This is a genomic window from Thalassobaculum sp. (genome assembly GCF_040219615.1).
Classification (GTDB): domain Bacteria; phylum Pseudomonadota; class Alphaproteobacteria; order Thalassobaculales; family Thalassobaculaceae; genus Thalassobaculum_A.
The window spans coordinates 1-56,465 of sequence record NZ_JAVJSE010000009.1 but is presented as its reverse complement, the minus strand read 5'-3'; the positions used below and the strand labels follow the sequence as shown (position 1 = coordinate 56,465).

The 56,465-nt window shown below is 69.7% G+C and carries 52 protein-coding genes; 28 read left to right on the top strand and 24 right to left on the bottom strand.

The genetic code is table 11. From position 1 onward, the window contains the following. Window positions 1-82 precede the first annotated feature (82 nt). Window positions 83-529: a hypothetical protein gene (locus tag RIC31_RS04380; protein ID WP_350103412.1), complete on the top strand. Its 447-nt coding sequence runs from the start codon at window positions 83-85 to the stop codon at window positions 527-529. Between the two features lie 110 nt (window positions 530-639). On the opposite strand, the gene RIC31_RS04375 is transcribed toward RIC31_RS04380, so the two are convergent. Together RIC31_RS04375 and RIC31_RS04370 are read right to left on the bottom strand one after the other, a co-directional pair. After that, a complete protein-coding gene (locus RIC31_RS04375) occupies window positions 640-1,134 on the bottom strand; it encodes a hypothetical protein (RefSeq protein ID WP_350103410.1) in 495 nt (164 codons plus the stop codon). Window positions 1,135-1,147: 13 nt separating this feature from the next. Next, window positions 1,148-1,507, bottom strand: coding sequence for an XkdD/Y8K6 family phage-associated protein (locus RIC31_RS04370; protein WP_350103408.1), 360 nt, complete (start codon window positions 1,505-1,507; stop codon window positions 1,148-1,150). Between the two features lie 176 nt (window positions 1,508-1,683). Here RIC31_RS04370 and RIC31_RS04365 point away from each other — a divergent pair, with 176 nt between their 5' ends. Further along, window positions 1,684-2,448 carry a hypothetical protein gene (locus RIC31_RS04365; RefSeq protein ID WP_350103406.1) on the top strand — a complete coding sequence of 255 codons (765 nt, stop codon included), beginning with the start codon at window positions 1,684-1,686 and terminating at the stop codon, window positions 2,446-2,448. Window positions 2,449-2,480: 32 nt separating this feature from the next. Here RIC31_RS04365 and RIC31_RS04360 read toward each other — a convergent pair whose 3' ends face one another. Further along, window positions 2,481-4,706 (bottom strand): PAS domain-containing sensor histidine kinase, encoded by a 2,226-nt coding sequence (locus RIC31_RS04360; RefSeq protein ID WP_350103404.1) that lies wholly within the window; start codon window positions 4,704-4,706, stop codon window positions 2,481-2,483. A gap of 138 nt (window positions 4,707-4,844) precedes the next feature. Here RIC31_RS04360 and trhA point away from each other — a divergent pair, with 138 nt between their 5' ends. Both trhA and RIC31_RS04350 read left to right on the top strand, forming a co-directional pair. Continuing rightward, window positions 4,845-5,489 carry a PAQR family membrane homeostasis protein TrhA gene (gene trhA / locus RIC31_RS04355; RefSeq protein ID WP_350103401.1) on the top strand — a complete coding sequence of 215 codons (645 nt, stop codon included), beginning with the start codon at window positions 4,845-4,847 and terminating at the stop codon, window positions 5,487-5,489. Between the two features lie 124 nt (window positions 5,490-5,613). Further along, window positions 5,614-5,877 (top strand): DUF6455 family protein, encoded by a 264-nt coding sequence (locus tag RIC31_RS04350; RefSeq protein ID WP_350103399.1) that lies wholly within the window; start codon window positions 5,614-5,616, stop codon window positions 5,875-5,877. Between the two features lie 91 nt (window positions 5,878-5,968). On the opposite strand, the gene RIC31_RS04345 is transcribed toward RIC31_RS04350, so the two are convergent. Continuing rightward, complete coding sequence (locus RIC31_RS04345) at window positions 5,969-7,552, bottom strand: cadherin-like domain-containing protein (protein ID WP_350103397.1); 1,584 nt, start codon at window positions 7,550-7,552, stop codon at window positions 5,969-5,971. Between the two features lie 169 nt (window positions 7,553-7,721). Between RIC31_RS04345 and RIC31_RS04340 the strand changes: the two genes are divergently transcribed. Continuing rightward, the gene (locus RIC31_RS04340; protein WP_350103395.1) at window positions 7,722-8,435 is read left to right on the top strand and encodes a response regulator; all 714 of its coding nucleotides are present in this window, start codon (window positions 7,722-7,724) and stop codon (window positions 8,433-8,435) included. Here RIC31_RS04340 and RIC31_RS04335 read toward each other — a convergent pair. Continuing rightward, on the bottom strand, window positions 8,432-9,604 hold the full coding sequence (locus tag RIC31_RS04335) for a pyridoxal-phosphate-dependent aminotransferase family protein (protein ID WP_350103392.1): 1,173 nt from the start codon (window positions 9,602-9,604) through the stop codon (window positions 8,432-8,434). The two genes, RIC31_RS04340 and RIC31_RS04335, sit on opposite strands and share 4 nt — an antisense overlap. Before the next feature lie 206 nt (window positions 9,605-9,810). Here RIC31_RS04335 and RIC31_RS04330 point away from each other — a divergent pair, with 206 nt between their 5' ends. The 3 genes from RIC31_RS04330 (at window position 9,811) to RIC31_RS04320 (ending at window position 11,753) form a co-directional block, all read left to right on the top strand. Then, window positions 9,811-10,398, top strand: a complete 588-nt coding sequence (locus RIC31_RS04330) for a response regulator (RefSeq protein WP_350103390.1) — start codon at window positions 9,811-9,813, stop codon at window positions 10,396-10,398. Continuing rightward, window positions 10,395-10,901, top strand: a complete 507-nt coding sequence (locus RIC31_RS04325) for a hypothetical protein (RefSeq protein WP_350103388.1) — start codon at window positions 10,395-10,397, stop codon at window positions 10,899-10,901. Before RIC31_RS04330 ends, RIC31_RS04325 begins: the two co-directional genes overlap by 4 nt. A 102-nt stretch (window positions 10,902-11,003) precedes the next feature. Then, window positions 11,004-11,753, top strand: coding sequence for an SDR family NAD(P)-dependent oxidoreductase (locus RIC31_RS04320; protein WP_350103386.1), 750 nt, complete (start codon window positions 11,004-11,006; stop codon window positions 11,751-11,753). A gap of 1 nt (window position 11,754) precedes the next feature. Here the strand turns inward: RIC31_RS04320 and mtgA are convergent, their stop codons facing one another. Further along, complete coding sequence (mtgA, locus tag RIC31_RS04315; protein WP_350103383.1) at window positions 11,755-12,423, bottom strand: monofunctional biosynthetic peptidoglycan transglycosylase; 669 nt, start codon at window positions 12,421-12,423, stop codon at window positions 11,755-11,757. A gap of 161 nt (window positions 12,424-12,584) precedes the next feature. Here mtgA and RIC31_RS04310 point away from each other — a divergent pair, with 161 nt between their 5' ends. From RIC31_RS04310 to RIC31_RS04270, 9 genes are all read left to right on the top strand, one after another. Next, on the top strand, window positions 12,585-13,679 hold the full coding sequence (locus tag RIC31_RS04310) for an SPFH domain-containing protein (protein WP_350103381.1): 1,095 nt from the start codon (window positions 12,585-12,587) through the stop codon (window positions 13,677-13,679). Between the two features lie 5 nt (window positions 13,680-13,684). Beyond that, complete coding sequence (locus RIC31_RS04305; protein WP_350103378.1) at window positions 13,685-14,149, top strand: NfeD family protein; 465 nt, start codon at window positions 13,685-13,687, stop codon at window positions 14,147-14,149. 139 nt (window positions 14,150-14,288) lie between these two features. Continuing rightward, window positions 14,289-16,064 carry a sensor histidine kinase gene (locus tag RIC31_RS04300; protein ID WP_350103375.1) on the top strand — a complete coding sequence of 592 codons (1,776 nt, stop codon included), beginning with the start codon at window positions 14,289-14,291 and terminating at the stop codon, window positions 16,062-16,064. Continuing rightward, window positions 16,061-17,422 (top strand): sigma-54-dependent transcriptional regulator, encoded by a 1,362-nt coding sequence (locus tag RIC31_RS04295; protein WP_350103372.1) that lies wholly within the window; start codon window positions 16,061-16,063, stop codon window positions 17,420-17,422. Before RIC31_RS04300 ends, RIC31_RS04295 begins: the two co-directional genes overlap by 4 nt. 225 nt (window positions 17,423-17,647) lie before the next feature. Beyond that, complete coding sequence (locus RIC31_RS04290; protein WP_350103371.1) at window positions 17,648-17,947, top strand: hypothetical protein; 300 nt, start codon at window positions 17,648-17,650, stop codon at window positions 17,945-17,947. A gap of 43 nt (window positions 17,948-17,990) precedes the next feature. After that, complete coding sequence (locus tag RIC31_RS04285; RefSeq protein WP_350103370.1) at window positions 17,991-19,004, top strand: hypothetical protein; 1,014 nt, start codon at window positions 17,991-17,993, stop codon at window positions 19,002-19,004. 318 nt (window positions 19,005-19,322) lie between these two features. Continuing rightward, a complete protein-coding gene (locus RIC31_RS04280; RefSeq protein WP_350103369.1) occupies window positions 19,323-20,327 on the top strand; it encodes a TRAP transporter substrate-binding protein in 1,005 nt (334 codons plus the stop codon). 131 nt (window positions 20,328-20,458) lie between these two features. Then, window positions 20,459-21,034: a TRAP transporter small permease gene (locus tag RIC31_RS04275; RefSeq protein WP_350103368.1), complete on the top strand. Its 576-nt coding sequence runs from the start codon at window positions 20,459-20,461 to the stop codon at window positions 21,032-21,034. A 15-nt stretch (window positions 21,035-21,049) separates the two neighbouring features. Beyond that, entirely contained in the window at window positions 21,050-22,450 is a 1,401-nt protein-coding gene (locus RIC31_RS04270) for a TRAP transporter large permease (protein WP_350103367.1), read from the top strand. A 183-nt stretch (window positions 22,451-22,633) separates the two neighbouring features. Here RIC31_RS04270 and RIC31_RS04265 read toward each other — a convergent pair whose 3' ends face one another. The 4 genes from RIC31_RS04265 to RIC31_RS04250 form a co-directional block, all read right to left on the bottom strand. Beyond that, complete coding sequence (locus RIC31_RS04265) at window positions 22,634-22,768, bottom strand: hypothetical protein (RefSeq protein ID WP_350103366.1); 135 nt, start codon at window positions 22,766-22,768, stop codon at window positions 22,634-22,636. A 226-nt stretch (window positions 22,769-22,994) separates the two neighbouring features. Further along, window positions 22,995-25,172: a malate synthase G gene (locus tag RIC31_RS04260; RefSeq protein ID WP_350103365.1), complete on the bottom strand. Its 2,178-nt coding sequence runs from the start codon at window positions 25,170-25,172 to the stop codon at window positions 22,995-22,997. A 158-nt stretch (window positions 25,173-25,330) separates the two neighbouring features. After that, window positions 25,331-25,795, bottom strand: a complete 465-nt coding sequence (locus RIC31_RS04255) for a hypothetical protein (protein WP_350103364.1) — start codon at window positions 25,793-25,795, stop codon at window positions 25,331-25,333. A gap of 108 nt (window positions 25,796-25,903) precedes the next feature. After that, on the bottom strand, window positions 25,904-26,506 hold the full coding sequence (locus RIC31_RS04250) for a carboxymuconolactone decarboxylase family protein (protein ID WP_350103363.1): 603 nt from the start codon (window positions 26,504-26,506) through the stop codon (window positions 25,904-25,906). Window positions 26,507-26,706: 200 nt separating this feature from the next. Here RIC31_RS04250 and RIC31_RS04245 point away from each other — a divergent pair, with 200 nt between their 5' ends. The 7 genes from RIC31_RS04245 to RIC31_RS04215 all read left to right on the top strand — a co-directional run bounded on the left by RIC31_RS04245 (window position 26,707) and on the right by RIC31_RS04215 (window position 35,224). After that, a complete protein-coding gene (locus tag RIC31_RS04245) occupies window positions 26,707-27,984 on the top strand; it encodes a sensor histidine kinase (RefSeq protein WP_350103362.1) in 1,278 nt (425 codons plus the stop codon). Between the two features lie 62 nt (window positions 27,985-28,046). Beyond that, window positions 28,047-28,940 carry a beta-keto acid cleavage family enzyme gene (locus RIC31_RS04240; protein ID WP_350103361.1) on the top strand — a complete coding sequence of 298 codons (894 nt, stop codon included), beginning with the start codon at window positions 28,047-28,049 and terminating at the stop codon, window positions 28,938-28,940. 10 nt (window positions 28,941-28,950) lie between these two features. Further along, the gene (locus tag RIC31_RS04235) at window positions 28,951-29,946 is read left to right on the top strand and encodes an L-carnitine dehydrogenase (protein WP_350103360.1); all 996 of its coding nucleotides are present in this window, start codon (window positions 28,951-28,953) and stop codon (window positions 29,944-29,946) included. Between the two features lie 185 nt (window positions 29,947-30,131). Next, on the top strand, window positions 30,132-31,718 hold the full coding sequence (locus RIC31_RS04230; protein ID WP_350103359.1) for an ABC transporter substrate-binding protein: 1,587 nt from the start codon (window positions 30,132-30,134) through the stop codon (window positions 31,716-31,718). A 20-nt stretch (window positions 31,719-31,738) separates the two neighbouring features. After that, the gene (locus RIC31_RS04225) at window positions 31,739-32,695 is read left to right on the top strand and encodes an ABC transporter permease (RefSeq protein ID WP_350103358.1); all 957 of its coding nucleotides are present in this window, start codon (window positions 31,739-31,741) and stop codon (window positions 32,693-32,695) included. A gap of 4 nt (window positions 32,696-32,699) precedes the next feature. Beyond that, the gene (locus tag RIC31_RS04220; RefSeq protein ID WP_350103357.1) at window positions 32,700-33,539 is read left to right on the top strand and encodes an ABC transporter permease; all 840 of its coding nucleotides are present in this window, start codon (window positions 32,700-32,702) and stop codon (window positions 33,537-33,539) included. 5 nt (window positions 33,540-33,544) lie between these two features. Continuing rightward, the gene (locus RIC31_RS04215) at window positions 33,545-35,224 is read left to right on the top strand and encodes an ABC transporter ATP-binding protein (RefSeq protein WP_350103356.1); all 1,680 of its coding nucleotides are present in this window, start codon (window positions 33,545-33,547) and stop codon (window positions 35,222-35,224) included. A gap of 112 nt (window positions 35,225-35,336) precedes the next feature. Here RIC31_RS04215 and RIC31_RS04210 read toward each other — a convergent pair whose 3' ends face one another. The 3 genes from RIC31_RS04210 to RIC31_RS04200 form a co-directional block, all read right to left on the bottom strand. Beyond that, a complete protein-coding gene (locus RIC31_RS04210) occupies window positions 35,337-37,781 on the bottom strand; it encodes a DUF4062 domain-containing protein (RefSeq protein WP_350103355.1) in 2,445 nt (814 codons plus the stop codon). 211 nt (window positions 37,782-37,992) lie between these two features. Next, window positions 37,993-38,349: a site-specific integrase gene (locus tag RIC31_RS04205; protein ID WP_350103354.1), complete on the bottom strand. Its 357-nt coding sequence runs from the start codon at window positions 38,347-38,349 to the stop codon at window positions 37,993-37,995. 123 nt (window positions 38,350-38,472) lie between these two features. Beyond that, window positions 38,473-39,561: a TauD/TfdA family dioxygenase gene (locus tag RIC31_RS04200; protein ID WP_350103353.1), complete on the bottom strand. Its 1,089-nt coding sequence runs from the start codon at window positions 39,559-39,561 to the stop codon at window positions 38,473-38,475. Between the two features lie 141 nt (window positions 39,562-39,702). Here RIC31_RS04200 and RIC31_RS04195 point away from each other — a divergent pair, with 141 nt between their 5' ends. Further along, window positions 39,703-40,473, top strand: coding sequence for a gamma-glutamyl-gamma-aminobutyrate hydrolase family protein (locus RIC31_RS04195; RefSeq protein ID WP_350103352.1), 771 nt, complete (start codon window positions 39,703-39,705; stop codon window positions 40,471-40,473). 33 nt (window positions 40,474-40,506) lie between these two features. Here the strand turns inward: RIC31_RS04195 and RIC31_RS04190 are convergent, their stop codons facing one another. From RIC31_RS04190 to RIC31_RS04180, 3 genes are all read right to left on the bottom strand, one after another. Continuing rightward, window positions 40,507-41,757 (bottom strand): MFS transporter, encoded by a 1,251-nt coding sequence (locus tag RIC31_RS04190; RefSeq protein ID WP_350103351.1) that lies wholly within the window; start codon window positions 41,755-41,757, stop codon window positions 40,507-40,509. A gap of 84 nt (window positions 41,758-41,841) precedes the next feature. Continuing rightward, window positions 41,842-42,972, bottom strand: a complete 1,131-nt coding sequence (locus RIC31_RS04185) for a peptidoglycan DD-metalloendopeptidase family protein (protein ID WP_350103350.1) — start codon at window positions 42,970-42,972, stop codon at window positions 41,842-41,844. 78 nt (window positions 42,973-43,050) lie between these two features. Beyond that, window positions 43,051-44,661, bottom strand: a complete 1,611-nt coding sequence (locus RIC31_RS04180; protein WP_350103349.1) for a thiamine pyrophosphate-binding protein — start codon at window positions 44,659-44,661, stop codon at window positions 43,051-43,053. A gap of 94 nt (window positions 44,662-44,755) precedes the next feature. Here RIC31_RS04180 and tcuA point away from each other — a divergent pair, with 94 nt between their 5' ends. Both tcuA and RIC31_RS04170 read left to right on the top strand, forming a co-directional pair. Then, a complete protein-coding gene (gene tcuA / locus RIC31_RS04175; RefSeq protein ID WP_350103348.1) occupies window positions 44,756-46,258 on the top strand; it encodes an FAD-dependent tricarballylate dehydrogenase TcuA in 1,503 nt (500 codons plus the stop codon). A gap of 55 nt (window positions 46,259-46,313) precedes the next feature. Continuing rightward, complete coding sequence (locus tag RIC31_RS04170; RefSeq protein ID WP_350103347.1) at window positions 46,314-47,018, top strand: GntR family transcriptional regulator; 705 nt, start codon at window positions 46,314-46,316, stop codon at window positions 47,016-47,018. A gap of 198 nt (window positions 47,019-47,216) precedes the next feature. Here RIC31_RS04170 and atpF read toward each other — a convergent pair whose 3' ends face one another. The 8 genes from atpF to RIC31_RS04130 all read right to left on the bottom strand — a co-directional run bounded on the left by atpF (window position 47,217) and on the right by RIC31_RS04130 (window position 54,950). Then, window positions 47,217-47,699: a F0F1 ATP synthase subunit B gene (atpF, locus tag RIC31_RS04165; protein ID WP_350103346.1), complete on the bottom strand. Its 483-nt coding sequence runs from the start codon at window positions 47,697-47,699 to the stop codon at window positions 47,217-47,219. Next, on the bottom strand, window positions 47,699-48,292 hold the full coding sequence (locus RIC31_RS04160; protein WP_350103345.1) for a F0F1 ATP synthase subunit B family protein: 594 nt from the start codon (window positions 48,290-48,292) through the stop codon (window positions 47,699-47,701). Before RIC31_RS04160 ends, atpF begins: the two co-directional genes overlap by 1 nt. 54 nt (window positions 48,293-48,346) lie before the next feature. Next, window positions 48,347-48,571 carry an ATP synthase subunit C family protein gene (locus RIC31_RS04155; protein ID WP_350085499.1) on the bottom strand — a complete coding sequence of 75 codons (225 nt, stop codon included), beginning with the start codon at window positions 48,569-48,571 and terminating at the stop codon, window positions 48,347-48,349. Between the two features lie 55 nt (window positions 48,572-48,626). Then, window positions 48,627-49,352, bottom strand: coding sequence for a F0F1 ATP synthase subunit A (locus RIC31_RS04150; RefSeq protein ID WP_350103344.1), 726 nt, complete (start codon window positions 49,350-49,352; stop codon window positions 48,627-48,629). 3 nt (window positions 49,353-49,355) lie between these two features. Next, window positions 49,356-49,733 (bottom strand): AtpZ/AtpI family protein, encoded by a 378-nt coding sequence (locus RIC31_RS04145; protein WP_350103343.1) that lies wholly within the window; start codon window positions 49,731-49,733, stop codon window positions 49,356-49,358. A gap of 394 nt (window positions 49,734-50,127) precedes the next feature. Further along, window positions 50,128-53,598 (bottom strand): chromosome segregation protein SMC, encoded by a 3,471-nt coding sequence (gene smc / locus RIC31_RS04140; protein ID WP_350103342.1) that lies wholly within the window; start codon window positions 53,596-53,598, stop codon window positions 50,128-50,130. 27 nt (window positions 53,599-53,625) lie between these two features. Beyond that, on the bottom strand, window positions 53,626-54,237 hold the full coding sequence (locus RIC31_RS04135; RefSeq protein WP_350103341.1) for a DsbA family protein: 612 nt from the start codon (window positions 54,235-54,237) through the stop codon (window positions 53,626-53,628). 95 nt (window positions 54,238-54,332) lie between these two features. Further along, window positions 54,333-54,950 carry a DUF721 domain-containing protein gene (locus RIC31_RS04130; RefSeq protein WP_350103340.1) on the bottom strand — a complete coding sequence of 206 codons (618 nt, stop codon included), beginning with the start codon at window positions 54,948-54,950 and terminating at the stop codon, window positions 54,333-54,335. A 61-nt stretch (window positions 54,951-55,011) separates the two neighbouring features. On the opposite strand from RIC31_RS04130, the gene mutY reads away from it, so the two are divergent. Further along, window positions 55,012-56,100, top strand: a complete 1,089-nt coding sequence (gene mutY / locus RIC31_RS04125; protein WP_350103339.1) for an A/G-specific adenine glycosylase — start codon at window positions 55,012-55,014, stop codon at window positions 56,098-56,100. Window positions 56,101-56,465: the final 365 nt, after the last annotated feature.

Sequence of the window (56,465 nt, the reverse complement as noted above, 5' to 3'; positions counted from 1 at the left end):
AGACTGCTTAGGCTTTGGGCTGACTTGCGGATTCCGAGCCGATACAATGCCCGCAACTGGGCGGGGCCGGTGAGGGCGAGGGATGGCGCAGAGTCTCTACGAGGTGCATACGCTGAAAGGGGGGCAGTGGGTCATCGACTCCACCTACCCGGACCGCGAGTCCTCGATCGAGGTCGCCAAGCAGTTGCACGGCGAGAAGCGCTTCGACGGCGTCAAGGTCATCCGGGACACCTTCGATCCCAAGACCGGCGACGGCAAGGAGATCGTCGTCTACGACACTTCGAAGGCGCCGCGCGAGAAGTCGGCGGCGCCCCCGCCGGCCGCCGCCAAGGCGGCCGAGGCGGCGGCCGCAGTCGCCGCCACGGGCTCGGCGCCGTCGCGGCCGGCCGGCAAGCCCAGGAAGGGCCGGAACCAGGACGTCTCGGTCGCCGTGAAGGCGATACTGTGGCTGACCGTGATCCTGGTCGGCGGCCTCGGCGTGCTGTACCTGGTGTCCAAGGCCGGCGACTTGATGGGCAAGGGGTTCTAGCCCTTCGCGGCCCTCGCTTCGCGAGGGCACCTCAGGATGTGGAGCCCGGACGGACGAGCGGCTTGCGCTCCACATCCTGAGGCGCCCCGCGACAGCGGGGCCGCGAAGGGCTACGGCCACGGCATCTCCCAGCGCTTCATCCCGGCCTTCTCGAAGTATTCGTCGTAGTCGGTCGGCGGGCCCGCGAGGTTGTGGATCAGCCGCACCAGGCTGTACTGCATGGCCGGGATGGCGATCGGCGGGTTCCAGTCGCGCGGCATCGGCAGCAGGCAGCGATGCCGGTCGACCGCGACCACGGTCTCGCGGTATATCAGGCGTCCTTCCAGAAAGATGTCGAGATAGCGCGTGCGGGCGTTCTCGGTGGCGAACGGATTGCTCGCCGGCAGATCGTAGGCGCCCTGCTCGACCAGGCCGTAGGCCATCGAGATCGCCAGGTCGGGCCGGTAGCTGAACGCCACCAGGTGCTCGTCGGACTGCAGTCGGTCCCGGCCGCCGTCGTCCTTGAGGGTCTCGACGATCCTGTGCCTGAAGGTCGGCCGGAACAGGATCGTCCAGTCCTGGACGCTGCTGCCGGCGACGATCTCCAGCAGGTCGCGAAGGTTCATCGCGGCCCCCGCTTCAGGTCGATTCCAGGCGTCGGTCGTGCGGGTCGCGCTTCGGCCATTCGGGCAGCCGCTTGCCGGTCACTTCCTCGAGCGAAGTGCGGGCGTTCTCGATGATCATGCGGGACTTGGCGGAGATCCGCGGGCTGTCCTCGATGGCGGAGACCACCTCCGGCTGCGAGATGATGAGCATCAGCTCGTCCAGGCTCTCGCACAGGTCGGCGGCGCCGGCGATGATGCGGGAATTGCCGTCGCGCTCCTCGGCCTTTCCGGTCCAGGACATGGTGCCGACCTGCTGGGGGGCGCCGCCCCGGCTGTACGACCACAGCTCTCCGTTCGGGCGCATCTTCCAAGGGCCAGGAGTATAGCGCGGCACGATGAATCTCCTCACCTAGACGGTCGATGGTACCGAGCACCAAGGTCGACCACAACTGCCTCCCCGGAACCGGCCGCGGCCGGTTCCGGCGGGTGGATTCCTAAAGCGCACGGCAGTTGCTACCATGCGAGTCGGAAACCGAGTCACGGCGAACGGCCGGCGGGGAGGCGAGGACCGTGCAGCGACTGATCCTGGCACTGATGGTGGTGGCGACGACGACGGGATGCGGGGTCGACACCCTGCTGCAGACGCCGGGCGACCGGCGCGAGGAGGTCGCGGCCGCGGTCGCCGAGGCCCTGGAGGCCGAGAAGGGCTGGCAGACAAGGTTCGTCGAGCGCCGGACCGAGGCGATGCTGGCGGAGCAGCAGGAGGTCGCGGCGCGCACCCAGGCCATCGATCAGCGCACGAAGCTCCTGCAGGACCAGCTCGACGACGTCGCGCGCCGGGTGCCGTCGATCGCCGACGCCGGGTTCGGCCGGGCGCAGTCCGCGCCGGCTCCCGCAGTCGGAGTGGCCCGTGCCGAGGTCGATGCGCTGCGCCAGGACCTGGAGGCGATGACCGGCGCGGTGGCCCAGCTGCTGGGCGAGCGCGAGCGCAGCGAGGCCGAGACGAACGCCCGGTTCGAGCGTCTGGAGCTGCGGACCAGCAGCCTGGCGTGGCCGGACGACCGGGGCGCCGAGCAGGGGGTGCACCTGGCGTCGTACCGGACCCACGAGAATGCCCTGCAGGGCTGGGAGGTGCTGCAGAAGCGCCACCGCGCGATCCTCGGGGCCGAGACTCCGACTTTCGTCGAAGTGGAGACCGTCGCCGGGCGCTATGTCCGGCTGTTCGTCGGCGTCGGCCACGCCGAGAGGGTTCTTCAGGGCATCCGGGACGGTGTGCGCAGCGGTGGCGACTACGCCATGGTGCTGCCGCTGCCGGCGGCCGGTCCGGGCAGCTGAGAGCTTGAGAATTTGTTCCGGCGGCGCCGGGCTCAGCGGCGCGCGGCGGTCGCGGCGGCCGGCGCGACCGCCGGTTCGGCCGGGAACAGCACCGTCACCGTGGTTCCCGCACCGGGCGCGCTTTCCAGCGACACGGTCCCGCCGTGCAGGTCCATGAAGTGCCGGACCAGCGGCAGGCCGAGCCCGGCACCGTCGTATCTCCGGCCGAAGCCGGCGTGCAGCTGCGTGAAGGGCTCGAAGGCCGAGTCGATCAGATGGTCGGGAATGCCGATGCCGCGGTCGACGACCCGCAGCCCGTTGCTGGACCCGGCCTCCACGTACTGCACCAGCACCTCGGCCCCTTCTTGCGAGAACTTGATGGCGTTGCCGACCAGGTTGAGGATGATCTGCCGCAGGCGCTGCATGTCGGCATGCAGCGGCGGTGCCCCGGCCGGGACCTCGTTGCGCAGCCCGACCCCGGCCTCCAGGGCGCGTTGCCGCAGCATGCGGAAGCAGCCCTCGACCACGGATATCGGTGCCACCGGCGCCACCGTCAGGTCGATCTTGCCGGCCTCGACCCGGGCGATGTCGAGAATGTCGTTGATCACCCCCAGAAGGTGCTGGCCGCTCTGCCTGATGTCGCGGGCGTAGCCGGTGTAGCGCGGCCCGAGCGGGCCGAAGCGCTCCTCGGCCATCAGGTCGGCGAAGCCGATGACGGCATTCAGCGGGGTGCGCAGCTCGTGGCTCATATTGGCCAGGAACGTGCTCTTGGCGAGGTTCGCGGTCTCGGCGGCGATCTTGGCGGTCTGCAGGTCGCGGGTGGCGCGGCGCAGTTCGGTGATGTCCGTGTAGGTCGTCACGAAGCCGCCGCCCGGCATCGGCTGGCCGCGGATCTCCAGCACGGTCCCGTCGGGCCGGATGCGGGCGACCGCGTGCGGCTCGAACCGCCGGGCGGCTTCCAGCGCCCGCGCCACATGGGCCTCGACGTCGACGTCGCCGTACTCGCCGCGCTCGGCGTTGTAGCGGATGAACGCCTCGAACGGATCGCCGATCCGGAACCGGTCGCGGGGAAACCCCAGCAGGTCCAGGAACCGCGTGTTGAAGGCCCGCGCCTTCAGGTCGGCGCCGACCACGCTGATGCCCTGGGCCATGTTCTCGAACACGGTCTCCAGCAGCGCGCTGTTGGCCGCGACCGCCCGCCGCGCCGCGACCTCCTCGGTCACGTCGGTGCTGGTCCCGCGATAGCCGACGAACCGGCCGTCGCCGTCGAACACCGGCTTGCCGCTGGCCCGGAAGTGGCGGAGCTCGCCGGACGGCCGGCGGAACGCGTATTCGAAACCGTGGAACGGCCGGTGCGCCGCCATGTCGTCCATGTGCCGGCGCCAGGCGTCGGCGTCCTCGACATGCGCCGCCTCCCGGCGGGACTTCCCCAGCAAGGTCTCCTTCGGCGCGCCGATCGCGCGCTCCACCCGGTCCGAGAAGAACGAGAAGCGCAGCTGCTCGTCGGTCTCCCAGATCCAGTCGGCCGCCATGTCGGCGACGTCCCGGAACCGCTCCTCGCGCTCGTGGATGGCGCGCTGGGCCAGGGCGAGGCGGAGCTGCGTGCGCTTGCCGAGGGCCAGCACCAGCGTCGCCAGCACGACGGCCAGCCCCGCCAGGCCGGCACCGACCAGCCGGGCGATGCTGCGCGCCAGCTCGCCGAGCTGCCGGGAGAACCGGTCCTCGATGTCCGACAGGCGGGCGTCGACCGTCTCGACCTCGGCCAGCAGCCGTTCGCGCGCCGGCCGGTCGGCCGGCATGTCGGCCCAGGCCCGCTGCAGCTTGCCGGCCAGGGCGTCGATCCGCAGCATCTCCAGGTCGGCGTCGCGCCACAGCTGGGCGGCCGGGTCGAGCAGGGCGGTGGCGCTGAAGATCCGGTACATCCAGGCGATGCCGGCCGCGTCCTCGGGGTGGATGTTGCCACCGATCAGGAACGGATAGCTGTTCCCGACGGGCAGGTCTGGCTGCTCGAGGATGTCGCGCGCGATTCCGAGGCTCGCCGGCAGGTAGATGTCCCGCCGGTAGCGATGGAGGTCCTCGGGCGACCCGGTGGCCGCGTAGCGGCGCAGGGATGCCACCCCGCTCAGATGGCCCTTGGCGTAGTAGGTCGCGCCGCCGCTGTAGCTGCGGATGATGTCGACGGCCGCGATGCCGCCGATGCTGGCGGTGATGAGAACCGCAAGGATCAGCAGCATCGCGCCGATGAAGATCGTCAGGGTGCGCGAGGTCGAACTGGGCATGTCGCATCGTGGTTCCGGATCGGCCTTGCAGGATGAACGAAACCGATTGTCGAATCGTTAATGTCGACACGCTTCGGTAGCAGGACGTGCCGATGCCGAGGGGATTGAGCCGCGGTGGCGCCTGGGCACAATGCCGGCATGGATGCGGCACCCACCTACACCGCGGCCGAGTACCGGGCCGACCGCGCGGTGCATCTGGCCGGGCTGGTCGCGGCACCGGCCGCCGTCGGATTCCTGTTGCTGACGGCGCTGCTGGCGGGCAAGGGCCCACTGGCGATCCTCGGTGTCTCGGTCTACGGGGCGGGCCTGCTGACCATGCTGGCCTGCTCGGCGCTGTACAACCTGCGGCCCGGCTCGCCGTCGAGCGAATGGCTGCGCCGCTGCGACCACGCCGCGATATACGCGATGATCGCCGGCACCTACACGCCGTTTACCCTGTTGTGGCTGCCGCGCGACTGGGGCTGGCAGTTCTGCCTGGCGGTCTGGTCGGTGGCGGCCTTCGGGATCGCGCTGAAGCTCGCCTGGCCGCGCCGGCTCGAGCGCCTGTCGATCGCCCTGTACCTGGCGCTCGGCTGGTCGATCCTGCTGGTGATCGGGCCGATCACGGCGGCGCTGCCCGCCGAAGCCGAGATCCTGCTGGTGGCCGGCGGCGTGCTGTACAGCCTGGGGGTGGTGTTCCACCTGTGGCGGCGCCTGCCCTACCAGAACGCCATCTGGCACGGATTCGTGCTGGCGGCCGCCGCCTGTCACTTCGCGGCGATCGCCGTCGGGCTGGCCGGCTGACCGCCGGCTGACCGGTTCCCGGGCGGTTTTGATCCATCGCAAGGACCGTCGGACCGCCGGGCGGGCATGATCCGTGCCGGTCCCGGGGCGGACATCCGCCCGGGCAGGCAAGCGGAGGACGGTCATGCTCGGCACGCGCTGGTTCGAGGAACACGCCAAGCTGTTCGGCTGGATGGCCGGGCGTCACGATGTCGACTGGACCAGGGTGGACGGGCCGGCCGGCGCCGTGGCGGTCCGCCATGCGGTCAACACCTGCCTGTCCTGCCGGGAGGTCGAGACCTGCCGGGAGGCCCACCGCGACCCGCAGGCCGCCCCGGCGCCCGCCGATTTCTGCCCGAACGCGGCGCGCTTCGCTTCGTGGTCGCGCGGGGTCGCGCCGGCGGAGTGAGCGCCCCGACGCTCAGGCGCCGGGGCGCCGCCCGAACGACGACGGCCGCCGGAGGACCGGCGGCCGTCGGGCCTCGCTGAAGGTCGGGCGATCAGCCGAACAGGCTGCTCGAATACTGGTAGGTGGCGTCGGCATGGGCCGCCAGGTCCTTGGCGGACAGGCCGGGGACGCTGCCGCCGGCCGCGTAGTCGATGTCCTCGTCGCCGTCGAGCAGGAACAGCTGCCCCTCGCCCGGGCCGAGGTCGGCGTTGTGGTTGTTGCCGGCCTTGATCGAGACCGCCAGCAGCTCGTAGTCGTCGTAGTGCTGATCGACGAAGCTGCCGATGTTGACGTCGTCCAGGTCGCTGATGCCGCCGTTCCAGCCGTCGACCTTGACCTTGAGGATCTCGCCGTCGTCGTCCTGCAGGTAGAACACGACGTTGGAGATCGCCTGCGCCTGGCCCTTCTTGTTGAGGAACTCGGCGAACTGCTCTACCGGCTCTTCCGGGGCGTTGGCGATGCCGGTGACGGTGATGTCGACGCTGGCGGTGTCGTAGCCGCCGTTGCCGTCGGCGATCTGGTACACGAAGCCGTCGGTGGCGGTCTCGCCCGCGTCCAGCGCGTCGAAGGCGCCGTTCGGGTCGTATTCGTAGCTGCCGTCGGCGGCCACCGTCACCAGGGCGCCGGAGCCCAGGGTCACGGTCCCGCCGACCGCCGAGGCGTCGCCGTTGACCGCCGCGACCTGGATGCTGTCGAGCCGGTCGACGTCGCCGTCGTTGTCCAGCAGGCTGCCGGTGATCGCGGTCGCCTCGTCGGTGGTCGCGGCGTCGTCGCCGGCGGTCGGGTCGTCGTTGACGCCGGTGATCTCGACCGTGAAGGCGGCGTCGTCCGAGCCGCCGTTGCCGTCGTCGACCGACACGGTGAAGGTCTGCGCGACGGTCTCGCCGACCGAGAGCGAGTCGGCGCCGCCGGCGTCGAGCAGGTAGCTGCCGTCGGCGTTGACCGTGACGGTGGCGCCGCCGTCCAGCACGACGGTCTGGCCGACCAGCCCGGAGTCGCCGTCGACCGCGGTGACGGTCGCCCCGTCGGCGATGCCGTCGGCGTCCGCGTCGGTGGCGTCGAGGTCGACGTCGTTGGCGAACAGGTTGCCGGCGGCGCTGCCGTTCTCGACGGTGGCGGCCGCGTCGTCGAACGCGTCGACCGCGAACGGCGTGAAGCCGTACAGCTTGTCGGAGGCGCTGCGGTCGCCGCCTTCCTCGCCGACCGAGGTCTGGCGGACCGCGACGCCGCCCAGCGCGATGTCGTCCAGGGTCAGGCCGCGCAGGCTCGACGACAGCGTGAAGCTGGTGGACTGGATGTCGTCGCCGGCGGCGCCGGCGGTGCCGAACTCGATGCCGATCTCGTAGGGCCCGTCCGGCACGCCGGAGACGGTGGCGCCGTTGCCCAGGTTGGTGACGCTGCCCGACTGGTCGAACTCGGTGATGTCGCTGCCCGACACCGCCAGCGAACCCAGCAGGCCGTCGTCCGCGACGTCGAGGAACAGCGCCCGCAGGTCGCCGATCAGGTTGTCGGCGTCGCCGGTGTTGCTGATCGTGAAGGACAGCGAGCCGTCGGCCTGCTCGTTGACGGTTACCGTCGCCGGCGCCATCGCGTCGTCGCCGGTCTGGGTGTCGAGGGTGAAGGTCAGCGAGCGCATTGCACGTCCCCGTCTTGCAGCGGGAACCGGACCGGCGTTTGTGCCGGAGCGATGCGGCGACGGCCCCCACGGCCGACTCCGTCACTGTCCCGCAATTCCCGGGAGCGAATATCGGAGTATTTAGTTGGGATTTTATGTATAGATTGTTTGGGAATTGTTTGGAGGGGGCGTGAGCACCGGACCGAAGGCGCATGTGCTCGTTGTCGAGGACGATGCGCCGAGCCGCGCGATCCTCGCCTATCTGGCCGAGGACCAGGGGCGGGCCCGGGTCTCGCAGGCGGCCTCGGCGCGCGAGATGCACGCGATCCTGGCCCGCGACGCCGCCAACCTGATCATCCTCGACCTGAACCTGCCCGACGAGAGTGGGTTGTCGCTGGCCCGCCAGTTGCGCACCCGATCGGAGGTGCCGATCATCGTGGTCACCGGCGACGACTCGCGGGACACCCGGCTGGCGGCCCTCGAAATCGGCGTCGACGACTTCCAGACCAAGCCCTACGACCTCAAGGAACTGGGCCTGCGCATCCGCAACCAGCTTCGCCGCTCGATGGCGATCCGGCGTCCCGGGCAGCTGGAGAGCTCGGCCCGGGTGGCGTTCGCGGGCTTCGTCCTCGACCACAGCGAACGGATCCTGGAGCGCGCCGAAGGCCCCGCCGTCCATCTGACGCCGAATGAGTTCATGATCCTGGCGGCGCTGCTGCGGCGGCGGAACTCGTCGGTGTCGCGGGCCAGCCTGCTGGACGCCATCGGCGACTCCGGCGACGGTCCGTCCGACCGCGCAGTCGACATCTACATCAAGAACCTGCGGGCCAAGATCGAGAGCGATCCGCGGACCCCGGTGATCATCGCCACGGTCCGCGGCTTCGGCTACCGGCTGGTGGGCTAGGGATTCAGCACCTCGGCCGCCGCCGCCAGCCCGGCCGCCTCGTCCGGCCGGCCGCCCAGGTCGCGCACCGCCGACGCCAGGTGGTGCAGGTCGGTCAGGATGTCGCCGTCGCTGACCGCGCCCATGGTGCCGATCCGCACCATCCGGTGCTTCAGGTCCTCGAACCGGGTGCCGGCGACGATGGTGTTGTAGCCGTCGGCCAGCCGGTCGATCAGCGCGGTCGCGTCGATCCCCTCGGGCGCCAGCAGGACCACCAGGGTCGGGCTCGGCGTGCCCTTCGGGAACACCGAGAAGCCGAGGGCGGCGGCCCCTGCGGCGAGCGCCGACGACAGCCGCCGGTGGCGGGCGAGGGCGGCGTCGAGGCCTTCCTCGCCGATCATGGTCAGCGCCTCGTGCAGGGCGTTCATCATCGACACCGGCGCGGTGTAGGTCGGCTCGCCCTTGTCGGCGTTCGGTCGCATCCGGGTGTAGTCGAAATAGCTGCGCGGCCCACGGTCGGCGCGACTGACGACCTCCCAGGCCTTGTCGCTGACCGAGGCCAGCGCCAGGCCCGGCGGACACATCAGTGCCTTCTGCGAGGCCGAGACCACCACGTCGACCCCCCACTCGTCGGCCCGCATCTCGGCGCCGCCCAGCGCGCTGACCGAGTCGACCGCGAGCACCGCCGAGGTCTGCCGGACGATCGCGCCGAGCGCCTTCAGGTCGGTCAGCGCGCCGGTCGAGCTCTCGCTGTGGACCGCCAGCACGGCGGCGTACTCCTTGGCCTTCAGGGCGCGCTCGATGCCTTCCAGGTCGACCGGCGAGCCCGGCGGGGTCGCGACGTCGTCGACCTCGGCGCCGATCGCCTCGGCCAGCCGGCGGAACACCGGCCCCCACTGGCCGTTGTTGGCGACCAGCACCCGCTGGCCCGGCCCGGCGACGTTGACAACCGCCGACTCCATGGCGCCGATGCCGGTCGAGGCGAACACGTAGGGGGCACTGCCGGGGCGCCCGATGATCGGCCTCAGCCGGGCCTGGATGTCGCGGAACCGCGCCAGGAACTCGGGGCCGCGGTGGGCGACCACCGGCTGGGCCATGGCGCGCAGGACGCGCTCGGGAACGGCGGTCGGGCCGGGCAGGCGCAGGCGGTAGGGCACGGCGTCGCCGGAGATCGGAAAGCGGGCGTTCATGATGGCGGGGACCTTCGAGATTGCAGCGCGCCATCGAAGCAGGCCGCGGGGGGCGGCGCAATTGCGCGTTTACGCGGATCGGCCGGCGCCGCGCAATTTCCGGCGCTGCGGCAAGTACTGAATCGCAAGGGTTCGGTAACCAATGTATGCCCAAATCGTAGACTACAGGGCGCTCACCTGCTGCGACCCGACAAGAGGAACACACGGTGGCGGATCGATACGACTTCTCGCGGGTCAGCATCCTGGTGGCCGACGGCAACCGTTTCATGCGGCAGACCATCAGCCATCTGCTGCGGGCCTTCGGCTTCAAGACGATCATCGAGTGCGACGACGGGGCCGACGCCTTCGAGCAGATGCGCGCCCAGGCGGTCGACATCATCATCTGCGACGCCATCATGGATCCGCTCGACGGCCTGGATTTCACGCGGCTGGTGCGGCAGGCGCCAGACTGCAAGGCGCACGAGGTCCCCGTCATCCTGCTGACCGGCCATTCGGAGCATTTCCGGGTGCTGCAGGCGCGCGACCTCGGGGCCAACGAGTTCCTGGTCAAGCCGGTGTCCGCCGACACCCTCTGGCGGCGGCTGGTGCATGTGGTCGAGGAGCCGCGGGCGTTCGTCAGGGCCGGCCGGTTCGTCGGGCCGGATCGCCGCCGCCACCGCGAGGACGACTTCGAGGGCGTCGAGAAGCGGGCCGGCGGTGCCGTCGGCACCCTGTCGCAGGCGGAGGTCGCGGCCCTGCTGGGCAACGACAACGACGGCACGGCCGAAGTAACCGCAGCGGGAGCCGTCGGATGAACGTTGTCATCACGCCGCCGAAGCAGACCCTGAAGCAGAAGGCCAAGGTCAAGGGCCGCTCCGGCGCCGGCATCAGCCACGAGGAGGCGATCGAGCTGGGCGACGCGGTGCTGGCGGAGCGCTTCGACGAGGCGCGCGCGGAGCTCGCCCGGCTGGTCGCAGAGGTCCGCGAGTCCGCCGCCGCCGCCGCGCAGCCGGTGGCCGACGACCGGGACCCGCTGCTCAAGCTCGTCCGGCAGATCGCCGACACCGGCGGGACCTTCGGCCATCACGCCATGACCAGGGTCGGCCGCTCGCTCGAGGGCTATCTGATGGCCCTCATGGGAACCGGCAGCCGGCCCGACGCGACGGTCGTCGCGCTCCACATCGAGGCGCTGGGCATGTTGCTCGGCCTCGATGCCCGCGGCGCGCTCGGCGACGGCGAGGTGCAGCTGCTCGACGGGTTGCGCAAGGTCGTCGCCAAGGCCCTGGCGCAGGCCGGTGCCGCGCCGCCCGCGGGCTGAAGCCGCGACCGCAGGCAATCCCCCGGTGACAATCCTCCGGGGACGGCGCGCCGGACGCAGGCTACAGTCTGCGCTCGACTGATATCTGAGGGACTGCAATCCATGGATCTGGGACTGAAGGGCAAGCGCGTCGTCGTCACCGGCGGGTCGCGCGGCATCGGCTACGCCATCGCCGAGGCCTGTGCCGCCGAAGGGGCGGCGGTGTCGGTGTGCGCGCGCGGCGCGGACGGCGTCGCGGCGGCGGTCGAGCGGCTGAAGCGGCATGGCGGGTTCGTGCACGGCCAGGCCTGCGACGTCGGCGACCCGGCGGCGCTCGCCGGCTATGTCGACGCGGCGGCGGCGGCGCTCGGCGGCCTCGACGTGCTGGTCAACAACCCGTCCGGCTTCGGCTCGACCGACGACGAGGACGGCTGGCGGAAGGGCATCGACGTCGACCTGATGGGGGTGGTGCGGGCCACCTGGGCGGCGCGGCCGCATCTCGAGAAGGCCGGCGGCGGGGCGGTGCTGAACATCTCCTCGATCTCCGGCGTCGGGCCGTCCGCCAACATCGCCTACGGCGCCGTCAAGGCGGCGGTGATCCAGCTGACCCAGAGCCACGCGATGACCCTGGCCAGGCAGAAGATCCGGGTGAACTGCATCGCGCCGGGCTCGATCGAGTTCCCTGGCGGCGTGTGGGCGCGCCGCAAGGCCGAGGCCCGCGAGGTCTACGACCGCACCCTGGCCAGCATCCCGTTCGGCCGCATGGGCCTGCCCGAGGAGATCGGCCGGGTGGCGGCGTTCCTGGTGTCCGACGCCGCGTCCTGGGTGACCGGCCAGACCGTCAGCGTCGACGGCGGCCAGAACCTGAAGTGACTCAGGCGCCCGGCGCGCAGTCGAGCAGCGGGCCGAGCTGGCCGACCCGGCGGCGGATCGTTGCGGCCCGCCGCAGCACGTAGTCGCCGGGCCGGCCGGCCGACCATTTCAGCGGGTTCGGCAGCACCGCCGCCAGCCGGGCCGACTCGCTCGCCGTGAGGTCGCGCGCCGGCTTGCCGAAGTGATGGCGGGCGGCGGCCTCGGCGCCGTAGATGCCGTCGCCCCATTCCACGACGTTCAGGTAGACCTCCAGGATCCGGCGCTTCGGCCACAGCAGCTCGATCAGCAGGGTCAGCGGGAACTCGATGGCCTTGCGCACCGGGTGCCGGCCCGGCCACAGGAACAGGTTCTTGGCGGTCTGCATGGTGATGGTCGATCCGCCGCCGGCCCGCTCGCCCTCGGCATAGGCCTCGACCGCCGCCGACAGCGACCGCCAGTCGATCCCCCAGTGCCCGCAGAACAGGTTGTCCTCGGCGGCGATCACCGCGCGCGGCAGGGCCGGGGCGATCTCCTCCAGCGCCACCCAGCGCCGGTCGACCGGCGCGTCGCGCAGCAGCATCAGCGGGGTCACCGGCACCGGCACCAGCCGGTAGGCCAGGACCAGCAGTACCGGCAGCCCGACCGCGACCGCCAGGGCGGCCAGGAACCAACGTCGAAGCGATCGCAGCATGCCGCGCGCGGACCCTCCTGGCGGGCGCGGTGCCGGCCGGAAGACGTTCCCGTCGTAACCCCGCGCGCGATCCCATATAAAGGTTGCGACGACGGCGATCCATGCCCCGGCACGGACCGGCCCGCGTCCGCACTGCAAGACCAGAAGGGCCGGAGCCGCCGATGCCGATCGATGCCTATCTGAACGGGACCAACATCGCGCTGGTCGTCCTCGCCGTCGTGATCGGCGTGCTGGTCGTCAAGGGTATCAAGATCGTGCCCCAGGGCGAGGAATGGACGGTCGAGCGGTTCGGGCGCTACGTGCGCACCCTGTCGCCCGGGCTCGGCCTGATCAACCCGCTGTTCAGCCGGATCGGGCGCCGCATCAACATGATGGAGACCGTGCTCGACATCCCCGAGCAGGACGTCATCACCCGCGACAACGCCTCGGTGAAGGTCGACGCCATCGTGTTCTACCAGGTGGTCGACGCCCGGCGCGCCGCCTACGAGGTGCGCGAGCTGGACCGCTCGCTGACCAACCTGGCCCTCACCAACATCCGCTCGGTGCTCGGCAGCACCGACCTGGACGAGGCGCTGTCGTCGCGCGACGAGATGAACCGCAAGATCCTGCACACCATGGACGAGGCGACCGATCCCTGGGGCACCAAGATCACCCGCGTCGAGATCCGCGACATCTCGCCGCCCACCGACCTGCTCGACGCCATGGGCGCGCAGATGAAGGCCGAGCGCGAGAAGCGCGCCCTGGTGCTGGAGGCGCAGGGCTACCGGCAGTCGCAGATCGAGCGCGCCGAGGGCGACAAGCAGGCCAAGATCCTGCAGGCGGAAGGCGACCTGGAGGCCGCCAAGCGCGAGGCCGAGGCGCGCGAGCGGCTGGCCCTCGCCGAGGCCAACGCCACCGAGTCGGTGGCGCTCGCCATCAACAAGGGCGGCCACGACGCGGTGAACTACTTCGTGGCGCTGAAATACACCGAGGCGCTGAGCGATTTCGCGCAGTCGCCGAACCAGAAGACGGTGTTCCTGCCGCTGGAGGCGACCGGGATCCTCGGGGCGATCGGCGGCATCCGCGAACTGCTCAGCGAGCTCGGACCGACGGGCGGCAATGGCGGCGGCGGTGGCGGCGGCACCAGCGCCGGCGCGCGCGCGGCGAACCGCCGCTCGGTGCCGTCCGGCGGAGCCGCGGCCCCGAGCGCCGCCGTCGCCCCGGCGAGTCCTCCGCCGGCCCCGCGCCGGCCGGCGCCCGGCAGCGATAAGGGCTGACGCCGGTGGCCGATTTCCAGCCCGAGGCCTGGCACTGGATCGCACTCGGGTTGAGCCTCGCCGCGCTCGAGATGGTCCTGCCGACCAACGTGCTGCTGTGGTTCGGGATCGCCGGCGTGGCGACCGGGCTGGTGGCCGCCGCGGTCGAGATCGGGGCGGCATGGCAGGCGGTGGTGTTCGCGACCCTGGCCTTCGTGTCGTACTTCCCGGTGCGCTGGGCGGCCCGCCGGCTGTGGAACGGCGACCAGCCGCTCGACGACACCCTGAACCGGCGCGGGCGCTCGGCGATCGGCCATACGGTCACGGTGATCGAGGCGATCGAGAACGGCTACGGCGCCGTCACCGTCGGCGACACCCGGTGGCGCGTCACCTGCAAGCAGGACGTTCCGGTCGGCCGCAAGGTCGAAGTCACTGGGGTCGACGGCACCACCCTGACGGTCAGGCCGATGCCGGCCCAGCCGGAAGAGTGATCGCGCCGGAAGCGTGATCGGGCCGGCGGGGGCGGAGTCCCGTCGCGCTTTCGCCGCAGTCGCGGCATAAACAGGGGACGGCGCCGGTCGCGGTGCCGGACGCAACCGCCGCTGTTCCAATCGCCGCCGGGCCGAGGCCGTGAGCCGACCGATCCTGATCCCGCTCTGGGCGCTGGCCCTGATGTTCGCCGTGCTGGCGATCCACCGCGGCGCGTCGCACCTGGTCCATGACGAACTGGCGGCGCAGAGCCGGGCCACGCTCGACCTCTACGTCGCCAACCTGCGCGGCCGGCTCGACAAGTTCCGCGCGCAGCCCACCCTGGTGGCCGAGCACCCGGTGACCCGGGCGCTGTTCGAGACCCCGGAGCCCGATCCCGCGGCGATCGCCGCCGCCAACCGGCTGTACGTCCGCACCGCCCGGGTGATCGGCGCCTCGGACGTCTACGTGATGGACGCCTCGGGGACCACGATCGCCGCCAGCAACTGGGACGACCGGCCGACCTTCGTCGGCCAGAACTTCGCCTACCGGCCGTATTTCATCGAGGCCATGCAGGGCCGGCTCGGCCGGTTCTTCGCGCTCGGCACCACGTCCAACCGGCGCGGCTACTACTTCGCCTTTCCGGTGCGCCGGGCCGGCGAGGTGGTCGGCGCGCTGGCGGTGAAGGTCGACGTCGAGGAGATGGAGCGGGTCTGGCACCGCCGCGACGATCACGTCCTGGTGCTCGACGACACCCGCATGGTGTTCATGTCGGACCGGCAGGACTGGCTGTACCGGCCGCTGGGTGCCCTTTCCGACGGCGAGCGGGCGCGGCTGTCCGAGACCCGGCGCTACGACCGGGTCGACCGCCCGCCGTTGCCGGTCCAGGAGGCCGCGGTGGCCGCCGCCGCACCGGTGGTGACCCTGGGCCGGGAGGCGGCGGACCGCTTCATGCGGCTCGAGGCCGACATGCCCGATGCCGGCTGGACCGTGGTGATGCTGGCCAGCACCGCGGCCGCCGACACCCGGATCGTCGCGTTCACGCTGATCGCCGGGGTCGCGCTGCTGGCGCTCTCCGGGGCATGGTGGGCGTCGGTGCAGCGCCGCCGGACCATGCGCGAGAAGCTGGAGCTGGAGGAGCGCAGCCGGGTCGCCCTGGAGCGGGCCGCCGCCGATCTCGAGCGCCGGGTCGAGGAACGCACCGCCGACCTCGCCACCGCCCGCGACGAGCTGGTGCAGGCCGAGAAGATGGCCGCCCTCGGCCAGATGCTGACCGGGCTCGGCCACGAGCTGAACCAGCCGATCACGGCGATCCGGTCCTATGCCGACAACACCCTCAAGCTGCTGGCCGCCGGCCGCATGCAGGCGGTGCAGGACAACCTGCGCACCATCGCCGACGTCACGGAGCGGGCGAACCGGCTGATCCGGCACCTGAAGTCGTTCGCCCGCAAGGGCCGGCTGACCCTCGGGACGACGCCGCTGGTCGGCGTGGTGCAGTCGGCGCTGCAGCTGGTCGCCCACCAGGCCCGCGATTCCGGGGTCGCGATCCGGGTCGGCTCCGGTATCTCCGGCACCGCCGTGAACGCCGATCCGGTGCGGCTCGAGCAGGTGTTCGTGAACCTGCTGACCAATGCCCTCGATGCGGTCGCCGGCGGCCGCGAGCGCTGGATCGTCATCGATGCGGTCGCCTCCGGCGATGTCGTCGAGATCACCGTCGCCGACAGCGGCCCCGGCATTCCGGCGGAGCGCCGCGACAGGGTCTTCGAACCGATGTACACCACCAAGGAACCCGGGGCCGGCCTCGGCCTCGGCCTGACGATTTCCTACTCGATCATGCAGGACATGGGCGGCACCCTGGCGGTGATCGAACCGCAGGGGCGAGCCGGTGCGGTGTTCCGCCTGACCCTGCGGGCCTGTCCGGCGGAGGTGGCGGCATGAGCGAGACCGGTACCGTGATCCTGATCGACGACGATCCGGACGTGCTGCGGTCGTGCGCGCAGTCGCTGGAACTGGCCGGGCTGGCGGTCGAGACCCACGAGCGCGCCGACCCGGTGCTGTCCCGGCTGGGGCCGGACACCGACGGCATCGTGGTCAGCGACATCCGGATGCCGGGGACCGACGGGCTCGCGCTGATGCGGGCGGCGCTGGCCGCCGACCGCGACCTGCCGGTGGTGCTGATCACCGGCCATGGCGACGTGCCGCTGGCAGTCGAGGCGATGCGGGCCGGGGCCTACGACTTCCTGGAGAAGCCGTTCGACCCGGAGCAGCTGGTGAACACCGTCGCCCGGGCGCTGGAGAAGCGCCGCCTGGTGCTCGAGCTGCGCGGCCTGCAGCGCGGCGATGCGGAAGGGACGGCCGACCCGGCGGCCGCGATCATCGGCGCCTCGCCGCGGATCGAGGCGCTGCGCCGGACCATCCGGTCGATCGGCCCGCGCAAGGTCGACGTGCTGATCACCGGCGAGACCGGCGCCGGCAAGGAACTGCTCGCCCGCACCCTGCACCAGAGCAGCGACCGGGCCGCCGGCCCGTTCGTCGCCATCAACTGCGGCGCGCTGCCGGAGAGCCTGATCGAGAGCGAGCTGTTCGGCCATGAGGCCGGCGCCTTCACCGGGGCCCAGCGCCGCCGCATCGGCCGGTTCGAGTTCGCTCATGGCGGCACCGTCTTCCTCGACGAGATCGAGTCGATGCCGCTGGATCTGCAGGTCCGGCTGCTGCGGGTGCTGCAGGAGCGCACCATCGAGCGGGTCGGCTCGAACCTGGCGGTGCCGGTGGACGTGCGGGTGATCGCCGCCACCAAGGACGATCTGCGCGAGCGGGCGGAGCGCGGCGGGTTCCGCGAGGACCTCTACTACCGCCTGGCGGTGGCGCCGATCGCGATCCCGGCGCTGCGCGAGCGGGCCGAGGACATCCCGGTGCTGTTCGAGCATTTCCGGCACCGCTACGCGGCCCGGCACGCGGTCGACGTGGGCCCGCTCGACCCGGCGCTGCTGACCCGGCTGCGGGCCCATCGCTGGCCCGGCAACGTGCGCGAGCTGCAGCATGCCGCCGAGCGGGCGGTGATCGGCCTCGACCCGCTGATGGCCGACCCCCGGGAGGCCGAGCCCGGCGGGCATGCCGGCCTCGCCGCCCAGGTCGACCGCTTCGAGAAGGCGGTGATCGAGGCCACCCTGTCGGAGACCGGCGGCTCGGTCACCGACGCCCATGCCCGGCTCGGGATCGGCCGCAAGACCCTGTACGAGAAGATGCAGCGTCTCGGCGTCGACCCGGACCGGTTCCGCGGCGGGCCGCAGGCCTGAGGGCAGGGAGGCGCAGGGCTTCCGGCGCGCTCGACAGCGGCGATTCCCGTCCCCATCTGGAGGGGAATGCCTCGCGGGCAAGCCGCGGCGCGCCGGTCCCGGATGGCGGTTCCGGGGTGGTCAGGCCGAGCCGTCGCCGGGCCGGCGCGGCTTCCCGCGGTGTCCGGACCCGGCTACACTGGCGGTCGGCCCGGGCGGGACCGCGACGAGACTGGAGAACGGCCGATGGCCTCGAACTACCGGTTCACGAAAGGCGGCAGCAGCGCCTTCCTGACGACGATGAAGTCGGCGTCAAGCCGCGGGCCAGGGCGCCGCAACATGACGGAAGTCCTGTCGGTAATGCGCGAGCTGGAGCCTGGCCCCATGTCGATGGAGCAGCTCTCGAAGCGGTTCCCGTTGGCCGAGAGCATCGTGTTCGGACTGATGAACGACCGCCTGCTGGAACACACCACGCATAACGGCGACCCGGCCGTCCAGCTGACCGAGACCGGCCGGGACTTCCTGAAGAGGAGCGCCGCGTTCTAGGCAAAAAAAATTTTCCGGGAAACTTACCATAGGGGGTGCGGGGATGGTGTTTTTTGGCGTTCCGCTGACGCTGTACATCCTTGTGGCCCTCTTCGGTAGCATGGCGGGCGGCGGCGAGCTCGTGTCGCGGTACCAGGATTCCCCGGTATCCGCGGTCAGGACGGCCCCGGGCCTCCTGTACATCGCGGTGAACGCGATGGCGGCGGTCGGGGCGCTGGTGATCGCCGGCCTGCTGGCGGCCGACCAACCCGGCGGCCGGGAGCCGGGTTTCGTTCTCCCGACGAAGGAACTCCTGAACCTCGTGCTGGTCGCCGGCTTCGGGTCGCTCGCGTTCTTTCGCGCCAAGCTGGTGACGCTCCGGGTCGGCGACAGCGATGTCGGCGTCGGGCCGAGCTTCGTGCTCGAGATCATCCTGAAGGCGGCCGACCGGGCGGTCGACCGTGAACGCGCCGAGCCGCGGGCCAAGACGATCAGCGAGATCATGGCGTCGGTGTCGTTCGAGGAAGCGAAGATCGTGCTCCCGTCCTACTGCTTCGCGGTAATGCAGAACGTTTCGGTCGAGGAGCAGCAGCGGGTCGCGCTGGAAACCGACGCCCTGTCGAACGCGCAGATGCCGGACCGGGTGAAGGCCCTGAACCTCGGCCTGCTCCTGCTGAACATCGTCGGCGAGAAGGTGCTGCGCATCGCGGTGGAGAACCTGCAGCGCGAATTCACCGCGGTCGGTTCGATGCTGGTGGCGATCGACAAGGAGATGAGCAAGATCGACTTCGAGAAGGCGGCGCTCAACCTCGCCCCGCTGTGCGCCGAAATGGCGGAGATGGACGAGGAGGACCGGGTCGATTTCGGGTTCCAGGTCCAGAAGCTGCGGGGCGCCAGTCTTTCCGACCGGACACGCCGCTACCTGCTTGGCCTGCTGCTCATCCGGGCCTTCGGATACGAAATCGTCGAGCGGGCGATCACCGCGGTCGGGGCCGACATCCGGACCGCCGACCAGGCCGCCGACCGGGCCGCCGACCAGGCCGCCGGGCCGGCCGACGATCGGCCGCCGAACGAATGACCGTCGCCCGGCCCGGCATCGATCGAACGCCCGGCGGATGAGCCGTTCCGCGCCTGCCCGGCGGAGACGCGGCGCAGGCTGTGTGGAAACGCACACGGCGATCCCGGCGGCCTGTGCGGAATTCCACACGCTCGCGCTTCCCATTGCGCCGCAGCAATTTTGTTCTGCGGTGCGGGAAGTTTCTGCAACAAACCGTCATTTCCCGCCATGCCGGCAACGCCAGGGCCCGGGACGGCTTTGGTACGCCGCTTGCGCTTAGGGGCGCATAGAAACGCCGGCCGACCTGCGCCGGCGTCGGGATCCGACGGGAGGAAATCCATGCGCTACACCCTGACGGCCGCGGTCGCGGCGGCCGCCCTGATGGCCGTGTCCGGCCCGGCCTTCGCGAGCTGCGAAGCCGGCGAGACCGTGATCAAGTTCAGCCACGTGGTCGCCGCCAAGGGCAACCCGAAGGGCGAGGCCGCCACGCTGCTCGCCGAGCGCGTCAACAAGGAGATGAACGGCAAGGTCTGCGTCGAGGTCTACCCGAACTCGCAGCTGTTCGACGACAACAAGGTCCTCGAGGCCATGCTGCTCGGCGACGTGCAGATGGCGGCGCCGTCGGTGTCGAAGATGGAGGACTACTCGCTGGCCTTCCAGGTGTTCGACCTGCCGTTCATGTTCGACGACATCGCCGCGGTCGACCGCTTCCAGCAGTCGCCGAAGGGCCAGGCCCTGCTGCGCTCGGTCGAGGACAAGGGCCTGCTCGGCCTCGGCTACTGGCACAACGGCATGAAGCAGCTGTCGGCCAAGAAGCCGCTGCAGGTGCCGGCCGACGCCAAGGGCCTGAAGTTCCGCATCCAGCCCTCCGACATCCTGCAGGCGCAGTTCGAGGCGCTCGGCGCCAGCCCGCAGAAGCTGGCGTTCAAGGAGGTCTACGGCGCCCTGCAGACCGGCGTCGTCGACGGCCAGGAGAACACCTTCTCGAACATCTACACCCAGAAGTTCTTCGAGGTGCAGGACGGCATCACCGAGACCAACCACGGCATCATCGACTACATCGTGGTGACCTCGGCCGAGTTCTGGAACGGCCTGCCGGGCGACGTCCGCGCCCAGCTGACCACGATCTTCAACGAGGTGACCGCCGAGAAGAACACGCAGTCCCTGGAGATCAACAACCAGAACAAGCAGAAGATCATCGACGCCGGCACCACGGTCCGGCAGCTGACCGCCGAGCAGCGGGCGGCCTGGAAGGCCGCGATGAAGCCGGTCTGGGACAAGTTCGGGCCGAATATCGGCGACGACCTGATCCAGGCGGCGCAGTCGGCCAGCGCCACCAACTGATCGACCAGCCTCGCGGGGTGGCGGCACGGGCGACCGTGCCGCCGCAGCCGTGTCCATCCGGGCGACGCGCGGCCCGGGCCGCCTGACGGACGTCGCAACGACAACACGCGCTGTGTTTGGGGGGATTGAGCATGCAGGCCGTCTCGGACTGGGTCGACCGCATCGAGCGCGCCATTCTGGCGTTCCTGATGGCGACCATGACGATCGTCACCTTCAGCCAGGTGATCGCCCGCTACGTCTTCAACTCCGGCTGGGTCTCGGCGCTAGAGCTGACGACGATCTGCTTCGCCTGGCTGGTGCTGTTCGGTTGCTCCTACGGCCTGAAGATCGGCGCCCATCTCGGGGTCGACGCGCTGATCCGGCTGTTCCCGAAGCCGGTGTTCCGCGGCTTCGTGCTGCTCGGCGTGGCCTGCTGCGTGATCTATGCCGGGATCTTCTTCTACGGGTCCTGCGGCAACCCGTTCGTCACCGGCAAGCTCTGCGGATCCGGCTACGTCGGCAAGATGGCCAAGATCGGCCTGCGCACCGAGGACCTGCACTGGCCGCGCTGGGCGGTCTACTCGATCCTGCCGATCGGCATGGTCCTGTTCGCCTTCCGGGCGATCGAGGCCGGCTGGGCAATCGTCACCGGACGCCGCGAATCCCTCGCCGCCGGCCATGAAGCCGAGGACCTCGTTCGTGAGAACGAAGGCGTCCTCAAGGGCTGAGCGGGGAGAAAAATTATGGAATCGCTCGTTCTCTTCGCGATGGTCCTGGGGCTGCTGTTCCTGGGCGTGCCGATCGCGATCTCGCTCGGGCTCGCCAGCCTGACCGCGATCATCCTGTTCTCCAACGACTCGCTGGCCTCGATCGCGCTCAAGTTCTACGAGAGCTCGGAGCACTACACGCTGCTGGCGATCCCGTTCTTCATCCTGGCCTCGGCCTTCATGTCGACCGGCGGCGTGGCGCGCCGGATCATCCGCTTCGCGATCGCCACGGTCGGCTCGTTCCGCGGCGGCCTGGCGATGGCCGGCGTGTTCGCCTGCATGATGTTCGCGGCACTGTCCGGGTCGTCGCCGGCGACGGTGGTGGCGATCGGCACCATCGCGATCGCCGGCATGCGCCAGGTCGGCTACTCCAAGGAGTTCGCGGCCGGCGTGATCTGCAACGCCGGGACGCTGGGCATCCTGATCCCGCCGTCGATCGTGATGGTGGTCTACGCCGCCGCCACCGACGTGTCGGTCGGCCGGATGTTCCTGGCCGGCGTCATCCCCGGCCTGGTCGCCGGGCTGATGCTGATGGTCGGTATCTACATCGCCGCCCGGATCAAGAACCTGCCGGCCCAGCCCTGGGCCGGGCTCGGCGAGATCGGCGACGCGCTGGCCGACGCCTCCTGGGGCCTGTTCCTGATCGTGATCATCATCGGCGGCATCTACGGCGGCGTGTTCACGCCGACCGAGGCGGCGGCGGTGGCAGCGGTCTACAGCTTCCTGATCGCGCTGTTCGTGTACCGCGACATGGGGCCGCTGAAGGGCCAGCCCTGGCGCCGCGGCGACGAGGGGATCGGCGCGGCGGCCGGGCGGAACCTGTGGCTGGTCGCCACCCGGTTCCTGCCCGCCTGCTTCCACGGCGAGACCCAGAAGGTCATGCACGACGCGGTGAAGACCACGGTCATGCTGATGTTCATCATCGCCAACGCCCTGCTGTTCGCCCATGTGCTGACGACCGAGCGGATTCCGCAGTCGATCACCGACTGGATGCTCGGGGTCGGTTTCAACTGGTGGACCTTCCTGCTGGCGGTCAACCTGCTGCTGCTGCTCGGCGGGCAGTTCATGGAGCCGTCGGGGCTGCTGCTGATCGTGGCGCCGGTGGTGTTCCCGATCGCCGTGCAGCTCGGGGTCGACCCGATCCACCTGGGCATCATCATGGTGGTGAACATGGAGATCGGCATGATCACGCCGCCGATCGGGCTCAACCTGTTCGTCACCTCGGGGATAACGGGCATGAGCCTGGTCCAGGTGGTGCGGGCGGCCGCCCCCTGGGTGATGATCCTGTTCCTGTTCCTGATCCTGGTGACCTACGTGCCGGGCCTGTCGACCTGGCTGCCGACCACCCTGATGGGGCCGGAGATCGTCACGCGCTGAGGGTCGCTGCCCGGGCGCCGGTTCCGCCGGTGGGTTCCGGAGCCGGGCGCTGGCGCGCCCCCGCCGGAATGACGAGCGGCAAAGCGAGAGCTTCGGCGTGCACCGCCCTTCCGTCGTCGTCCCGGAGGACCTGCGCAAGCAGGTCGCTCCGGGATCCACGGGGCGGTGGTCCGCCGTCGGCTGCTAGTGGCGACCGCGCATGTAGTGGCGTTCCGGCCGATAGCCGACGTGCCGCAGCAGCGAGCGGAACTGGCTGCTCAGCCGGCGCAGCAGGACGCCCAGGGAGTCTTGACCGAGTACCTCGTTGATCCGTGCCATCGTCTCTTCCTCGAACCCGTCGAGTCCTCCCTCGCCCATGCAAATGGTGCGCCGAATTTCTTAATGAACGGAAAACACGCCGGAAATTTGTTCGGGACCGGGCGAAAATCGCCAGCAGGCGACCGCCGCGCCGAATTTCGACGCTAGCCGGCCGGCAAGACCTGCCGCGGCCGCAACGGTCACCGACGGTGTCAAGGCCCCTCCCCCTGGAGGGAGGGGCCCCGGATCAACCGCCGAACCTGGCCTTCGCCTCGATGCGGCGGCGGTGCAGCACCGGCTCGGTGTAGCCGCTCGGCTGCTCGCGGCCCTTGAACACCAGGTCGCAGGCCGCCTGGAAGGCGACGCTGTCGTCGAAGCCCGGGGCCATCGGCCGGTAGGCGGGGTCGCCGGCGTTCTGCTTGTCGACCACTGCGGCCATGCGCTTCATGGTCTCGGCCACCTGGGCCTCGGTGCAGATCCCGTGGTGCAGCCAGTTGGCGATGTGCTGGCTGGAGATCCGCAGGGTGGCGCGGTCCTCCATCAGGCCGACGTCGTTGATGTCCGGCACCTTCGAGCAGCCCACGCCCTGGTCGACCCAGCGCACCACGTAGCCGAGGATGCCCTGGGCGTTGTTGTCGAGCTCGGCCTGGATGTCGGCCGGCGTCCAGTTCGGGCGCTCGGCGACCGGGATCGTCAGGATGTCGTCCAGCTTGGCGCGGCCGCGGCTGCGCAGTTCCTGCTGGCGGGTCGCCACGTCGACCTCGTGGTAGTGGGTGGCGTGCAGGGTGGCGGCGGTCGGCGACGGCACCCAGGCGGTGCTGGCGCCGGCCTTCGGGTGCCCGATCTTCTGCTCCAGCATGGCGGCCATCAGGTCCGGCATGGCCCACATGCCCTTGCCGATCTGCGCCTTGCCGGTCAGCCCGCACTCCAGGCCGATGTCGACGTTCCAGGCCTCGTAGGCCTGGATCCAGGCCGAGGCCTTCATGTCGGCCTTGCGGATCATCGGCCCGGCCTCCATCGAGGTGTGCATCTCGTCGCCGGTGCGGTCGAGGAAGCCGGTGTTGATGAACACCACCCGCTCCCGGGCGGCCCGGATGCACTCCTTGAGGTTGACGGTGGTCCGCCGCTCCTCGTCCATGATGCCCATCTTGAGGGTGTTGCGGGCGACCCCGATGGCGTCCTCGACGCGGGCGAACAGCTCGTCGGCGAAGGCGACTTCCTTCGGCCCGTGCATTTTCGGCTTCACGATGTAGACCGAGCCGGCGCGCGAGTTGCGCAGCGGGCCGTTGCCGAGCAGGTCGTGCTTGGCGATCACCGAGGTGAACAGCGCGTCCAGGATGCCCTCGGGCACCTCCTTGCCGTCGCTGTCGAGGATCGCGTCGATGGTCATCAGGTGGCCGACGTTGCGCACCAGCATCAGCGACCGGCCGTGCACGGTCAGTTTCGAGCCGTCCGGCGCGGTGTAGCTGCGGTCCGGGTTCAGCCGGCGCTCGACGGTCTGGCCGCCCTTCTGGAAGCTCTCGGACAGGTCGCCCTTCATCAGGCCGAGCCAGTTCCGGTAGACCAGCACCTTGTCCTCGGCGTCGACCGCGGCGACCGAGTCCTCGCAGTCCATGATGGTGGTGATCGCCGACTCCAGGATCAGGTCGGCGACGCCGGCCGGGTCGGTCCTGCCGGTCGGGCGGCTGCGGTCGATCACGATCTCGGCGTGCAGGCCGTGGTTCCTCAGCAGTACCGAACTCGGCGCGTCGGCCGGGCCGTTGAAGCCGACGAAGCGCTCCGGGTCGGCGAGCCCGGTGACGCTGCCGTCCTTCAGGGTGACGGCGAGCTTGCCGTCCGTCACCGCATAGCCGGCGCTGTCGGCGTGGCTGCCCTTGGCCAGCGGCGCCGCCTTGTCCAGGAAGGCCCGCGCCCAGGCGATCACCTTGGCGCCGCGCGCCGGGTTGTAGCCGCCGCTGCGCCCGGCGCCGCCGTCGTCGGCGATGGCATCGGTGCCGTACAGCGCGTCGTACAGGCTGCCCCAGCGGGCGTTGGCGGCGTTCAGCGCATAGCGCGCGTTCATCACCGGCACCACCAGCTGCGGGCCGGCGATGGTTGCGATCTCGGCGTCGACGTTCGAGGTGCCGACCTGAAAGGCCGGTCCTTCCTCGACCAGATAGCCGATCTGCTTCAGGAACGCCTTGTAGGCCTCGAGGTCGAGCAGGGCGCCGCGGCGCTGCCTGTGCCAGTCGTCGATCTTGGCCTGCAGCGCGTCGCGCTCGGCCAGCAGGGCGGCGTTCTTCGGGGCGAGATCATGGACGATGGCGGCGGCGGCGGCCCAGAAATCCTCGGCCGATACCCCGGTGCCGGGCAGGGCCTCGGCGTTGGCGAAATCGTAAAGCGACTTCGCGATCTGCAGTCCACCAACCTCGACCCGTTCCACCATGCTGCGCGCTCCTTCGGTTCTGCCGGTTCCGGCGTGCGGCTATGAAACAGAACGTCGGATGCGCATCAAGCAAATTTGTGCACTGCACAAACAAAGATTTCGTTCCCGGCCGGAAACGGTGCCGAAAATTGCCGGGTTCGCGCGATCCGAGACGCAGTTCATTGCGGCGGGTCGGCGGTCGTCGGGCGGATCGCCGCTGCGGTCACCGCCCAGAGCGCCGCGAAGGTGACGATGGCGTTGACGGCGTGGCCGTACTCCCAATGCGCCCGCAGCGCCTTCCAGTTCGCCGGGACGCTCGTCCAGTTGCCGGTCGCCTGGTTGGCCGGGAACACCCAGACGAAGAAGATCGCCAGGCTCGAGGCGATCAGGAGGCCGCCGAGCAAGGCAAGGCCGCCGGCCCGGCGGTCGCGGCGCAGCGAGACCGCGAGGGCGATGTCCGCGGTCAGCGCCGCGATCAGGACCGCGCCGAGCAGTGCCCAGCCGCGATAGACCGCCTGCACGGTGACGTAGTCCGCCTGCGCCAGCGCCAGCTTGTTCGGCATCTCCAGCAGGTGTGCCGCACTCGGCACCATCGCGAGGGCGGTCAGGAGCACGGCGACGATGCGCAGGGTCGGGCTGTTCATGGCCATCCCTCGGGTTGCGTGTCCGGCACCGCAGCAGGAGGCTCGCGGTGCCCGGTCCGACAATCCTGGAATGGCCGGCCGACGGTCGGGTTCCGTGGCCGGGGCCGCCTATTCGGCGGCGTCGGCGTGGTCGTGCTGCGGCAGGCTGGCGGCGGTAAAGCCGCGCGACAGCATGTCCTCCATCACGCCGTCCTCCATCTCGATCTGCAGCACGTCGTTGAAACGGTTGAAGAACCCGCAGAGCGCGGTGCGCAGGGTCAGCTCGACGATCTGCTCCTCGGTGAAATGCCGGCGCAGCTCGGTGAACAGGGCGTCGCGAACCCGCTGCGGGTTGTCGGTCACCTGGACGGCGTAGTCGCGCACCAGATGGTCGACCGCGTCGAAGCCCGGCACGGTCTCGTCCAGGATGCGGTCGACCGACTCCGGCGCGACCCCGAGGTCGACCAATCGCGGCGCGTGATGGCCGACGCAGTAGGTGCATTCCATCAGCTTGGAGACCACCACCAGCGCGATCTCCAGATAGCGCTTCGGCAGCACCGCCTCGTCGGCGAAGGCCAGCAGCATTCCCATCAGGTGCTTCAGCGCCGGCGGCCGGTGGGCGAACACCTTCACCTGGTTGAGGAACGGACCGTAGTCGGTCGCGAACCGCTCGTAGACCGGGCGGACGTCGGCCGGCACCTCGTCGATGGATATGTCGCGGACCCGGGCCATGCTGCTGCTCCTGCGCTGATGGAATGCCGCCGGCGGACGCCAGCGACGATGGCTGTGCGGCCGATCTTAGCGTCCGGAGCGACCGGCGGTCCCTCGAATTGGGAACCACAACCGACGCGATCGTGAAATCGAGCAATTTAGCAATATGCATGATACCCTCGAAGTACACGAGAAACGTGCGCGCCGCAGGGAGAAGGCCCATGGCAGCGATCGACCGGCTGTTCACGGCACAGGACTTGACCCCGCACGGCTTCTGCCTGCTCTGGGATCCGGGCCTGATCTGGCTGCACTTCGTCGCGGACTCGGCGATCGCACTCGCCTATCTGGCGATCCCCGCGGCCCTGGCGGTCGTCGGACAGCGGCGTCCCGACCTCAACCCGTTCGGCGTGCTCTACTGGTTCGCGGCCTTCATCATCCTGTGCGCGGCGACCCACGTGATCGGGATCGTCACGCTGTGGCAGCCCTGGTATCTGCTGGCCGGCGCGATCAAGCTCGCCTGCGCCATTGTCTCGATCGTGACGGCGGCGCTGGTCTGGCGGATCCTGCGTTTCGTGCTGGCGGCGCCGAGCCGGTCCGAAATGCTGGCCGCCAACCAGGAGCTGCGGCATCTGAACGAGGTGCTCGAGGAGCGGGTGGCCGACCGCACCGCCGAGCTGACGTCCGTCAACGAGCGGCTGGTGGCGGCGGTCTACGCGGCCAGCCAGGCCGACCGCATCAAGGTCGACTTCCTGGCCCGGATGAGCCACGAGCTGCGGACGCCGCTGAACGCCATCATCGGGTTCTGCGAGATGCTGCTGGCCGGGATCGGCGGCGAGCTGCGTGACCGGCACCGCGGGTATTGCGAGAGCATCCATGCCGCCTCGAAGCAGCTGCTCGAGCAGATCAACACCGTCCTGGACCTGGGGCGCAACGGTCACGAGGCCGCCGCGGCGGCGCCGCGCCTGAACGAGCTTGCCGCTCTCTGCGAGGACGCGGCGGGCAGGCTGCGGACGGCGTCGCAGAGCGCAGGTGTCGCCGTCGCGGTCGAGGTGCCGCCGAACCTCGGCGTCTGGGCCGACGCGCAGGCCCTGAGCACGATCCTGGGCAACCTGATCTCCAATGCGATCAAGTATTCCCCGCGCGGGACCCGGGTGGTGGTCCAGGGCGATGCCGGCGCCGACGGCGTGACCGTCCGGGTCTCCGACCGGGGCCTCGGGGTCGACGCCGAGGACGTGCCGCGCCTGTTCGAGCCGTTCTTCCGGGCCCACGAACGGACCCTGCCGGCGGTCGGCGGCTCGGGGCTGGGGCTGACGATGGTCAAGCTGCTGGTCGACGCCCACGGCGGCCGCATCGATTTCCACAGCCGTCGGAACGCGGGCACCACGGTGTCGGTCTGGTTGCCGGGCGAACCCGGCGGTCGGGTCGGCGCGGTGCCGGGTGTTCTCGGTCCGTCGGAGACCGACGGATTTGCGAGCGGTCCGATTCCCGCGCAGCCTTAAGCTCGCGGCTCGGCGGTGCCGGGACGCGGCCGAGCCGACAGCCATAGAGCGGGAGCCGACCGATGAATTTCGAACCCTTCGTCACCTGCGCCGTCACCGGTGCGGGCGACACCGCCGGCAAGCATCCGGAGCTGCCGGTCACGCCGGCCCAGATCGCCGCCGCCGCGGTCGAGGCGGCGCGGGCCGGCGCGGCGGTCGCCCATATCCACGTGCGCGAGCCGGAGACCGGCAAGGGCAGCCGGCGCGACGAGCTGTACCGCGAGGTGGTCGAGCGGGTCCGCGACTCCGGCGTCGACGTGGTGCTCAACCTGACCGCCGGCATGGGCGGCGACCTCGGCTTCGGGCCGGGCGAGACGCCGCTGGAACTCGACGGCGAGACCACCGACATGGTCGGGCCGATGGCGCGGCTGTCGCATATCGAGGCGCTGCGGCCGGAGATCTGCACCCTGGACTGCGGCTCGATGAACTTCGGCGACGGCAACTTCATCGTCGTCAACACCCCGGACATGCTGCGGGCCAAGGCGCGGCGGATCATGGAGCTGGGGGTGAAGCCCGAGCTCGAGGTGTTCGACACCGGCCATCTCTGGTTCGTCGAGAAGCTGGTCGAGGAGGGGCTGATCGAGGGCACGCCGCTGATCCAGCTCTGCACCGGCATCCCCTATGGCGCGCCGTCCGACCTCGGGACCCTGCTGGCGATGGTCCACAAGCTGCCGAAGGGCTCGGTCTGGAGCTCGTTCGGGATCAGCCGGATGCAGCTGCCCTGGGTGGCGGCGGCGGCGCTCGCCGGCGGCAACATCCGGGTCGGCCTGGAGGACAACCTGTATCTCGGGCGCGGCGTGCTGGCGTCCAACGGCCAGCTGGTCGAGCGGGCGCTGCAGGTCCTGACGGGCATGGGCGCGAGGCCGCTCGGGCCGGCCGAGGTGCGCGCCAGGCTCGGCCTGCGCGCGCCGGCCTGAGGAGGCGGCGATGCGCAGCGAAATCCGCCGGGTCGCCCTGCTGGGCGCCGGGGTGATCGGCGCCGGCTGGGCCGCCCGGCTGGTCGAGAACGGCATCGACGTGGCGATCGCCGACCCGGACCCGGAGGTCCGCCGCAAGACCGAGGCGGTACTCGGCAACGCCGAGCGGGCGATGCGGGGGCTGTTCCCGGAGCCGCCGGCCCGGCGCGGCAGCGTCACCTACGCCGCCTCGGTGGAGGCCGCCGTCGAGGGTGCCGATTTCGTCCAGGAGAGCGCGCCCGAGCGCGAGGACCTGAAGCGGGCGCTGCTGGCCCGTGCCGATGCCGTCGCACCGCCCGACGTGATCCTGGGGACCAGCACCTCCGGCCTGCTGCCGAGCCGGCTGCAGGCGGACTGCGCCCACCCCGGGCGCGTGGTGGTGGGGCACCCGTTCAACCCGGTCTACCTGCTGCCGCTGGTCGAGGTCTGCGGCGGTTCCGCGACCGCGCCGGAGACGATCGAGGCGGCGACGGCGTTCTACGCCTCGCTCGGCATGCACCCGCTGCACGTCCGCACCGAGATCGACGGCTTCATCGCCGACCGGCTGCTGGAGGCGCTGTGGCGCGAGGCCCTGCACCTGGTCAACGACGGGGTCGCCACCACCGACGAGATCGACCGGGCGGTGCATTACGGCGCCGGCCTGCGCTGGGCGTTCATGGGGACCTTCGGGATCTACCGGCTGGCCGGCGGCGAGGCCGGGATGCGGCATTTCATGGCGCAGTTCGGGCCGGCGCTGAAGCTGCCCTGGACCAAGCTCGAGGCGCCGGAACTGACCGACGCGCTGATCGACCGGGTGTCGGAACAGGCCGAGGAACAGGCCGCGGGCCGGTCGGTCCGCGACATGGAGCGCAGCCGCGACGACGCCCTGGTGGCGATCCTGCAGGCGCTCGAGGGCCAGGGCATCGGGGCCGGAATCGAGCTGGCGCGATGGCGTGCGAATCGGCGGTCCGCGTCGGAATCCGGCTGATACCGGTCGCCGGCGCGGCACCCGCGGTAGCCGAGGGCGGTTGAACCTTCTCGCCAGGGTGCTACGATTTCGAACCAAACATCGAAAAACGGACAGACGCCGGCGCAACGCCGTGCGGACCGGCCCGTGCATCAAAAAAAGGCCGGGGGCATGGATCTCCGGCCATCGCAACAGGAGATTCGGGGATGACGACACACGACGAGATGGCGCGACTGCTGGCGATGGGGCGCATCGGTCGGCGCGATCTGATCAAGGGGGCGGCGGCGCTCGGTGCCGTCGGCGCGGCGGAGCGCGTGCTCGGCCGGTCGGCCATGGCTGCGACCCCGAACAAGGGCGGCGCGCTCAAGGTCGCGATCGGGGCGGGCTCGACCACCGACACCCTGGACCCGGCGACCTTCACCGACAGCTACATGCAGTCGGTCGGCTTCGGCGGCATGCGCAACTGCCTGACCGAGATCGACAACACCGGCAAGCTGGTCGGCGAACTGGCCGAGAGCTGGGACGCCTCGCCGGACGCCAAGACCTGGACCTTCAAGATCCGCAAGGGCGTGACCTTCCACAACGGCAAGTCGCTGACCGCCGAGGACGTGATCGACTCGATCAACCACCATCGCGGCGAGGACTCGAAGTCCCCGGCCAAGCCGCTGCTGGCGCCGATCACCTCGCTCAAGGCCGACGGCGACAACGTGGTGCTGACCCTCGAGGCCGGCAACGCCGACCTGCCGTACCTGCTGAGCGACTACCACATCGGCATCATGCCCTCGAGCGGCGACGGCAAGGTCGACTGGAAGTCGGGGGCCGGTACCGGCGGCTACATCATCAAGGCGTTCGAGCCGGGCGTCCGGTCCTTCCTGGAGCGCAATCCGAACTACTGGAAGCAGGGGCGGGCGCATTTCGACAGCGTCGAGATTCTGTCGATCATCGACGTGGCGGCGCGGACCAACGCGCTGACCACCGGCGAGGTCCACCTGATGGACCGCTGCGACCTGAAGACCGTGCATCTGCTGAAGCGCAACCGCGACGTCGAGATCTACGACGTCACCGGCACCCAGCACTACACCTTCCCGATGCTCACCAACCAGGCGCCGTTCGACAACAACGACCTCCGGCTGGCCCTGAAATACTCGGTCAACCGCGAGGAGATGGTGCAGAAGATCCTGCGCGGGCACGGCAAGGTCGGCAACGACACGCCGATCGCGCCGGCCACCAGCTTCTATGCCGAGCTGGAGCAGCGCGCCTACGACCCGGACAAGGCGAAGTTCCACCTGAAGAAGGCCGGGGCCGAGGGGCTGACGATCGACCTGTCGGCGGCCGACGCCGCCTTCGCCGGCGCGGTCGACGCCGCCGTGCTCTACAAGGAGCACGCGGCCAAGGCCGGGATCACCGTCAACGTGATCCGCGAGCCGAACGACGGCTACTGGTCGAACGTCTGGATGAAGAAGGGCTGGTCGGCCTGCTACTGGGGCGGCCGCCCGACCGCCGACTGGATGTTCTCGACCGCCTACGAGGCCGGCGTCGCCTGGAACGACACCTACTGGGAGCACGAGAAGTTCAACAAGCTCCTGGTCGCCGCCCGGGTCGAGCTGGACGAGGCCAAGCGCACCGACATGTATCGCGAGATGCAGACGATCGTGCGCGACGAGGGCGGCGTGGTGGTCCCGATGTTCGCCAACTACGTCGGCGCGTCGTCGACCAAGCTGGCGCACGACAAGCTCGCCGGCAACTGGGACATGGACGGCCACAAGGCGGTCGAGCGCTGGTGGTTCGCCTGACCTAGGCGGGGGACGAGGGGGTGGGGGCGATCCTGTCCATGGTGGCCCAGCGCCTGGCGCTGGGCCTCCTGACCCTGTTCGTGGTGTCGCTGATCATCTTCCTCTCGGTGGAGATGCTGCCGGGCGACATCACCCAGGCAATCCTCGGGCAGGGCGCGACCCCCGAGACCGTGGCGGCGTTCCGGCGCGAGCTCGGCCTCGACGTCCCCGCCCATCTCCGCTACATCGCCTGGCTCGGCGACATCGTGCAGGGCGACCTGGGGCGGTCGCTGGCCAGCAAGCGCGAGATCACCGAGCTGATCGCCGTCAGGCTGTGGAACACCCTGTTCCTGGCCGGCCTGGCGGCGGCGATCGCGGTGCCGCTGGCGGTTGCGCTCGGTATCCTGGCGGCGCTGTTCCGCAACGGCTGGTTCGACCGCGGCATCAACCTGGTGACGCTGTCGTCGATCTCGTTTCCCGAGTTCTTCATCGCCTACGCGCTGATCTTCCTGTTCGCGGTGCAGTGGGGCTGGTTCCCGTCGATCGTGAACGTGACGCCGGACACGCCGTTCTGGGAGCGGGTCTACCGCTGCATCCTGCCGGCGGTCACCCTGACCCTGGTGACCACCGCGCACATGATGCGGATGACCCGGGCGGCGATCATCAACCTGATGGCCAGCCCGTATATCGAGATGGCGCGGCTCAAGGGGCTGACCCGGTCGCGGATCATCCTGATGCACGCGCTGCCGAACGCCCTGTCGCCGATCATCAACGTGATCGCCATCAACCTCGCCTACCTGGTGGTCGGCGTGGTGCTGGTCGAGGTGGTGTTCGTCTATCCGGGCCTGGGGCAGCTGATGGTCGACTCGGTGTCCAAGCGCGACATCCCGGTGGTCCAGGCCGCCTGCCTGATCTTCGCCTGCACCTACATCCTGCTGAACCTGCTGGCCGACATCCTGTCGATCATCAGCAACCCGCGGCTGCTGCATCCGAGGTGAAGAGATGACAGCCGTGGCCCAATCCTCGCTCCGCCTGCTGCGCCGCAGCCCGTGGAGCGCCCGCTTCGGGATGGTGGTGATCCTCGCCTACGCGGTGACCGCCATCTTCGCGCCCCTGATCGCGCCCTACGGCGAGACCGAGATCGTCGGCATCGAGTACGAGCCCTGGAGCGAGGTGTACCCGCTGGGCACCGACAACCTCGGCCGCGACATGCTGAGCCGGATGATCTTCGGCGCCCAGAACACCGTCGGCGTGGCGTTCGCGACGACCGTGCTGGCCTTCCTGATCGGCAGCGTGGCCGGGCTGACCGCGGCGACCCTGCGCGGCTGGACCGACCAGGGGCTGAGCCGGCTGGTCGACGTGATGATGGCGATCCCGCCGCTGGTGTTCGCGCTGCTGATCCTGACCATCGTCGGCACCACCATGCTGAACATGATCCTGGTGATCGCGGTGCTGGACTCCACGCGGGTGTTCCGGCTGACCCGCGCGGTCGCCATGAACGTCGTGGTCATGGACTTCGTCGAGGCCGCCCGGCTGCGCGGCGAGGGCCTGTGGTGGATCATGCGCCACGAGATCCTGCCGAACATCATGGCGCCGCTGGCGGCCGAGTTCGGGCTGCGCTTCTGCTTCGTGTTCCTGACGATCAGCGCGCTCAGCTTCCTCGGCCTCGGGCTGCAGCCGCCGACCGCCGACTGGGGCAGCATGGTGCGCGACAACGCCACCCTGATCTCCTACGGCGACATCACCCCGGTGATCCCGGCGGCGGCGATCGCGCTGCTGACGGTCGGGGTGAATTTCGTCGTCGACTGGTTCCTGCACGAGACCAGCGGGCTGAAGGAGTGACCGATTTGAGCGCTCAGAACGAGCCCGATACCGGGGGCGACGACCTGCTGCTGCGGATCCGCGGCCTGAAGATCGAGGGCCGCACCGAGGAGGGCTGGAGCGAGATCGTCCACGGCGTCGACCTGGACCTCAGGCGCGGCGAGGTGCTGGGGCTGATCGGCGAGTCCGGGGCCGGCAAGTCGACCATCGGCCTGGCGGCGATGGGGTTCGCGCGCGACGGCTGCCGGCTGTCGGCCGGCACCATCGAGTTCGACGGCCGCGAGCTGCGGGCCGCGCCGGAGACCGCCAGGCGCAAGCTGCGCGGCAACCGCATCGCCTATGTGGCGCAGAGTGCCGCCGCCGCCTTCAACCCGGCGCACCGGCTGATGGACCAGTACTGCGAGGGCCCGGTCCAGCACGGCGTGATGGGGCGCGCCGAGGCCGAGAGCGACGCCATCCAGCTGTTCGAGCGGATCCGGCTGCCGGACCCCGAGACCATCGGCTTCCGCTATCCGCACCAGGTGTCGGGCGGCCAGCTGCAGCGTGCCATGACGGCGATGGCGATGGCCTGCCGGCCCGACCTGATCGTGTTCGACGAGCCGACCACCGCGCTCGACGTCACCACCCAGATCGAGGTGCTGGCGGCGATCCGCGACGCCGTGCAGCAGTTCGGCACCGCCGCCATCTACATCACCCACGACCTGGCGGTGGTGGCGCAGATGGCCGACCGCATCATGGTGCTGCGCCACGGCCTGCTGGTCGAGGAGGGCGACACCCGCAGCCTGCTGTCGGATCCGCAGGAGGACTACACCCGCGAGCTGCTGCAGATCCGCGAGTTCCAGGTCGACGAGCGCCGGCGCCCGGCCGACGCCGCCCCGGTGCTGGAGATGCGCGGCGTCACCGCCGGCTACGGCGCCGCCACCATCCTGCACGACGTGTCGTTCCAGATTCACAAGAAGCGCACGGTGGCGGTGGTCGGCGAGTCCGGGTCCGGCAAGTCGACCGCGGCCCGGGTGATCACCGGCCTGCTGCCGCCGACCGCCGGCGAGGTGCTGTACAACGGCGAGGCCCTGCCGCCGCGCTTCGACCGCCGGACCAAGGACCAGCTGCGCCGGCTGCAGATGATCTACCAGATGGCCGACACCGCGCTGAACCCGAAGCAGCGGGTGCGCGACGTGATCGGCCGGCCGCTGGAGTTCTATCTCGGCCTGACCGGGGCGCAGAAGCGCGAGCGGGTGCGCGCCCTGCTGGAGATGATCGAGCTGGAGCCCGACACCTTCATCGACCGGCTGCCGGGCGAGCTGTCGGGCGGCCAGAAGCAGCGCATCTGCATCGCCCGGGCGCTGGCCGCCGAGCCCGAGGTGATCCTGTGCGACGAGGTGACCTCGGCCCTCGACCCGCTGGTCGCCGAGGGCATCCTCAAGCTGCTCGACCGCCTGCAGGACGAGTTCGACCTCAGCTACATGTTCATCACCCACGACCTGGCGACCGTGCGGGCGATCGCCGACGAGGTGGTGGTGATGCACCGCGGCAAGGTGGTGGAAAGCGGCCCGAAGTCCGAGATGTTCACCCCGCCGCACCACGACTACACCGACCTGCTGCTGTCCTCGGTGCCGGAGATGGACCCGGACTGGCTCGACAGGCTGCTGGCCGAGCGCGCCGAGCTGGCGAGGCAGGGCCGGGTGCTGAAGGCGGCGGATAATTGAGGGGTGGGCGATTGGAGCCGGGAGGGGATTCGGTCTGGCGATACGGCGCGACCACTCCAGCCCGTACGCACACGTGTACCGCATCTAAGACTATTTAATACGCGCAACTAAACTACATCGACCTCAATTCCCTCGAAGCAATCGATCTCCCAATACTACGCCGCAGAGATATACCTGCATCCAACCAAAATACCACATTATAGAAATATCGATTCCCCGATTCGCTATATTTCTGCATCATTAATCCCAATCTCTCTTTCGGAAAACCCGCAATCATTTTTATCGCAACAGATCTTCGTTTGCGTTCATTCTCACCCAGCAACCAAGCTAACAATTGTGAATCCGAAAACGCAGAAAAACTTTTGTTGCTTAAGTTTCGGAGAATTGCACTCCAGAGATCGGTCGTAATATCAAGTGCTAACGTATCGCCTGTCCGACCAGAACTCAATTTGAGAATGATTTTTGCAATCCAGTCATACTTAATTTCCTCCCATTCTGCGGACAATAGACCTCGACCAAACGATTTCGGCTTAGCGCTGAGCTTTATAATTCTTTCAACATCATTCCAATCACCATGCCGACCCAAGAAGTCCACAATCTCACTATTGTACTTAATCTCTCCCATATCCAACTTTTCACGAATGAGATTCAATTCCCCCCTCGTGCCGCGACGGCACAAAATTTCAATTCCATCCTGCATCATCCCATCCCTAAGATATTTTTGTACTTTTTCATCCAGGGCGTAGGGTTTATCTACAGTTCTTGCAAGCCTTTCCTTTAGAAAATCCTCGAAATTGCCTTCGACCGCACGAACCAATTCACTCTTCGAACGACGAAAATACTGATCAAAAATCGCAAACGTCGCGTCTCTTTCATATACCCCTTCAATGGTCTGGCGCGCCTGAAGGTCCTCAAATGATTGTTCGCAAAGAAATTCATGTTTGTACTCCTCAAACTCCCTCTCCCCGACCCAATCTCGTGCTTCAGAAAAAAGGCCAGCTAAGCCCACCGACTGCGTAGGACGAACAATTATCTTTTTGGCATCATTCAGCGAAAAATCCTTCGTATTCTGCCTAATTATAGTAGCCGCTATCGCTCGAACGCGCGGAGCCTGGCAGTCGGACAACGTTCTCGCGTCGTCGATCCCAATCGCACGTCTCTTTAAGAGTTCTGTAACAATTAATATAAGTGTATTATCATAACGAATATTAAGACATTTTAACAACACTGTTGTCTCTATGGTATTCATTCTTTCTTTTATAAGGTTAACAACATCACCTGATGGGGCCGCGTCTTCGCGGTCAGCAATAAATATAAGTGCGTCCGTCAAACTATTTCTCGCCAAAAACTCGATCTTAGCCGTTACCGCACCTTTGGAAATCGTTGCTTCCGAGCTATCGATCTCTGATTCGATAAAGGTCAGATCATCTAGCGACCCAAGTCGACCTAAAAAATTCAACGCAGAAAGCTTCACCCCGCTGTCGTTGTCGGGTTCGAACCACCAATTCCTCAAAGCCTCTCGACTAGAATATGCTAGATTACTTCGCAAATCGGCATTCAATAGTATGAGGGCTTTAAACGCATTTGATTTTTGTCCATTGCTACCAATCACCGTACGCAATGCAAGGGTACCGATGAGGTCCCGACTTCCTTGCGAAGCCGCCCACAACCAGAATGGCACATTCTCGAACTCAAAACCTGAAAGACCCGCCTCCAGTAAGCATCTGCGCTCTTCGAACCCAAGTTCCGTATGCCGCAACTCCCGGTAAACCAAGTTGGCATCATGCACGCCCAGCGTCGCATCGTCATTTCCTGAACGCTTCAATGAGCAACCAATCAGTCGGAACCGCGCAGCCTCAGACGTAGTATAATTCTTATCTTCGTGCGTGGCTGGACGTGCTGCGAGCTCACTTATGAACATACGAGCCGGAGAAGAAAACAGGCTCTCTGCATCCGTAGCACGAGCCGGGCCTCGATCTTCTTCATTAGATACTTCCTTAACTTGCTCAAAATCCCTATTCTCGGTGTCGGATTCAATCTGCTGCGAAAGAAAATGTGCAATAATTGCCCTGAATCTTGTTTCAAACTCCCTCAGATCACTAAATGTTTGGTACGCTCCTCGAAATTCTTCGGTGAATTTTTTCTTAAATTCCAAAACCTTTGATAATTGCGGACCTACATCACGCAAATCATCTTGATTTATATTTTTGAATAGCAGTGAAATTTTTGGATTTCCTGTTTTGTCAAGTCGCTCTTGAGATCGCGTATACTCCTCCTCAAACCCAGATGTGGATTGACCTTCTGGGTCCGGTGGAGTGCCCCAGCGCTTCCAAAGTAAGCCTACAAAGTAGCCACATTGATCAAGATCTCTATTTATGATCGCCTGAGCGCGTCCATGTTGCGCTACCGTATCTTCCCATCCAACTAACTCAAAATGGTATCCCAATAGATTCGCATGATTTACATTCTCTTCATCAATTATTCGCGAAGCAGATTTTCGTTCATCTACCAAATCGCCTGGCGAAGCCAAGAATACCTTAATTATATTTCGTTGCACTACGTGACCTCAGGCTTCTACTGCGCGTGTTCCACAGTGTATCTCAAGGGTGGAGGGACAGTCCATCATTAGGAGACGGCACGCGGAGAACTTCTTCGACAGTGCCCTAAAGCAGATCGACAACCTCACGCACCTGATTCGCGTTCACGTCAATATACCGCTGCGTGGTTGAGATATGGCTGAGTCCCGCCAATTCAGCCAGCACGCGTACTCAGACGCCCTTGCTCGTCAGGCAAGTGATGTACGTCCTGCGCCCGTTGTGGGTGCTGGCCTCCCGCAGCCTGCAAGCCAGATAGTTATTGATGAAGAGTTGGCGGATCGTGTTGGCAGAGAAGTGCTCGCTCTCTTGGTTGGCGAGGAGCGGGCGCGTTGCGTCCTCCAGCCGGATCGCTGCCACGTAGTTCGCAAGGGCACGCAGTCGACGGGCGTTTAGGTGCACCGTTCGGGTCTTGCGGTCCTTCTTCTGCGAGATTTGTAGCAGGAGCTGATCGCGCACAGCGCCGTCGTCGCCGATCCTCAGCGCTTCAATCTCTTTTTCAGGATGCCCAGCCAAGATACTGGCTGACATGATCGTTTTGTCCCGCTCTGGATGACGTCGGGTGCTGCAGGGGCGTAGACTCGCCGGATCGAGGACTAAGGCTGGACATCAGACCCCACGCCCGATCGAAGCTCCCAACTCCCGCCCCCCCCTTCACGCAATCTCCGTCGACATCCCCAGCGCCGCCGCCTGCCTTACCTCGAACGCCCGCCGGGTCTCGTCGTAGCACTGCCCCCGGAAGCCGCCGCGCACGGTGCCGGGCTCGACGGCGCGGAAATACACCCGCCAGCTCTCCGGCAGGCGCACCGAGTCCGGTGGCGCCAGCCACAGGCGGTGCAGCAGGCGGCGGCGCCCGGGCTCCGCGAAGTCCTCGAAGGCGGTGCGCGAGTGCAGTGCCACGTGGTTGTTCATGATCTGCATGTCGCCGGGCTCCAGCCATAGGGCGAACATCAGCCCGGGGCGCCGCAGGATCTCGTCCAGCAGGTCGGCGGCCTCGCGCTGCTTGTCGGTCAGCGCCGGCACGCCCGCCAGCTCCTGCGCCGTGCGCACCCGGTTGCGGTTCCACTTGCAGAACAGCCGGCCGTCGGCGACGTCGAACAGCGGCTGCGGGTAGAACGGCGCCTCGTCCGGCGCCTCCTCGCCGTTGCGGCTGAAGTGGAAGGGCTGCAGCGCCACCTCGGCCAGGTCCGGGCGCTCGGCCGCCAGCACCTCCCAGGCGGTCACGCTGCTGGTCGCCATGCTCTGGCCGCCGGCCCGGGCCTTGTTGTAGCAGGCGAGGGTGACGAGGTCGCAGGTGTCGGCGTGGAAGTCGAGCTTGGCGTTCGAGTTGTAGCCGCGCCCGCCGGCCGAGCGGTAGTCCATGCCGGCGGCCCGCACGTCGGACAGGTAGTGGGTCGCCTTGCCCTGCGGCCGGGCGACCCCGAGCTGCAGGCCGATCGCCCAGCTCAGCAGCCGGAACTCGCCCTCGCCCAGGTCGTCGCGCGGCAGCCCGCGCACCAGCGCGACGCCGCGCCCGAACTGCGCCTCGCGGGCGGCGGCGGCGACGGTCGCGAGCCCGGGCCCGAGGTCGAACTCCTCGCGGCGGTAGTCGAGCAGGTCGCGCTCGGGGTCCCAGGCCGCCCTGACGGCGGCCGCGAGCTGACGGCGGTCGCGGTCGCCGAGGGCGAACACCCAGCCGCGGTCGCGCTCCAGATCCTCGGCCCGCCACGCGGCCGCCCTGTCGTAATCCCGCGGGAACTGCAACGCCCGGTCCCTTCGGCCGTCGTTTACCTCACGGCAATAGTCCCCGTGCGACTGTAGGCTTGCAAGGGGCGGCCCGGCTTCGTCACTCTTGCAGGCGCCCGCCGATTCGGGCGCCTCGTCGGGGACTACGAAGGGAACACCATGTCGCGACCGGTCATCGGCATCCTGTGCAACCGCTATCTCTCCGAGCAGCTGCGGGAGACCCAGCTGACCGGCCGCCGCAACATCGACGCCGTCGCCGTCGCGGCCGACTGCACGCCGGTGCTGATCCCGGCGCTGCCCGACGCCGTCCCGGTCGGCGACCTGCTGGAGGCGCTGGACGGGGTGGTGCTGACCGGCGGCCGCGCCAACGTGCACCCGCGGCACTACGGCGAGGAGCTGACCGACCGGCACGGCGAGATGGACGACGAGCGCGACGGGGTGGCGCTGCCGCTGGTGCGGGCCTGCATCGACGGCGGCGTGCCGATCTTCGGGATCTGCCGTGGCATCCAGGAGATGAACGTGGCGCTCGGCGGCAGCCTGTGCCCGGAGGTCGGCGACTTGCCGGGCCGGCACCGCCACCGCATGCCGAAGGGCTGCCGGGATCCGCAGATCATCTTCGAGCTGCGCGAGCGCATCCGCCTGCTGCCCGGCGGCGTGCTGGCCGGCATGCTGGGGACCGAGTCGATCGTCACCAACTCGCTGCACGGCCAGGCGGTCATGGAGCCGGGCCCGCGGGTGGTGGTGGAGGGCTGGGCCGCCGACGACACCATCGAGGCGATCTCGGTGGCCGGTGCGAAGACCTTCGCGGTCGGCGTGCAGTGGCATGCCGAGTATGACGCCGCGACCGACCCGGTGAACCGCGTCCTCTACGCCCGCTTCGGCGACGCCGCCCGGGCCTACCGCAAGCGCCGGCGGGCCGTGGCGGCCTGACCGAGCGCAGGCCGCGCGGTCCAAGGTTTCGGCCTACGGCTTCGGCGCGCGCACCAGCAGCGCCACCGCGGCGCCGGACAGCGCCAGCGCGGTGAACAGCTCGAGCGACAGCACGTAGTCGCCGGTCCAGTCGCGCAGCGCGCCGGACAGCACCGGGCCGATCGCCTGGGCGGTCACCTGGATCGACAGCGCGACGCCGCGGATCGCGCCGTAGCTGCGGCGCCCGAAGCAGTCGGCCCAGGCCACCGGCAGCGCCACCACCAGCCCGCCGATGCCGAGGCCGTACAGCGCGCCGCCGGCATAGGCCTGGGGCGCGCCGTGCACGCCCAGCAGCACCACGGTCCCCGCCCCCATCAGCAGGGCGATCAGCGACAGGGTGGCGCGCATGCCGAGCCGCCGGGCGCCCATGCCGAACACCAGGCTGCCGACCGCCGAGCCGGCCGAGAAGGTGCTGACCACGGTGGCGGCGACCGTCGGGTCGAGGCCGCGCTCGATCAGGTAGGGCGCCTGGTGCAGGCTGACCCCGGCCTGCACCGGGTAGACCAGGAAGGTGAACAGCGACAGCAGCCAGAAGGTCGGGGTGCGCAGCGCCGCCGCCCGGGTGAAGGCCGGCTCGGGTGCGGCGGGACCGGACGCGGCGGGTCCGGCCGGGCGGTCCGGATCCAGCCCGATATCCTCGGGCCGCCGCACCATCAGCAGCCAGTTCGGCACGAAGCCGATCACCAGCACCGTCGCGCCGACCGCCAGCCAGCCGTTGCGCCAGTCGCCGGACAGGATCGCCGCGTGGGCGATCAGCGGCATCGCCACCAGCCCGAGCATCTGGGCCAGGGTGGCGATCGACGCCGCCTGGGCCCGCCGCGCCACGAACCAGTTGTTCACCGCCCCGTAGATGCCGATGTCGTAGGGCCCGGCGAAGTTCATGCGGGCCACGCAGAACAGCAGGTAGAAGGCCAGCAGCGACTGCACGGTCGACAGCAGGGTGACCGCCACCCCGGTCACCAGCACGGCGGCCGCCAGGATCACCTTCGCACCATGCCGGTCGAGCTGCGGGCCGATCAGCGGCGACGCGAAGGCCGCCAGGATGCCGCCGAGCGACACCGCGCCGGAGATCGCCGTGCGCGACCAGCCGAACTCGCCGGTCATCGGCTCGACGAACACCGACAGCGTCGCCACCGCCGGCCCCTGGCGCGAGAACCCGGCGCAGCACACGCCGGCCAGCACGATCCAGCCGTAGTAGAACGGCAGGCGTTCGGAGAGGAAGGTCGGGAGCCGGTTTCCGCCCATGGTGGCTGCAGGATAGAGCGATTCGCGCCCGGCGCCGCCCCGGCTTGGCGGGCGCCCCGGAACGGCACCGGTGCCGGAGCGCCGCTAAGCGAGCAGGAACCAGTCGGTCGAGAGGCTGCTGGCGGCGACGCCGAGAAGCACCGCGCTGCTGCCGTCGGCGAACGTGCCGACCGTGCCGCCGTCGAGATCGGTCAGCCCGGACAGCGCCGCTTCGGTCGCCACCCGGTCGCCGCCGGCACCGTCGAAGTCGGTGATGGTGTCGGCCCCGGCGACGTGGAAGCTGTCGGCGTCGAGGCCGCCCACCATGACGTCGGCGCCGAGGTTGCCGAACAGGGTGTCGGCGCCGGCGCCGCCGTCGATCCAGTCGTCGCCCTGGCCGCCATACAGCCGGTCGGCGCCGTCGCCGCCGGACAGCGTGTCGGCGCCGAGATTGCCGTACAGCACGTCGTCGTCCGCCCCGGCATAGACGGTGTCCGCATCCTGCCCGCCATAGAGCGTGTCGGCCCCGGCGTTGCCGAACAGCAGGTCGCCGTCCTGGTTGCCGTACAGCAGGTCGGCGCCGCCGGCACCGGACAGGGTGTCGGCCCCGTGGAAACCGGTGACGGAGTCGCTGCCGACATTCGCGCTGATCGCGTCGGCTGCGTCGGTCCCGGTCACGGCGCCCATGTAGCGGTGGGCCAGGATGAAGTCGGTCGGATCCACCCAGGGCAGGTCGACCGGCCCGGGCTCGTAGCCGGCCTGCAGGCCGAGGTCGCCGTCGAGGCGGATCTCGAAATGGTCGTGGATGAGGCCACCGGACTGGCCGGTCACGCCCATTATCCCGAACTGCTGTCCGGCGGTCAGCGTGTCGCCGGCCCGAACGAGGGTACCGTCCGCATAACTGGCCGTTCGGGTCAGATGCAGGTGGACCGTGGTGATGCCGGACGTCTCGTAGCCTTCGTAGACGACCGAATAGGGCAACTGGTGGCTGATGACGATGTAGTTGCCGTGCGAGTTGTTCCCGCCGACCTCCAGCACCGTCCCGTGGGCGGGCGAGACCAGCGGCAGGTTGGGGTTGGCGCCGCCTTCCTGGGCCCAGTCCTCGGCGCGGTGGTGGCGGTTCCCGAAGTGGCCGTTCGGCACGTCGAAGTGCTGCGAGATGTAGAAGCCGTCGCCGTCGTATTCGGGCGTGTACACGCCGTCGCCGAAGGGGTGCTTGAAGCCATTGGCAATCACCGGACGCCCTCCCACTGCAACGGATGGGCGAAACGGTATCCTCGCGAATGTTGCAGCCGCAAGCGCCGGGGCGTCGGCTCAGAACTGTGCGGCGTACTGTGCCGGGTCGATGCGGGCGGCGATCACGGTCGGCCGGTCGGTCGGCCGGTCGGCGGCGAGCGCCCGGTCCAGGCCGGCGCTGCTGTCGACGCCATGGGCGTGGCAGCCCATGGATTCCGCCGCCCTGGCCACGTCGATCGGCATCAGCCGGGTGCCCTCGGCCGGGTACTGCCGGCGCATCTGCTTGAGCTCGATGCGATTCAGCGAGTCGTCGCAGAACACCACGACCAGCGGCGCCACCTCGAGCTCGGTGCCGAGGCTGAGCTCGCTCTGCACCATGGCGAGGCCGCCGTCGCCGCTGAAGCACACGCAGGGCCGCTCCGGCTCGACCAGGGCGGCGGTGATCGCGGCCGGCAGGGCGTAGCCCATGGAACTGAGGCCGTTGGTCATCAGCACGCCGCCCGGCAGGGTGGTGCGCCAGCCCTGGCCGACCAGCAGCTTGTGCGAGCCGACGTCGGCGGTCGCCCGGGTGTTCGCCGGCAGGGCGGCCCGCACCTGGTCGATCACGTCGGTCGGGTTCAGGGCGCCGGCGACCCGGCCCTCGTAGTAGGCCTTCGACAGGGTCTCGCGGTGGGCGGCGACCTCGGCCTCGCGCCAGCGCGCCTCGCCCTGCCAGCCGTCGGCCAGGGCCGCCAGGATCGCCGCCACGTCGCCGACCACCTCGACCTCGGCCGGATAGACCTGGTCGATGTTCGCCATGCCGTCGATGTGGATGACCGGCGCCTTCGGGGTCCAGTTCTTGATCAGCTCGACCGCGTCGAAGCCGGCGCACAGGATCAGGTCGGCGCCCTTCAGGAAGTCCCACACCACGTCGTTGCAGGCCATGTCGAGGACCGAGGCGAAATACGGGTGGTCCTCCGGCATCAGGCCCTTGGCCATCGGCGAGACGATGACCGGCACGCCGGCCGCCTCGGCCAGCCGCACCAGCGGCGCGGTCGCGCCGGCGCGCAGCGCGCCGATGCCGGCGACGATGATCGGGCGGCGGGCGGCCGCGAGCCGCTTCAGCGGGTCGGCGACCACGCCGGGCGCGGCGAACACCTGGGTGGCGACGCCGACGGGGCGCATCGGCGGCAGCATGATAGTGTCGTCGCCGGCCTCGGCGCCGACCACGTCGGCCGGGGTCGTCAGGTGCACCGGGCCGGGCCGCTCGGCGGTGGCGGTCCGGAAGGCGCGACGCAACGTCGCACCCGCCGCGCTGGCGCGCAGCTCGGCGGTCCATTTCGAGATCGGGCCGAACATCTGGGCGTGGTTCAGCACCTGGTGGGTGAACACCGCCTCGCGCCGGGTCTCGATCTGCCCGGAGATGGCGACCAGGGGGACCCGGTCGAGCAGGGCGGTGGCGACCGCGTTGGTCATGTTGGACGAGCCCGGGCCGAGGGTCGAAAGCGCCACGCCGGGCCGGCCGGTGACCTGGGCGTAGGCCAGCGCCATCAGCCCGGCGGTGCCCTCGCGGCGGCCCAGCACGAACCGGATGCCGGCCTTCCGCATCGCCTCGATCACCTCGACGCTGGGATCGCCCGGATAGCCGAAGACGTGGCCGATGCCGGCGGCACCGAGATAGCCCGCGATCACCTCGCTGACCGTCGCCATGCGTATCCTCCAGGATTGTATACAAGGGTGTACAACGTTGGCAGCTTGACCTAATTTGCTGCCGTACCCAAGCGCGAAGAGACGGAGCGGACAAATGGCGGAATGGGACGTCGTGGTGGTCGGTGCCGGCAACGCCGCCCTGTGCGCGGCGCTTGCGGCGCGCGAGAGCGGCGCCAGTGTCCTGGTGCTGGAACGCGCGCCCGAGGACGAGGGCGGCGGCAACACCCGGTTCACCGCCGGCGCGATCCGGACGGTCTACAACGGGGTCGACGACCTGCGCGCGCTGATGCCCGACCTGACCGACGAAGAGGTCTCGATCACCGACTTCGGGACCTACACCAGCGACCAGTTCTTCGACGACATGTTCCGGGTCACCCAGTTCCGGACCAACCCGGACATGGCGGAGGCCCTGGTCACCCGGTCCTACGACACGCTGATGTGGATGCGCGGCAAGGGCATCCGGTTCCAGCCGATCTGGGGCCGCCAGGCCTTCAAGGTCGACGGCCGCTTCAAGTTCTGGGGCGGGCTGACGGTCGAGTCCTGGGGCGGCGGGCCGGGGCTGGTCGAGGGGCTCTGGACCGCGGCCCGGCGCGAGGGCATCGAGGTGCGGTTCTCGGCGCGGGTGCTCGAGCTGATCTACGACGACGTCGCGGTGACCGGCGTGCGGGTCAAGACGCCGACCGGGGTCGAGACCGTCAGGGCGAAGGCGGTGGTCCTGGCGGCCGGCGGCTTCCAGGCCAACCCGGAGTGGCGCACCCGCTATCTCGGGGCCGGCTGGGAACTCGCCAAGGTGCGCGGCAGCCGCTTCAACACCGGCGACGGCATCCGCATGGCGCTGGCGATCGGGGCGGCACCCTACGGCAACTGGTCGGGCTGCCACGCGGTCGGCTGGGACTACAACGCGCCGGAGTTCGGCGACCTCACGGTCGGCGACAACTTCCAGAAGCACTCCTACCCGTTCGGCATCATGATCAACGCCGACGGCAGGCGGTTCGTCGACGAGGGCGCCGACTTCCGCAACTACACCTACGCGAAATACGGCCGGGTGATCCTGAACCAGCCCAACCAGTTCGCCTGGCAGGTGTTCGACCAGAAGGTCACCCACCTGCTGCGCGACGAGTACCGGATCCGCCGGGTCACCAAGGTCACCGCCGACACCCTCGAGGACCTGGTGACCAAGCTCGAGGGCGTGAACCCGCAGGCGGCGCTGGCCGAGCTGAAGGCCTGGAACGGCGCGGTCATGGCCGACGTCCCGTTCAACCCGAACGTCAAGGACGGCCGCGGCACGCGCGGCCTCGGGGTGCCGAAGTCGAACTGGGCCAACACCCTCGACACGCCTCCCTACGAGGCCTATCAGGTCACCTGCGGGGTGACCTTCACCTTCGGCGGGTTGCGCATCGACGGCAGCGGCCAGGTGCTGGATGTGGACCTGGCGCCGATTCCCGGGCTGTACGCGGCCGGGGAACTGGTCGGCGGCCTGTTCTACTTCAACTACCCCGGCGGTACCGGGCTGTGCGCCGGGGCGGTTTTCGGCAAGATTGCCGGAACCGGGGCCGGCGAGGCGGCGACGGGCCGGGCGGCCCAGGCCGCGCGGTGACGGCCCCGAAGGCCGGCGGTCGCAGTCCGCCGGCCAAGGCAGGGGGCAGGAATCGATGGCGCGCACGAACGACGACGGCGGCGATACCCAGGAGTCCCGGGGCGAGATCGCCTATGCCCGGCTGAAGGAATCGATCCAGGCCGGCGAACTGAAGCCCGGGCAGCGGATCCGCGAGATCGAGATGGCGGACCGCCTGAAGATGAGCCGGACGCCGGTGCGCGAGGCGTTGCGGCGGCTCGAGGCCGACGGCCTGCTGACCTTCGCGCCGTACCGCGGCATGGTGATCGCCGAGCTCGACCACCAGGCGGTGATGGAGCTGTACCAGATGCGCGAGGTGCTGGAGGGCACGGCCGCCGGGCTGGCGGCCCGGCACGCCTCCGAGGCCGAGATCTCGGTGCTGCGCGACATCATGTCCAACGACCCCGGCGAGGACGGCGACCCGCAGCGGCTGGCCACCCATAACCGGCAGTTCCACGGCGCGCTGTATCGGGCCGCCCACAACCGCTACCTGCTGAAGACCCTGAACGTGCTGCGCGACGCCATGGCGCTGCTCGGCATGACCACGCTGTCGCTGACCGGCCGCTCGGATACCGCCCGCGAGGAGCACGCCGCCATCGTGCACGCGGTCGAGGCCCGCGACGCCGCCGCCGCCGAAGCCGCGGCCCGCGCGCATATCCGCTCGGCCCAGCGCGCCCGCATCCGCATCATGTTCGGGGACGAGGCGGCGAGCGGCGGCGGGCCGGGCGGCGAGGGCGCGTAGTCGCGCCCGTCGCTGCGTGGGTTCCGGCTCGATCGCGCCGAGGGCGGCGCGTCCGTCCGGAATGACGTCTTGAAAATTGGCCGTCATTCCGGACCGGGCCGCCGCAGGCGGGACGGAGCCGGAACCCACCCACCGCCCCGAAACGAAACGGCCCGGCTTGGGGCCGGGCCGTGTCGGAACGGGTTCGGAAAGGCCGATCTACTGCAGGCGGGTCGGGATCTCCGAGACCGCGTCGTCGATCAGCCGGCCGCGCACCTTGTCGTCGATATTGGCCTCGATCAGCTGCCGGGTGGCGGCAACCGCCAGGTCGACCATCTGCTCGCGGACGTCCTGCAGGGCCTTGGTCTCGGCCGCCGCGATCTTCTCGACCGCCAGCTGCTCGCGCCGGGCCAGCGAGGCCTCCAGCTTGCTGCCGGCCTCCTCGCGCATGCGCTTCGCCTCTTCGCGGGCATGCGCCAGGATCGCCTCGGCCTCCTTCAGCGCGTCGCGCTGCAGGCGCTGGTAGTTCGCCTTGGCGGCCTGGGCCTCCTCGCGGAGGTTCTGGGCCTCCTCGAGGCGGCGCCGGATCTCCTCGGCGCGGGCATCCAGCGAGGCGGTCGCCTTCTGCCACACCATCTTGGCGATCAGGGCGACGAACAGGACGAAGGAGACGGCAACCCAGAATGTCGGATCGGTGAACATCAGGAGCCTCCTCCGGCCGCCGCTTCGACCGCCTTGTCGACCGCCGCCGCCGACGGCTCGACGCCGATCAGCTTGGCGGTGGCCGCCGCCGCGGTCTCGCTGGCGACGGTCCGCAGGCTCTCGAGCGCCTCGGCCCGCTGCTTGGCGATCCGGGTCTCGGCGGTCTTGGTCTTGCGCCCGATCTTCTTCGCCGCCTCGGCCTCTGCCTCGGCATGCTCGCCGGCCAGTGCGTCGGCGGTCTCGCGGAACAGCTCCTGGGCCTTGCCGCGGGCATCGGCCAGGGCCTTCTCGTATTCCGCCTGGACCGTCGCCGCCTCCGAGCGCAGCCGTTCGGCCGTCTCGATGTCGTCGGCGATGCGTTCCTGGCGTTCCTCGAGCACCTCGGCGATCCGCGGCAGCGCCACCTTCGACATGATCACGTAGAGGACCACGAAGCTGACGATCAGCCAGAAGATCTGCGTCGGGTAGGTATGGACGTCGAGCTGCGGCAGGCCGCCGGCCGAGTCGCCGGCGGCGAGTGCCGACGTCGCGGCAAGACCGCTCAAGACGGCCGAGCCGAGCGCGGTGCCGCGTAGCCACGCGTTGCGCATCATGCCTTCATCCTCCTGATGAGAGCGAGCCGCACCGGCGGACCGGTGCCGCCCGGATCAGGTGAACAGGATGAGGAACGCGATCAGCAGCGCGAACAGCGCGACGGCTTCCGTCAGCGCGAAGCCCAGAATGCCGATGCCGAACACCTCGTTGCGGGCCGCCGGGTTGCGGGCGATCGAGGCGATCAGGGTCGAGAAGATGTTGCCGATGCCGACGCCCACACCCATCAGGGCGATAACGGCGATGCCGGCTCCGATCATCTTGGCGGATGCGAGGTCCATGATATGCGTCCTTCCGTTTAGCGAAGAGGGTAGACGAGAGGGTGCGACGCCCGGCTCAGTGGTGCAGGTGCAGCGCGTCGCGGAGATAGATGCAGGTCAGGATCGTGAACACGTAGGCCTGCAGAACGGCGACCAGGATCTCGAACCCGGTCAGCGCGATCAGCACCAGCATCGGCGCGACGCCGAACACGCCGAGCGCCACCACGAAGCCGCCGAACACCTTCATCATGGTGTGGCCGGCCATCATGTTCGCGAACAGTCGGACCGACAGGCTGATCGGACGCGAGAGATACGACAGGATCTCGATCGGGATCAGCAGCGGCGCCATGTAGATCGGTGCGCCCGACGGGAAGAAGAAGGTCAGGAAGTGCACGCCGTGACGGATGACCGCGACCAGCGTCACCCCGATGAACACGGTGATCGCCATCGCGAAGGTCACGATGATCTGGCTGGTGAAGGTGTAGCTGTACGGCACCATGCCGAGCAGGTTGCCGAGCAGGATGAACATGAAGAGCGCGAAGATGAACGGGAAGAACGGCCGGCCGTCGGAGCCGACCTGCTCGCGCACCATGTTGGCTATGAACTCGTAGGACAGTTCCGCCATCGACTGCCAGCGATTCGGCACCAGGTGCCGTCCGCGCATCGACTGGGTGAGGAACACGCCGGCCGCCACCACGGCGAGCGCCATGAACAGCGCCGAGTTGGTGAAGGAGAGATCCAGGCCCCCGATCTCGATCGGGACCAGCGGCTTCAGCTTGAACTGTTCGACTGGAGACGCCACGCGCTACCCCTCTCGCTCCGACCCGCCCCGGCGCTTCTGCTCCGCGTCGTCCCCGGGCTTGCGGTAACCGACCGCCAGCCCCTGGCCCGTCGCGGCGCGGAAGACATTCATCATGCCCCCCGCGGCGCCGAGAAAGAAAAACACGATCATCAGCCAGGGACCGGTCCCCAGCCAGCGATCCAGCGCATACCCGATTCCGACCCCGACCGCGACCCCCGCGACCAGTTCGATCCCGACCCGGAAGGCCAGACCCATCGCCGAACCCGGCAGGTTCGGCGACAGCATCTCCGAACGCCGCACCCGATCTTCCTCGGAGCCACGCGCCTTCTTCAGGCGCGCATCGAGGTCGTCGAGCGATGGCGGGGAGTCTCGGTCCTGCATCCCCGGTCCAGGAACCGTCGGTGATCCGCGGCCCGTAATCGGTTACGCCACCGGGCGGATCCATGCTTTCGACATGCACCCGCCCGTGCTCCGCCGGCGCCCCGGCGAAAGCGGCGCAACCATACGCACGGCCCTATGGGGTGTCAAGGCTGTGTGCGGCGGTGCGGTGTATTGTCAAGTCATTGATAACAATAAGAAAATCTGGTTATAATGTTGACTGCGCCAGAGCGGTCGGTGGTTTCCGGAGCCGGGCGCTTCCGCGTCCCCTCCGGAATGACGAAAGTTGGAAGGCGGTGCCTCGCCCATTCGTCGTCATCCCGGAGGGCCCCGGACCTGATCCGGGGCGGCTCCGGGACCCACGACGCGACGTGTGGAAGGCGGCGACGGGCCACCCTCAGCTGGCGTCGCGCAGCCGCTCGGCGCGGGCGAGGTCGACCGAGACCAGCTGGCTGACGCCGCGCTCGGCCATGGTCACGCCGAACAGCCGGTCCATGCGGGCCATGGTCATGCGGTGGTGGGTGATGATCAGGAACCGGGTCCCTGTCTCCTTCACGATGTCCTGCAGCAGCGAGCAGAACCGGTCGACGTTGGTGTCGTCGAGCGGGGCGTCGACCTCGTCGAGCACGCAGATCGGCGACGGGTTGGTCAGGAACACCGCGAACACCAGGGCGACCGCGGTCAGCGCCTGCTCGCCGCCGGAGAACAGCGACAGGTGCTGCATCTTCTTGCCCGGCGGGCTGGCCATGATCTCCAGGCCGGCGTCCAGCGGGTCGTCGGCCTCGGTCAGCTTGAGATGCGCCTCGCCGCCGCCGAACAGCCGGCCGAACAGGGTCTGGAAATGCCGGTCGACCCGGTTGAACGCCTCCAGCAGCCGTTCGCGACCCTCGCGGTTCAGCGCGGCAATGGCGGCGCGCAGGCGCTGGATGGCGCCGGACAGGTCGTCGCGCTCGTTCTCCATGCCCTGGATCTGCTGGTCGAGTTCCTCGAGCTCGGTCTCGGCGCGCAAGTTGACCGGGCCGATCGATTCGCGCTCGCGGACCAGCCGGTCGAGCTTGGCCTGGGTCGGCTCGGCCTCGGGCAGCGGCTCGTCCGGGTCGATGCCGGCGGTCTCCAGGATCTTGTCGGGGGTGCATTCCAGGCGCTCGGCGATGCGCTCGCGCTCGACCCGCAGGGCCTGGTTGATCTGGTCGAGCGCCGCTTCCGCCCGGATCCGGCCCTCGCGGGCCTCGCCGGCGACCCGTTCGGCGTCGCGCGCCGCCCGGTCGAGCTCGGACTGCCGGCTCTCGGCGGCGACCAGCTGGTCGGCGGCCCGTCGACGGCGGCCCTCGGACTCCTCGATCTTGCCGGTCAGCGCGGTGCGCTGGGCCCGCAGTTCCTCCGGTCGCGCCTGCAGCCGGTCGATCTCGCCCTGCTCGGCGTCGCGCCGGCTGTCGAGCTCGCCGACCCGGGTCTCGGCGCGGGTCCGCCGGTCGGACCAGGAGCCGATCTCCTGCAGCACCTGGGCGAGCCGGCTGCGGCGGGCCGCGCTCTCGCGGACCAGCCGGTCGTGTTCGGTCCGCGCCTCCACCAGCGCCGCCCGGCGCTCGGCCAGGGTGGCACGGAAGCCCTGGGACTCGCGCCGCAGCGCGTCGACGTCCGGCAGTTCGGCCAGCCCGGTCTCGGCGGTCTGCCGCTGGGTCGCCGCCTCCGCGCGCTCCTCGGCGAGCCGGGCGGCGCCGTCGTCGAGCGCCGACAGTTTGGTCTCGACCGCCGACACCCGGGCCTCGAGCTCGGCCGACCGCGAGCGCGCCGCCGAGCGCGCCGTGGAGGCGTCCGACAGCCGGGTGCGGGCCGTTTCGACCGCCTCGTCGGCGGCCGCCAGCCGGGCTTCGGACTCCGACACCGCACTGCGCGCGGCCGCCCGCTCGCCGGCCTTACCGGCCAGCGCGGCGTCCAGCTCGGCCAGCCGGTTGCGGCGCTCCAGCCGGATCGCCGCCGCCGACGGCGCCCCGGGGGTCACCGCGTAGCCGTCCCAGCGCCACACGCCGCCGGCCCGGGTGACGATCCGCGCGCCGGCCGGCAGCGCCGCCTGCGCGGCCCGGGCGGCGGCCGGATCGGCGGCGATGCCGACCCGGGCGAGCCGGCGGGACAGGGCCGCCGGGGCCTTGACCTTCGGCGCCAACGGCTCGACCCCCTGCGGCCAGCCGGCCTCGTCGGGGCCGCCGGGCAACGCCCGCCAGCCGGTCGCGGTGTCGGCGGCGGCGTCGGCCAGGGCCGGCGATTCCAGGTCGTCGCCGAGGGCGGCGCCGAGGGCCGTCTCCCAGCCCGATTCCACGGTCACGCCGTCGACGATCGGTGCGCTCTCGTCCTGCTTCTGGACCAGCAGGCGGCGCAGGCCGTCGGCCTCGGCCTCCAGGGCGGCGACCGCCGAGTCGACGGCGCGCAGGGCGTCGCGCGCGGCCTGGTCGGTGGCCTTGGCGGCCTCGCGGGCGTCGCGTGCCGCCGGCACCGCGGCCTCGGCCGCCGCGACCGCGGCCTCGGCGGTCTCGACCGCCCGGTCGGCCGCCTCGCGGTCGGCCGCCGGTACCGCCTGACCGGCCAGCGCGGCGCGCCGCTCGGCCATCTCGGCCTGCTGGCGGTCGAGCCGGGCGATCCGGTCGACCGCCTGGCGGATCGTGCGCTCCAGGGCGGCCCGGCGGGCGTCGGCCACGGCGATCGCCTCGGTCGCCTTGTGCACGGCCTCCTCGGCCTCCTCGGCGGACCGGTTGATCCGGGTCAGGGCCGCCTGGCTGGCTTCCTGGGCCTCGGCCTCGCCCTCGCCGGCGGCGGTCAGGGCGTCGCGCTCCTCGACCAGCCGGGCCAGGGTGGCGGCGGCCTCCTCCAGCAGCGCCTTCTCGCGGCCGGCGTCGTCGGCGACCTGCCGCAGCCGGGTCTCGGCCTCGCTGCGGGCGGTGGCGATCCGGCGCTCCTCGGCGTCGAGCTCGCCGCGCGCCAGGGTTAGCCGCTGCAGCTCGGCCGACGCCGCCGCCTCGTTCTGGCGCAGCTCGGGCAGGGCGGCGGCCGCCTCGGCCTGGGCGGCCGACGCCTTGGCGGCGGCCTCGGCGGCCAGCGCCACCCGGTCCCCGGCCTGGGCGAGCGCCCGCCCGGCGGTCTCGCGCTCGGCCATGGTGGCGGCCCAGCGGCGGTGCAGGACGATCGATTCGGCGCGCCGGATCTGCTCGCTCAGCGCCCGGTAGCGTTGCGCCTGCTTGGCCTGCCGGCGCAGCGCGTGGCGCTGGCCCTCGAGCGCCTTCATGACGTCTTCCAGCCGCTCCAGGTTCTGGTCGGCGGCCCGCAGGCGAAGCTCGGCCTCGTGGCGGCGGGTGTGCAGGCCTCGGATGTTGGCGGCCTCCTCCAGCAGCAGCCGGCGGTCGCTCGGCTTGGCCTGGACGATCGAGCCGATCTTGCCCTGGCTCACCAGGCCGGCCGAGCGGGCGCCGGTGGCGGCGTCGGCGAACAGCAGCTGGACGTCGCGGGCCCGCACCTCGCGGCCGTTCACCCGGTAGTGCGAGCCGCGCTCGCGCTCGATCCGGCGGATGATCTCGAGCTCTTCCGACTCGTTGAACTGGGCGGGGGCGCGGCGGTCCTCGTTGGCCACCACCAGCGAGACCTCGGCCATGTTGCGCTTCGGCCGCGAGGTGGTGCCGCCGAAGATCACGTCCTCCATGCCGTCGCCGCGCATCTGCTTGGCCGACGTCTCGCCCATCACCCAGCGCAGCGCCTCGACCAGGTTCGACTTGCCGCAGCCGTTCGGCCCGACGACCCCGGTGAGGCCCGGCTCGATCACCACTTCGGTCGGGTCGACGAAGGACTTGAACCCGGCGAGGCGCAGCTTGGTGAAATGCAAGGGCGTCGGTCTCCTGTGCGCGCCCGATCAGCCGAGCTGGTCGTCGATCGCCTTCGCGAAGGTCTCGAACGGCTGGGCGCCGACGATCTTCTCCTTGCCGACGACGAAGGTCGGGGTCGATCCGACGTCGTGGTCCTGCTGGCCGCCGAGGCGGATCTTCAGGATGCCGTCGAGCAGCGGCTCGCTGCTCATGCAGGCGTCGGCGGTCTCGCCGCTGATGCCGGCCAGGCGGCCGATCTGCTTGATCGCGGCGATCGGGTCGGTGGCGCGGCTCCACTTGGACTGCTGCTTGAACAGCATGTCCATCAGCGGGAAATACCGGTTCTCCGGTGCGCAGCGTGCCATCGCCGCGGCCCTGAGCGCGTACTGGTCGAGCGGGAAGTCGCGCATCTCCAGCCGCAGCTTGCCGGTGTCGATATAGACCTCGCGGATCTTCGGCAGGATCTCGGTGTGGAAGGTCGCGCAATGCGGACAGGTGAGCGAGGAGTACTCGATCATGGTCAGCTTGGCGTCCGGGCTGCCCTCGATGCGCGGCGCCAGTGCCGCGTCGAGATCCGGCTCGGCGGCGGACGCCAGCCGCGGCACCACAGCCGCGGCGCCCAGAGCGACAATTCCAAGATTTAGTGTTCTACGGTCCATTCGTCGATCCTCGACACCAGATGTTGATGACCATACGCCGAAGCCGGCGGCTCGGGCAAGCTGTCCATTCGAACGCGTATAAAGGCGAATTCCGTCTATTTTTCGGCACTCTTCGAGGCGGCCTTGGCGGCCGCCTGCACCGCCTCCCCGAGCGCGGCCAGCCGGCGGCGCAGGTCGGGGTCGGCCACCGGCGCCACCTGCTCGGCGATTCCGGCCCGCTCCGCCACGGTCAGCGCCGCCATCGCCCGCAGCCGCGGCTTCGGCCGGGCCGGCAGCGGGCCTTGCCGCATGGCGACCCGGGCGACCGCGGCCCAGCCGAAATGCGCGTTCACCCGCTCGATCAGCTGCGGCATCGCGTGCTGGATCTCCAGCGCCCGGGCGGGGGCCGCCAGCAGCCGCAGGGTGGCGCCGTCGCGGCGGCCGCGCGGGAACGACAGCGACTCGGGCAGGCAGGCCGACGCCAGGTCGGCGCCGGCGATCAGCGGCCAGTCGCGCACGATCCGGCCCTCGACGAAGCCGCGCTTGCGCAGCAGCGGGTCGGTCAGCCGCGGCGTCACCCCGGCGAGCGCGCGCAGGCCGGCGCGCCGCGTGTCGGAGGCCGCCGCCAGGGCCGGACGCGCCGCTCCTGGGGCCGCTCCTGGGGCCGCCCCTGGGGTCGCCCCTGCTGCCGCCCGTGGGGCCGCGCCGGTGTCGTCTGCCTGATCGTCGCTCATCGCCCGCTGCGTCACCGCTGGTGCTGGCCCGCCATCGAGCCCGGGCCTATCTTGCCATCCCATGGACGCCGCCGCACCTCACGTCGTCGAAACCGCCGCCGCCGATCTCGCCGACCGGTTGCTGGCCTGGTACGACCGCCACCGCCGCCGCATGCCCTGGCGCGCCCTGCCGGGCGAGACCGCCGACCCGTACCGGGTATGGCTGAGCGAGGTGATGCTGCAGCAGACCACGGTGGCGACGGTCGGCCCGTATTTCCGGCGCTTCGTCGAGCGCTGGCCGACCGTCCGCGATCTCGCCGCCGCCCGGTCCGAGGAGGTGATGTCGGCCTGGGCCGGGCTCGGCTACTACGCCCGGGCCCGCAACCTGCATGCCTGCGCCAAGGCGGTGGCGGGCGACCACGGCGGGGCGTTCCCGGATACCGAGGACGGGCTGCGGGCGCTGCCCGGGGTCGGCGCCTATACCGCCGCCGCGGTCGCCGCCATCGCCTTCGACCGCCGGGCGACGGTGGTCGACGGCAATGTCGAGCGGGTCATGGCCCGGCTGTTCGCGGTCGAGCAGCCGCTGCCGGCCTCGAAGGCGCTGCTGAAGGAACTGGCGGCGTCCCTGACGCCGGAGGCGCGGCCGGGCGACTACGCCCAGGCGGTCATGGACCTGGGCGCCACGGTCTGCACCCCGCGCAAGCCGGCCTGCCTGTCCTGCCCGTGGTCCGGGGCCTGCCGCGGCCGGGTCGCCGGGATCGCCGAGGACCTGCCGCGCAAGTCGCCGAAGGCCGACCGCCCGGCCCGCCGCGGCACCGCCTTCGTGGTGCTGACCCGTGCCGACGAACTGCTGCTGCGGCTGCGCCCGGCCCGCGGCATGCTCGGCGGCATGCACGAGGTGCCGGCGACGCCCTGGGACAGCAAGACCGGCTGGCGGGCCGACCCGGACGATCACGCGCCGGTCGAGGGCGTGGTCTGGATCGCGCTGCCCGGCGTGGTGCGCCACGGCTTCACCCACTACGACCTGGAGCTGGAGGTGCTGGCGGTGCGGCTGCGCGACCGGCCGGCGGTGCCGGGCGGCCAGTGGTGGCCGCTCGACCGGCTCGACGACGCGGCGCTGCCGACCCTGATGGCCAAGGTGGTGCGGCACGCGCTGGGGCATCTGGGGTAGCGGCCTGCGCCCTTCCATCGTCGTCATTCCGGAACCCACCCGGCGCCGGTCGCTCCGTGGGTTCCGGCTCGGACGCGCCGAGGGCGGCGCGTCCGTCCGGAATGACGGATGGAAAATCGGGGCCTCAATGCCGGAAGCGCTGCCCGGCACGGTGTGCCGCGCCCGTCCATCTTCCTTCGTCATTCCGGAGCGAACCGCCGCAGGCGGGGCGCATCCGGAATGACGAGGAAAAGCGGAGGCCTCAGTGCCGGAAGTGCCGCATGCCGGTCAGCACCATGGCCAGGCCCTTCTCGTCGGCGGCGGCGATCACCTCGTCGTCGCGCATCGAGCCGCCGGGCTGGATCACCGCGGTGGCGCCGGCCTCG

Coding starts and splice junctions, on each gene's coding strand:
- RIC31_RS04380 (WP_350103412.1), top strand. CDS start 83: ATGGCGCAGAGTCTCTACGAGGTGCATACGCTGAAAGGGGGGCAGTGG.
- RIC31_RS04375 (WP_350103410.1), bottom strand. CDS start 1,134: ATGAACCTTCGCGACCTGCTGGAGATCGTCGCCGGCAGCAGCGTCCAG.
- RIC31_RS04360 (WP_350103404.1), bottom strand. CDS start 4,706: ATGCCCAGTTCGACCTCGCGCACCCTGACGATCTTCATCGGCGCGATG.
- trhA (WP_350103401.1), top strand. CDS start 4,845: ATGGATGCGGCACCCACCTACACCGCGGCCGAGTACCGGGCCGACCGC.
- RIC31_RS04350 (WP_350103399.1), top strand. CDS start 5,614: ATGCTCGGCACGCGCTGGTTCGAGGAACACGCCAAGCTGTTCGGCTGG.
- RIC31_RS04345 (WP_350103397.1), bottom strand. CDS start 7,552: ATGCGCTCGCTGACCTTCACCCTCGACACCCAGACCGGCGACGACGCG.
- RIC31_RS04335 (WP_350103392.1), bottom strand. CDS start 9,604: ATGAACGCCCGCTTTCCGATCTCCGGCGACGCCGTGCCCTACCGCCTG.
- RIC31_RS04325 (WP_350103388.1), top strand. CDS start 10,395: ATGAACGTTGTCATCACGCCGCCGAAGCAGACCCTGAAGCAGAAGGCC.
- RIC31_RS04320 (WP_350103386.1), top strand. CDS start 11,004: ATGGATCTGGGACTGAAGGGCAAGCGCGTCGTCGTCACCGGCGGGTCG.
- mtgA (WP_350103383.1), bottom strand. CDS start 12,423: ATGCTGCGATCGCTTCGACGTTGGTTCCTGGCCGCCCTGGCGGTCGCG.
- RIC31_RS04310 (WP_350103381.1), top strand. CDS start 12,585: ATGCCGATCGATGCCTATCTGAACGGGACCAACATCGCGCTGGTCGTC.
- RIC31_RS04295 (WP_350103372.1), top strand. CDS start 16,061: ATGAGCGAGACCGGTACCGTGATCCTGATCGACGACGATCCGGACGTG.
- RIC31_RS04290 (WP_350103371.1), top strand. CDS start 17,648: ATGGCCTCGAACTACCGGTTCACGAAAGGCGGCAGCAGCGCCTTCCTG.
- RIC31_RS04285 (WP_350103370.1), top strand. CDS start 17,991: ATGGTGTTTTTTGGCGTTCCGCTGACGCTGTACATCCTTGTGGCCCTC.
- RIC31_RS04280 (WP_350103369.1), top strand. CDS start 19,323: ATGCGCTACACCCTGACGGCCGCGGTCGCGGCGGCCGCCCTGATGGCC.
- RIC31_RS04275 (WP_350103368.1), top strand. CDS start 20,459: ATGCAGGCCGTCTCGGACTGGGTCGACCGCATCGAGCGCGCCATTCTG.
- RIC31_RS04270 (WP_350103367.1), top strand. CDS start 21,050: ATGGAATCGCTCGTTCTCTTCGCGATGGTCCTGGGGCTGCTGTTCCTG.
- RIC31_RS04265 (WP_350103366.1), bottom strand. CDS start 22,768: ATGGCACGGATCAACGAGGTACTCGGTCAAGACTCCCTGGGCGTCCTG.
- RIC31_RS04260 (WP_350103365.1), bottom strand. CDS start 25,172: ATGGTGGAACGGGTCGAGGTTGGTGGACTGCAGATCGCGAAGTCGCTT.
- RIC31_RS04255 (WP_350103364.1), bottom strand. CDS start 25,795: ATGAACAGCCCGACCCTGCGCATCGTCGCCGTGCTCCTGACCGCCCTC.
- RIC31_RS04250 (WP_350103363.1), bottom strand. CDS start 26,506: ATGGCCCGGGTCCGCGACATATCCATCGACGAGGTGCCGGCCGACGTC.
- RIC31_RS04245 (WP_350103362.1), top strand. CDS start 26,707: ATGGCAGCGATCGACCGGCTGTTCACGGCACAGGACTTGACCCCGCAC.
- RIC31_RS04240 (WP_350103361.1), top strand. CDS start 28,047: ATGAATTTCGAACCCTTCGTCACCTGCGCCGTCACCGGTGCGGGCGAC.
- RIC31_RS04235 (WP_350103360.1), top strand. CDS start 28,951: ATGCGCAGCGAAATCCGCCGGGTCGCCCTGCTGGGCGCCGGGGTGATC.
- RIC31_RS04230 (WP_350103359.1), top strand. CDS start 30,132: ATGACGACACACGACGAGATGGCGCGACTGCTGGCGATGGGGCGCATC.
- RIC31_RS04220 (WP_350103357.1), top strand. CDS start 32,700: ATGACAGCCGTGGCCCAATCCTCGCTCCGCCTGCTGCGCCGCAGCCCG.
- RIC31_RS04205 (WP_350103354.1), bottom strand. CDS start 38,349: ATGTCAGCCAGTATCTTGGCTGGGCATCCTGAAAAAGAGATTGAAGCG.
- RIC31_RS04195 (WP_350103352.1), top strand. CDS start 39,703: ATGTCGCGACCGGTCATCGGCATCCTGTGCAACCGCTATCTCTCCGAG.
- RIC31_RS04190 (WP_350103351.1), bottom strand. CDS start 41,757: ATGGGCGGAAACCGGCTCCCGACCTTCCTCTCCGAACGCCTGCCGTTC.
- RIC31_RS04180 (WP_350103349.1), bottom strand. CDS start 44,661: ATGGCGACGGTCAGCGAGGTGATCGCGGGCTATCTCGGTGCCGCCGGC.
- tcuA (WP_350103348.1), top strand. CDS start 44,756: ATGGCGGAATGGGACGTCGTGGTGGTCGGTGCCGGCAACGCCGCCCTG.
- RIC31_RS04170 (WP_350103347.1), top strand. CDS start 46,314: ATGGCGCGCACGAACGACGACGGCGGCGATACCCAGGAGTCCCGGGGC.
- atpF (WP_350103346.1), bottom strand. CDS start 47,699: ATGTTCACCGATCCGACATTCTGGGTTGCCGTCTCCTTCGTCCTGTTC.
- RIC31_RS04160 (WP_350103345.1), bottom strand. CDS start 48,292: ATGATGCGCAACGCGTGGCTACGCGGCACCGCGCTCGGCTCGGCCGTC.
- RIC31_RS04155 (WP_350085499.1), bottom strand. CDS start 48,571: ATGGACCTCGCATCCGCCAAGATGATCGGAGCCGGCATCGCCGTTATC.
- RIC31_RS04145 (WP_350103343.1), bottom strand. CDS start 49,733: ATGCAGGACCGAGACTCCCCGCCATCGCTCGACGACCTCGATGCGCGC.
- RIC31_RS04135 (WP_350103341.1), bottom strand. CDS start 54,237: ATGGACCGTAGAACACTAAATCTTGGAATTGTCGCTCTGGGCGCCGCG.
- RIC31_RS04130 (WP_350103340.1), bottom strand. CDS start 54,950: ATGAGCGACGATCAGGCAGACGACACCGGCGCGGCCCCACGGGCGGCA.
- mutY (WP_350103339.1), top strand. CDS start 55,012: ATGGACGCCGCCGCACCTCACGTCGTCGAAACCGCCGCCGCCGATCTC.